The 55,657-nt window shown below is 45.3% G+C and carries 67 protein-coding genes (1 of these 67 cut by a window edge); 48 read left to right on the top strand and 19 right to left on the bottom strand.

The annotated features are described in order from the left end of the window. The 10 genes in view from ACJJI4_RS23970 to ACJJI4_RS23925 are tightly spaced (at most 52 nt apart) and all read left to right on the top strand, a layout consistent with a single transcriptional unit that may run on beyond the window. A protein-coding gene (locus ACJJI4_RS23970) for a PFL_4703 family integrating conjugative element protein (protein WP_444928289.1) crosses the window boundary here: on the top strand, positions 1-12 show its 3' end. Its footprint begins 657 nt before the window's first position; the window shows 12 of its 669 coding nt (coding positions 658-669); its start codon lies off the left edge, out of view; the stop codon is at positions 10-12. 2 nt (positions 13-14) lie between these two features. After that, complete coding sequence (locus ACJJI4_RS23965; RefSeq protein ID WP_444928288.1) at positions 15-923, top strand: TIGR03749 family integrating conjugative element protein; 909 nt, start codon at positions 15-17, stop codon at positions 921-923. 10 nt (positions 924-933) lie between these two features. Beyond that, on the top strand, positions 934-2,427 hold the full coding sequence (locus tag ACJJI4_RS23960; RefSeq protein WP_444928287.1) for a TIGR03752 family integrating conjugative element protein: 1,494 nt from the start codon (positions 934-936) through the stop codon (positions 2,425-2,427). Then, positions 2,387-2,800, top strand: a complete 414-nt coding sequence (locus ACJJI4_RS23955) for a TIGR03751 family conjugal transfer lipoprotein (RefSeq protein ID WP_444928286.1) — start codon at positions 2,387-2,389, stop codon at positions 2,798-2,800. Before ACJJI4_RS23960 ends, ACJJI4_RS23955 begins: the two co-directional genes overlap by 41 nt. A gap of 2 nt (positions 2,801-2,802) precedes the next feature. Further along, complete coding sequence (locus ACJJI4_RS23950; RefSeq protein WP_444928285.1) at positions 2,803-5,955, top strand: conjugative transfer ATPase; 3,153 nt, start codon at positions 2,803-2,805, stop codon at positions 5,953-5,955. Beyond that, on the top strand, positions 5,952-6,413 hold the full coding sequence (locus ACJJI4_RS23945; protein WP_444928284.1) for a DUF1525 domain-containing protein: 462 nt from the start codon (positions 5,952-5,954) through the stop codon (positions 6,411-6,413). Before ACJJI4_RS23950 ends, ACJJI4_RS23945 begins: the two co-directional genes overlap by 4 nt. Then, positions 6,410-7,597, top strand: a complete 1,188-nt coding sequence (locus ACJJI4_RS23940) for a TIGR03756 family integrating conjugative element protein (protein WP_444928283.1) — start codon at positions 6,410-6,412, stop codon at positions 7,595-7,597. Before ACJJI4_RS23945 ends, ACJJI4_RS23940 begins: the two co-directional genes overlap by 4 nt. Before the next feature lie 52 nt (positions 7,598-7,649). After that, the gene (locus ACJJI4_RS23935; RefSeq protein WP_444928282.1) at positions 7,650-9,008 is read left to right on the top strand and encodes an integrating conjugative element protein; all 1,359 of its coding nucleotides are present in this window, start codon (positions 7,650-7,652) and stop codon (positions 9,006-9,008) included. Further along, positions 9,009-9,362 carry a hypothetical protein gene (locus tag ACJJI4_RS23930; protein WP_444928281.1) on the top strand — a complete coding sequence of 118 codons (354 nt, stop codon included), beginning with the start codon at positions 9,009-9,011 and terminating at the stop codon, positions 9,360-9,362. Further along, positions 9,356-10,921 (top strand): conjugal transfer protein TraG N-terminal domain-containing protein, encoded by a 1,566-nt coding sequence (locus ACJJI4_RS23925; RefSeq protein WP_444928280.1) that lies wholly within the window; start codon positions 9,356-9,358, stop codon positions 10,919-10,921. Before ACJJI4_RS23930 ends, ACJJI4_RS23925 begins: the two co-directional genes overlap by 7 nt. Positions 10,922-10,973: 52 nt before the next feature. On the opposite strand, the gene ACJJI4_RS23920 is transcribed toward ACJJI4_RS23925, so the two are convergent. Together ACJJI4_RS23920 and ACJJI4_RS23915 are read right to left on the bottom strand one after the other, a co-directional pair. Then, on the bottom strand, positions 10,974-11,420 hold the full coding sequence (locus tag ACJJI4_RS23920) for a hypothetical protein (RefSeq protein WP_444928279.1): 447 nt from the start codon (positions 11,418-11,420) through the stop codon (positions 10,974-10,976). Positions 11,421-11,539: 119 nt separating this feature from the next. Further along, positions 11,540-11,971 (bottom strand): hypothetical protein, encoded by a 432-nt coding sequence (locus tag ACJJI4_RS23915; RefSeq protein ID WP_444928278.1) that lies wholly within the window; start codon positions 11,969-11,971, stop codon positions 11,540-11,542. A gap of 727 nt (positions 11,972-12,698) precedes the next feature. Between ACJJI4_RS23915 and ACJJI4_RS23910 the strand changes: the two genes are divergently transcribed. The 4 genes from ACJJI4_RS23910 (at position 12,699) to ACJJI4_RS23895 (ending at position 14,634) form a co-directional block, all read left to right on the top strand. Beyond that, positions 12,699-12,863, top strand: coding sequence for a hypothetical protein (locus tag ACJJI4_RS23910; protein WP_444928277.1), 165 nt, complete (start codon positions 12,699-12,701; stop codon positions 12,861-12,863). 97 nt (positions 12,864-12,960) lie between these two features. Further along, a complete protein-coding gene (locus ACJJI4_RS23905; protein WP_444928276.1) occupies positions 12,961-13,188 on the top strand; it encodes a hypothetical protein in 228 nt (75 codons plus the stop codon). A gap of 565 nt (positions 13,189-13,753) precedes the next feature. Next, positions 13,754-13,891 carry a hypothetical protein gene (locus ACJJI4_RS23900; RefSeq protein ID WP_444928275.1) on the top strand — a complete coding sequence of 46 codons (138 nt, stop codon included), beginning with the start codon at positions 13,754-13,756 and terminating at the stop codon, positions 13,889-13,891. 380 nt (positions 13,892-14,271) lie between these two features. Then, entirely contained in the window at positions 14,272-14,634 is a 363-nt protein-coding gene (locus ACJJI4_RS23895) for a hypothetical protein (RefSeq protein ID WP_444928274.1), read from the top strand. Between the two features lie 226 nt (positions 14,635-14,860). On the opposite strand, the gene ACJJI4_RS23890 is transcribed toward ACJJI4_RS23895, so the two are convergent. From ACJJI4_RS23890 to ACJJI4_RS23880, 3 genes are all read right to left on the bottom strand, one after another. Further along, on the bottom strand, positions 14,861-15,205 hold the full coding sequence (locus tag ACJJI4_RS23890) for a PD-(D/E)XK nuclease family protein (protein ID WP_444928349.1): 345 nt from the start codon (positions 15,203-15,205) through the stop codon (positions 14,861-14,863). A 163-nt stretch (positions 15,206-15,368) separates the two neighbouring features. Beyond that, complete coding sequence (locus tag ACJJI4_RS23885; RefSeq protein ID WP_444928273.1) at positions 15,369-15,785, bottom strand: CFI-box extended C-terminal domain-containing protein; 417 nt, start codon at positions 15,783-15,785, stop codon at positions 15,369-15,371. Further along, a complete protein-coding gene (locus tag ACJJI4_RS23880; RefSeq protein ID WP_444928272.1) occupies positions 15,775-17,217 on the bottom strand; it encodes a fused MFS/spermidine synthase in 1,443 nt (480 codons plus the stop codon). The genes ACJJI4_RS23885 and ACJJI4_RS23880 overlap by 11 nt, the downstream gene beginning before the upstream one ends. Positions 17,218-17,754: 537 nt before the next feature. Between ACJJI4_RS23880 and ACJJI4_RS23875 the strand changes: the two genes are divergently transcribed. The 3 genes from ACJJI4_RS23875 (at position 17,755) to ACJJI4_RS23865 (ending at position 18,908) form a co-directional block, all read left to right on the top strand. Continuing rightward, positions 17,755-18,036, top strand: a complete 282-nt coding sequence (locus tag ACJJI4_RS23875) for a hypothetical protein (protein ID WP_444928271.1) — start codon at positions 17,755-17,757, stop codon at positions 18,034-18,036. A 122-nt stretch (positions 18,037-18,158) separates the two neighbouring features. Further along, entirely contained in the window at positions 18,159-18,626 is a 468-nt protein-coding gene (locus tag ACJJI4_RS23870; RefSeq protein WP_444928270.1) for a single-stranded DNA-binding protein, read from the top strand. Between the two features lie 90 nt (positions 18,627-18,716). Continuing rightward, a complete protein-coding gene (locus ACJJI4_RS23865) occupies positions 18,717-18,908 on the top strand; it encodes a hypothetical protein (protein WP_444928269.1) in 192 nt (63 codons plus the stop codon). Here the strand turns inward: ACJJI4_RS23865 and ACJJI4_RS23860 are convergent. Beyond that, complete coding sequence (locus tag ACJJI4_RS23860) at positions 18,895-19,215, bottom strand: hypothetical protein (RefSeq protein WP_444928268.1); 321 nt, start codon at positions 19,213-19,215, stop codon at positions 18,895-18,897. The two genes, ACJJI4_RS23865 and ACJJI4_RS23860, sit on opposite strands and share 14 nt — an antisense overlap. A gap of 57 nt (positions 19,216-19,272) precedes the next feature. Here ACJJI4_RS23860 and ACJJI4_RS23855 point away from each other — a divergent pair, with 57 nt between their 5' ends. From ACJJI4_RS23855 to ACJJI4_RS23830, 6 genes are all read left to right on the top strand, one after another. Further along, a complete protein-coding gene (locus ACJJI4_RS23855; RefSeq protein WP_444928267.1) occupies positions 19,273-20,268 on the top strand; it encodes a phage-derived integrase/recombinase RecT in 996 nt (331 codons plus the stop codon). A gap of 78 nt (positions 20,269-20,346) precedes the next feature. Next, entirely contained in the window at positions 20,347-20,688 is a 342-nt protein-coding gene (locus ACJJI4_RS23850) for a hypothetical protein (protein ID WP_444928348.1), read from the top strand. 83 nt (positions 20,689-20,771) lie between these two features. Continuing rightward, positions 20,772-21,773, top strand: a complete 1,002-nt coding sequence (locus ACJJI4_RS23845) for a YqaJ viral recombinase family nuclease (protein ID WP_444928347.1) — start codon at positions 20,772-20,774, stop codon at positions 21,771-21,773. A gap of 236 nt (positions 21,774-22,009) precedes the next feature. Next, positions 22,010-22,264 (top strand): hypothetical protein, encoded by a 255-nt coding sequence (locus ACJJI4_RS23840; protein ID WP_444928346.1) that lies wholly within the window; start codon positions 22,010-22,012, stop codon positions 22,262-22,264. A 385-nt stretch (positions 22,265-22,649) separates the two neighbouring features. After that, positions 22,650-23,615 carry an AAA family ATPase gene (locus ACJJI4_RS23835; protein WP_444928345.1) on the top strand — a complete coding sequence of 322 codons (966 nt, stop codon included), beginning with the start codon at positions 22,650-22,652 and terminating at the stop codon, positions 23,613-23,615. Positions 23,616-23,874: 259 nt separating this feature from the next. Next, positions 23,875-24,210: a hypothetical protein gene (locus ACJJI4_RS23830; protein WP_444928344.1), complete on the top strand. Its 336-nt coding sequence runs from the start codon at positions 23,875-23,877 to the stop codon at positions 24,208-24,210. A gap of 231 nt (positions 24,211-24,441) precedes the next feature. Here ACJJI4_RS23830 and ACJJI4_RS23825 read toward each other — a convergent pair whose 3' ends face one another. Next, the gene (locus ACJJI4_RS23825) at positions 24,442-25,005 is read right to left on the bottom strand and encodes a hypothetical protein (protein ID WP_444928343.1); all 564 of its coding nucleotides are present in this window, start codon (positions 25,003-25,005) and stop codon (positions 24,442-24,444) included. A gap of 357 nt (positions 25,006-25,362) precedes the next feature. On the opposite strand from ACJJI4_RS23825, the gene ACJJI4_RS23820 reads away from it, so the two are divergent. The 13 genes from ACJJI4_RS23820 to ACJJI4_RS23760 all read left to right on the top strand — a co-directional run bounded on the left by ACJJI4_RS23820 (position 25,363) and on the right by ACJJI4_RS23760 (position 31,488). After that, on the top strand, positions 25,363-25,677 hold the full coding sequence (locus tag ACJJI4_RS23820; RefSeq protein ID WP_444928342.1) for a LexA family protein: 315 nt from the start codon (positions 25,363-25,365) through the stop codon (positions 25,675-25,677). 12 nt (positions 25,678-25,689) lie between these two features. Further along, positions 25,690-26,229 carry a Y-family DNA polymerase gene (locus ACJJI4_RS23815; RefSeq protein WP_444928341.1) on the top strand — a complete coding sequence of 180 codons (540 nt, stop codon included), beginning with the start codon at positions 25,690-25,692 and terminating at the stop codon, positions 26,227-26,229. Beyond that, the gene (locus ACJJI4_RS23810; protein WP_444928340.1) at positions 26,190-26,837 is read left to right on the top strand and encodes a DinB/UmuC family translesion DNA polymerase; all 648 of its coding nucleotides are present in this window, start codon (positions 26,190-26,192) and stop codon (positions 26,835-26,837) included. The genes ACJJI4_RS23815 and ACJJI4_RS23810 overlap by 40 nt, the downstream gene beginning before the upstream one ends. Beyond that, positions 26,783-26,935 (top strand): DUF4113 domain-containing protein, encoded by a 153-nt coding sequence (locus ACJJI4_RS23805; protein ID WP_444928339.1) that lies wholly within the window; start codon positions 26,783-26,785, stop codon positions 26,933-26,935. Before ACJJI4_RS23810 ends, ACJJI4_RS23805 begins: the two co-directional genes overlap by 55 nt. 245 nt (positions 26,936-27,180) lie before the next feature. Next, entirely contained in the window at positions 27,181-27,681 is a 501-nt protein-coding gene (locus ACJJI4_RS23800; RefSeq protein ID WP_444928338.1) for a hypothetical protein, read from the top strand. Positions 27,682-27,831: 150 nt separating this feature from the next. Then, on the top strand, positions 27,832-27,996 hold the full coding sequence (locus ACJJI4_RS23795) for a hypothetical protein (protein WP_444928337.1): 165 nt from the start codon (positions 27,832-27,834) through the stop codon (positions 27,994-27,996). Positions 27,997-28,010: 14 nt separating this feature from the next. Next, positions 28,011-28,295, top strand: a complete 285-nt coding sequence (locus tag ACJJI4_RS23790) for a hypothetical protein (RefSeq protein ID WP_444928336.1) — start codon at positions 28,011-28,013, stop codon at positions 28,293-28,295. After that, positions 28,295-28,594 carry a hypothetical protein gene (locus tag ACJJI4_RS23785; RefSeq protein ID WP_444928335.1) on the top strand — a complete coding sequence of 100 codons (300 nt, stop codon included), beginning with the start codon at positions 28,295-28,297 and terminating at the stop codon, positions 28,592-28,594. Before ACJJI4_RS23790 ends, ACJJI4_RS23785 begins: the two co-directional genes overlap by 1 nt. Before the next feature lie 11 nt (positions 28,595-28,605). Beyond that, positions 28,606-29,013, top strand: a complete 408-nt coding sequence (locus ACJJI4_RS23780) for a hypothetical protein (RefSeq protein WP_444928334.1) — start codon at positions 28,606-28,608, stop codon at positions 29,011-29,013. Between the two features lie 9 nt (positions 29,014-29,022). After that, positions 29,023-29,607 carry a YdbT family protein gene (locus ACJJI4_RS23775; protein ID WP_444928333.1) on the top strand — a complete coding sequence of 195 codons (585 nt, stop codon included), beginning with the start codon at positions 29,023-29,025 and terminating at the stop codon, positions 29,605-29,607. Then, positions 29,607-29,816: a hypothetical protein gene (locus ACJJI4_RS23770; RefSeq protein WP_444928332.1), complete on the top strand. Its 210-nt coding sequence runs from the start codon at positions 29,607-29,609 to the stop codon at positions 29,814-29,816. Before ACJJI4_RS23775 ends, ACJJI4_RS23770 begins: the two co-directional genes overlap by 1 nt. After that, positions 29,816-30,679, top strand: coding sequence for a hypothetical protein (locus ACJJI4_RS23765; protein WP_444928331.1), 864 nt, complete (start codon positions 29,816-29,818; stop codon positions 30,677-30,679). The genes ACJJI4_RS23770 and ACJJI4_RS23765 overlap by 1 nt, the downstream gene beginning before the upstream one ends. 191 nt (positions 30,680-30,870) lie before the next feature. Further along, a complete protein-coding gene (locus ACJJI4_RS23760; protein ID WP_444928330.1) occupies positions 30,871-31,488 on the top strand; it encodes a hypothetical protein in 618 nt (205 codons plus the stop codon). A 64-nt stretch (positions 31,489-31,552) separates the two neighbouring features. On the opposite strand, the gene ACJJI4_RS23755 is transcribed toward ACJJI4_RS23760, so the two are convergent. The 3 genes from ACJJI4_RS23755 to ACJJI4_RS23745 all read right to left on the bottom strand — a co-directional run bounded on the left by ACJJI4_RS23755 (position 31,553) and on the right by ACJJI4_RS23745 (position 33,832). After that, positions 31,553-32,335, bottom strand: coding sequence for a DsbA family protein (locus ACJJI4_RS23755; protein WP_444928329.1), 783 nt, complete (start codon positions 32,333-32,335; stop codon positions 31,553-31,555). A gap of 110 nt (positions 32,336-32,445) precedes the next feature. Continuing rightward, positions 32,446-32,928: a hypothetical protein gene (locus ACJJI4_RS23750; protein WP_444928328.1), complete on the bottom strand. Its 483-nt coding sequence runs from the start codon at positions 32,926-32,928 to the stop codon at positions 32,446-32,448. After that, positions 32,918-33,832, bottom strand: a complete 915-nt coding sequence (locus ACJJI4_RS23745) for a hypothetical protein (RefSeq protein ID WP_444928327.1) — start codon at positions 33,830-33,832, stop codon at positions 32,918-32,920. Before ACJJI4_RS23745 ends, ACJJI4_RS23750 begins: the two co-directional genes overlap by 11 nt. 350 nt (positions 33,833-34,182) lie before the next feature. Here ACJJI4_RS23745 and ACJJI4_RS23740 point away from each other — a divergent pair, with 350 nt between their 5' ends. The 9 genes from ACJJI4_RS23740 (at position 34,183) to ACJJI4_RS23700 (ending at position 41,362) form a co-directional block, all read left to right on the top strand. Next, positions 34,183-34,698, top strand: coding sequence for a hypothetical protein (locus tag ACJJI4_RS23740; RefSeq protein ID WP_444928326.1), 516 nt, complete (start codon positions 34,183-34,185; stop codon positions 34,696-34,698). A 10-nt stretch (positions 34,699-34,708) separates the two neighbouring features. Then, positions 34,709-34,924, top strand: a complete 216-nt coding sequence (locus ACJJI4_RS23735) for a hypothetical protein (protein WP_444928325.1) — start codon at positions 34,709-34,711, stop codon at positions 34,922-34,924. Positions 34,925-35,779: 855 nt separating this feature from the next. After that, a complete protein-coding gene (locus tag ACJJI4_RS23730; protein ID WP_444928324.1) occupies positions 35,780-36,880 on the top strand; it encodes an ATP-binding protein in 1,101 nt (366 codons plus the stop codon). A 489-nt stretch (positions 36,881-37,369) separates the two neighbouring features. Continuing rightward, positions 37,370-37,966, top strand: coding sequence for a hypothetical protein (locus tag ACJJI4_RS23725; protein ID WP_444928323.1), 597 nt, complete (start codon positions 37,370-37,372; stop codon positions 37,964-37,966). A 42-nt stretch (positions 37,967-38,008) separates the two neighbouring features. Beyond that, the gene (locus ACJJI4_RS23720) at positions 38,009-38,410 is read left to right on the top strand and encodes a hypothetical protein (protein WP_444928322.1); all 402 of its coding nucleotides are present in this window, start codon (positions 38,009-38,011) and stop codon (positions 38,408-38,410) included. A gap of 3 nt (positions 38,411-38,413) precedes the next feature. Continuing rightward, positions 38,414-38,989 carry a hypothetical protein gene (locus tag ACJJI4_RS23715; RefSeq protein WP_444928321.1) on the top strand — a complete coding sequence of 192 codons (576 nt, stop codon included), beginning with the start codon at positions 38,414-38,416 and terminating at the stop codon, positions 38,987-38,989. Between the two features lie 10 nt (positions 38,990-38,999). Then, the gene (locus tag ACJJI4_RS23710) at positions 39,000-40,193 is read left to right on the top strand and encodes a DUF1173 family protein (RefSeq protein WP_444928320.1); all 1,194 of its coding nucleotides are present in this window, start codon (positions 39,000-39,002) and stop codon (positions 40,191-40,193) included. A 405-nt stretch (positions 40,194-40,598) separates the two neighbouring features. Continuing rightward, positions 40,599-40,892 carry a type II toxin-antitoxin system RelE/ParE family toxin gene (locus ACJJI4_RS23705; RefSeq protein ID WP_444928319.1) on the top strand — a complete coding sequence of 98 codons (294 nt, stop codon included), beginning with the start codon at positions 40,599-40,601 and terminating at the stop codon, positions 40,890-40,892. Between the two features lie 146 nt (positions 40,893-41,038). Continuing rightward, positions 41,039-41,362 (top strand): HigA family addiction module antitoxin, encoded by a 324-nt coding sequence (locus tag ACJJI4_RS23700; RefSeq protein ID WP_444928318.1) that lies wholly within the window; start codon positions 41,039-41,041, stop codon positions 41,360-41,362. A gap of 108 nt (positions 41,363-41,470) precedes the next feature. On the opposite strand, the gene ACJJI4_RS23695 is transcribed toward ACJJI4_RS23700, so the two are convergent. From ACJJI4_RS23695 to ACJJI4_RS23670, 6 genes are all read right to left on the bottom strand, one after another. Next, positions 41,471-42,097 (bottom strand): hypothetical protein, encoded by a 627-nt coding sequence (locus ACJJI4_RS23695; RefSeq protein WP_444928317.1) that lies wholly within the window; start codon positions 42,095-42,097, stop codon positions 41,471-41,473. Positions 42,098-42,326: 229 nt separating this feature from the next. Further along, positions 42,327-42,848, bottom strand: coding sequence for a hypothetical protein (locus ACJJI4_RS23690; protein ID WP_444928316.1), 522 nt, complete (start codon positions 42,846-42,848; stop codon positions 42,327-42,329). Then, on the bottom strand, positions 42,838-43,368 hold the full coding sequence (locus ACJJI4_RS23685) for a hypothetical protein (protein WP_444928315.1): 531 nt from the start codon (positions 43,366-43,368) through the stop codon (positions 42,838-42,840). Before ACJJI4_RS23685 ends, ACJJI4_RS23690 begins: the two co-directional genes overlap by 11 nt. Positions 43,369-43,389: 21 nt before the next feature. Then, positions 43,390-43,548: a hypothetical protein gene (locus ACJJI4_RS23680; protein WP_444928314.1), complete on the bottom strand. Its 159-nt coding sequence runs from the start codon at positions 43,546-43,548 to the stop codon at positions 43,390-43,392. Positions 43,549-43,555: 7 nt separating this feature from the next. After that, entirely contained in the window at positions 43,556-44,110 is a 555-nt protein-coding gene (locus tag ACJJI4_RS23675; protein WP_444928313.1) for a hypothetical protein, read from the bottom strand. Positions 44,111-44,186: 76 nt separating this feature from the next. Then, a complete protein-coding gene (locus ACJJI4_RS23670) occupies positions 44,187-45,215 on the bottom strand; it encodes a DNA-binding protein (RefSeq protein ID WP_444928312.1) in 1,029 nt (342 codons plus the stop codon). A gap of 225 nt (positions 45,216-45,440) precedes the next feature. Between ACJJI4_RS23670 and ACJJI4_RS23665 the strand changes: the two genes are divergently transcribed. Both ACJJI4_RS23665 and ACJJI4_RS23660 read left to right on the top strand, forming a co-directional pair. Next, a complete protein-coding gene (locus ACJJI4_RS23665; protein WP_444928311.1) occupies positions 45,441-46,850 on the top strand; it encodes a tyrosine-type recombinase/integrase in 1,410 nt (469 codons plus the stop codon). Positions 46,851-47,233: 383 nt separating this feature from the next. Beyond that, positions 47,234-48,199, top strand: coding sequence for a T6SS phospholipase effector Tle1-like catalytic domain-containing protein (locus ACJJI4_RS23660; protein WP_444928310.1), 966 nt, complete (start codon positions 47,234-47,236; stop codon positions 48,197-48,199). A 690-nt stretch (positions 48,200-48,889) separates the two neighbouring features. Here the strand turns inward: ACJJI4_RS23660 and ACJJI4_RS23655 are convergent. From ACJJI4_RS23655 to mobH, 3 genes are all read right to left on the bottom strand, one after another. Beyond that, positions 48,890-50,848 (bottom strand): ATP-binding response regulator, encoded by a 1,959-nt coding sequence (locus tag ACJJI4_RS23655; protein ID WP_444928309.1) that lies wholly within the window; start codon positions 50,846-50,848, stop codon positions 48,890-48,892. A gap of 917 nt (positions 50,849-51,765) precedes the next feature. After that, positions 51,766-52,359, bottom strand: a complete 594-nt coding sequence (locus tag ACJJI4_RS23650; RefSeq protein ID WP_444928308.1) for a hypothetical protein — start codon at positions 52,357-52,359, stop codon at positions 51,766-51,768. A gap of 238 nt (positions 52,360-52,597) precedes the next feature. After that, positions 52,598-54,517, bottom strand: a complete 1,920-nt coding sequence (gene mobH / locus ACJJI4_RS23645; protein WP_444928307.1) for a MobH family relaxase — start codon at positions 54,515-54,517, stop codon at positions 52,598-52,600. Between the two features lie 227 nt (positions 54,518-54,744). Between mobH and ACJJI4_RS23640 the strand changes: the two genes are divergently transcribed. Next, positions 54,745-55,008, top strand: coding sequence for a hypothetical protein (locus ACJJI4_RS23640; RefSeq protein WP_444928306.1), 264 nt, complete (start codon positions 54,745-54,747; stop codon positions 55,006-55,008). Positions 55,009-55,657: the final 649 nt, after the last annotated feature.

Raw genomic sequence — 55,657 nt, 5'->3', positions numbered from 1 at the left:
GCGAGGAGATAAAGATGAATAATTTTCTTAGCAAAACTGCATTCATTTTTATTGTCATTGGTCTCTATAGCGGAACCTCTCTGGCAACAGAGATAATTCACTACAACAATCTTCCTGTCGCCATTGAATTGCGTAAGGGCGAAGAGCGCAGTATTCAATTTGGCGATCATGTGCAAGTGGGCATTACTAAAGGCCAGATGGTTAAGAACCTGTTTCGGGTGCAGTCTGCTCAGGGCGCTATTCACCTACTGCCATATAACGAGTTCGACAAGCAAAGAATCCAAGTGAAGAGACTGACCGATGGCCGGGTCATTCTTCTGGATTTAATTGCGTCTAAAGAAGACCCATTAGCTACTCCCTTGGAGGATGTTCGTATACTGCTGGAATCTGAAAACGTGGTTCCAGTAGATGAGATTCAAGTTTCAGATTCTCCAAGGAACCCCCCGATCGTTACGCCGATTGACCTTACGCGGTTTGCATCACAGCGACTCTATGGCCCTACCAGGCTTCATCGTGATCGACATGGAATTACGGAGACTACATTAGGTGTTAAGGGCGCTATTCGTGTCTTTAAGGGTGAGAACAAATACAGGACTTATTCAAGGCCAATTTTGGCTTACCAGGGCGGAGGCTACTATCTTGCAGCTATCCACATTAAGAATACTTCTGACAAGGAAGTGGGCCTGGATTACCTCGATCTAAATTTGCCTTTCTCGCATGCAACGTTTCAGCATCACATGCTTTATCCAAACGGTACACCTGGTGATAGCACCGTACTTTACTTGATTTCAGAGAAACCTTTGAAAGAAACGCTTTACCCGTTGACCTACTACCAGGATTTAAAAGCCGATGCAGAAGAATTGGCACGGCTTGAAGCCAAGTCCGGGATGTACGCAAAGCGGAACTATCAGAAGCATAAATAGGGGGTATTGAATGAAATCAAACATAGTAATCAAAGCCCTTGCGATTTTCATCGTAGTCATTCTAGTTGTCGTGATCGTCAAAGGCCGAAAGGAAAAGCAGGTGGCAAACCAAACACCTGCCGCCGCAATGGAGTTAACCGGGTTATCCGCAATTGAAAGCGGGCCCGCCCAGGAAGATAACGGATTATCTATTGATCCTCTGGGTGAAGATTTCTTGGAAGACGAGTATGGCGTTGATGTTGATAGTCCTGTTGAGACTATGCGAACGCTCACCAAAGAGACTCGTGCGGTCCGTGAGGATTCGGAGAAACTTCAGGAGGAAAACAAGAAGCTGAAGCAGGAAGTTGAAAAACTTCTGAAAATGGAGGATAGCTTAAACAATCGCGTGAACAGCCGATTCTCTAATGCCGAAAAACAAGCAGAGCAGCAACAGCGAGAACTGGAACACACTCAGGATCTAACTCGTGGCTTGATTTCCAAACTTGAAAAAAAACTCGAAGAATTGCAACAGGGTGGGAGTGCTGAGAAGGGAGGCAAGAAGACAGCCAATGGATATGACATCGGCAGTGCGGGTATACCTAGTGGTCTTGGCTACGACGATAACGGCAGGGAAGTTAATTTTGATGAAATCGTTTGGACCAACCCGATTGATGCCAATGTCGATCCACGCAATCCAACTAAGATTAGTCTTCCTGATTTCGGCTCAGCGGCGGATGAAGTGTTTCCAGAGCTGGAGAAAGGACATACCAAGTATAAGAAAAGAACTAAAGAAGAGCGCTCAATTAAAGCTTATACAATACCCGTTAACGGAACTTTGATTGGCTCTGTCTCGATGACGGCCATGCTAGGTCGTATTCCCATTAATGGCCAGGTGATTGATCCTTACCCATTTAAAGTGATGGTGGGTGAGGAAAACCTATCTTCGAATGACATACATATTCCAGGTGTTACCGGCATCAAGATGTCAGGAATAGCGAAGGGTGATTGGACCCTTTCCTGTGTGAGTGGTGAGATCACCTCGATGACATTCACTTTCCAGGATGGAAGCATTGTTACCTTCCCTGAGCCAGGTACGAAAACCAGTGATCCGATTGCATGGTTCTCTGATAAGAACGGTATTCCCTGCATAACCGGTAAGCGCATAACCAATGCCGCTACATATCTAACTTCGCGTGTGGGCCTGACAGCCGCTGCATCCTATGCCAATGCGGAGGCGGCAAGCCAATTTACTACGCAGACAAACAATAGCGGTGGCCTCACCAGTGGGCTAACCGGTGATCCAAAAATTGTCGCTAAGAACACAGCTATTTCAGGAGGCCTTAATGAGGTAACTGATTGGTTGGACGCTCGCCAAGAAAATTCCTTTGATGCCATCTATGTACCACCTGGCACCGAGCTGGCTATCCACATTAAAGAGGAATTGAAAATTGACTATGACCCTGAAGGAAGGAAGGTAAATCACTATGCGGACATTAACCGTCGTTCTGACCGTCACCTTGATTAGTTTGCTGAGTGCCTGTGCTACAAAGGATTCAATCCTTCCGGTACCTGAGCACGACATGAAGGATGTCTACGATAGACACATGCAGGGCATTGGTGGCGGTCAGTTGTATGACACGCGATCACTGCTTCGTCGCCCGAAGATGGAAGGTGACAATGACTTAAGTTACTACGTGCGGACAGAGAAAACTCAGCTCCAAGCACGATTCAAGACATTGCCCAACCCAACCATGTACGTATTTGTTGCACCTCATCTCGCGGCTGACACACAGGTACCGATTCCTGGATATCTCACTGAATTTAAAATGTGGGAGCAAGAGCATTACGCATTGCCAGGAGAAGTTAGCGACATGGAAAACAGTTTCGGGGGGCAGTGATCATGAGCTTTGCACAGAAGTTGTTGGAGGTGTTCGTACCTCCAAAAGATGGTCATGAGTCGGCGGGTAATGCCCCCCAACCAGAAGCCAAACATGAAGAGCAGACAGAGGGAAAGAAAAAGCCTCTTACTTCAACGGAAGCTGCACGAATCTATAACCGACCATCTTCATTTGTGCAGAAGTTAACTTGGTATGAGTTCCAAACGGAATCACAGACTATCCTCCTCGATGATGGCAAATCAGTTGGAGCCGTTTTTGACGTTGTGCCAATCGCCACCGAGGGGCGGTCATACAACTGGCTACAGGATCGTCGAGATATTATTCAGGATGCCCTTCAGGACTGCTTTGAAGAGCTGTCAAATGGCCCCTGGATTATTCAGCAGTACACCTACGATGATGACAACATGGAGGAATACATCGAGAAGCTCCGTGCCTATCCGAAAGCGTATTGCAAAGATTCAAACTACACGAACGAATGGCTGGATATCATGGAAGCCCACCTGCGGGGGATCTGCAAAGAGGGTGGTCTTTTTGAGGATAAAGAAGTTCTCGATGCACCCTGGGGTGGAAAAATTCGCCGTATTAAGATGGTTATTTATCGCCGGCTTCCAGCGAAGTGGAAATCGTATGCTGGTATGACACCGGAAGAAGAGCTTAATGATGTAATTCAAAAGCTCGAAACTGCATTTAAAGATGCAGGCATTGCCTTGGTCCGTAACAACGGCAAGATGTTCTATGAGTGGATGTTAGGTTGGTTTAATCCTCGCCCCCTGCTTACCAAAGGGGACAAGCGTAAATTCCGCGAATTGGCCAGCTATGTCAGCGAGGACGATTTACCTTGCGGTGATGATCTCGCTGAAAGCTTGTTTTTCAATCTTCCGAAATCAGATGCTGAAAACCAGACCTGGACTTTCGATGATTTGCCTCATCGCTGTATTCGTGTGCATAAGCTTCGTCGTACACCAAAGATCGGTCAGATCTCGGGAGAGGTAGGTTCGGTCACGCCCGATGGAGCGTCTACAGGCAAAGCTAGTTGCATGATGGACAAGATGCCTCCGGGAACCATCATGGCCACAACCATCATTATTACTCCTCAAGACGAGGTCCAGAATCATATTAATCGCATCGATGGTAAGTCAAAGGGCGAATCCGTCGACGCAACGATGGCGCGTAAGGACTGTGATATTGCCAAGAACCTAATGGGCAATAAGCACAAGCTCTATCGTGGAATGATGTGTGTGTATATCCGTGGTGAAAACCTGAAGGATCTTCGTATGAAATCCAATCAGGTCAGCACCATGTTGCTAACCAATCAGTTGGCCCCGGTACGCGAGGAAGACGAGTCCCTCGGTTTAGATGCCTACATCTACAACCTGCCAATGGTGTACGAACCGAAGATGGATCGTAACTATAAGGCCACTCGCCCAATATGGTCCCAGCACCTTGCAAACCTTTCATCGGTCTTTGGCCGACATCGCGGTACAGGTAATCCGGGTCAGACTATGTATAACCGTGGGGGTGAGCCCATTTCGTTTGACCCCTTCCACGGAGAGGATCGGAAGAAAAACGGACATGGTCTTATCCTTGGGCCTACTGGTGCGGGTAAGTCAGCATCTATTACCAACATGGCTTCTCAAATTATGGCGTTGCTGCGGCCACGTTTATACATCGTTGAAGCCGGTAATTCCTTTGGCCTGTTAGCTGATTATTTCGCCGAAAAAGACATGACCGTTAATAAGGTGCAATTAAAGCCTGGTGCAGGTGTAACCCTGCCTCCGTTTGTTGATGCTGACAAGCTACTCGATGGAGATGAAGAGGTGCTGCTTGGATCACGTATTGTCAGTGATACTTCCATGATTACCGAGGATGACCTGAGAGCGCACATACCCGAAAAGATCAAGATCGACGACACCTACAAATCTTATAACGAGCTGACTGAGTTTGAGCGCAAGCAAGTTCGGGACAAGGCTGCTATGGATGTCATCGCTGAGATGATGATGGTGGAAGACAGCGATAGTGATGATGACGGGGATGAGCAACGAGACATCATGGGTGAGATGGAGATTATAGCCACCCTAATGATCACTGGGGGTGAGGAAGAGGAAGCGAAGAAACTTTCCCGTGCTGACCGACGCATGATCCGTGATGCCATTCTAAATGGTGCAAAGAAGGCCAGTTCAGAGGGCCGAAGGACAATGACATCGGACGTTGCCGACGGCTTCATCATGATCAACAAAAACGATAACTATCCAGAGCACCGAAGAATACGTGCATTTGAGATGGGTGAGTCGTTGCGCATGTTCTGTGATGGTTTTGAAGGCGAAGTGTTCAACACCGATGGTGAAGCTTGGCCGGACACCGATGTGACCATCGTGGATCTGGCTACGTTTGCGCGTGAAGGCTACAACGCACAACTTGCTATCGCATATACCTCAATCATGATGCGCATAAATAATCTGGCAGAGAAGCATCAACACGATGAACGTCCAATCGTCATGCTGACTGATGAAGGCCACATCATTACCACTAACCCCCTCTTGGCACCTTTCGTTGTAAAGGTTGTGAAGATGTGGCGAAAGTTGGGTGCATGGTGGTGGGTGGCTACTCAGAACATGGCTGACTTCCCAAGTTCGGCCAAAAAGATGCTGAACATGATCGAGTGGTGGATCTGCTTGGTTATGCCACAGGACGAAATTGAGGATATTGCGCGATTCAAAAATCTGAGTGATGAGCAAAAGCAGCTCATGCTTTCGGCGAAGAAGGAGCCGAAGAAATATACAGAAGGTGTTGTGCTTTCAGAAAACATGGAGGCACTTTTCCGAAATGTACCGCCATCTATTTTCCTGAGTCTTGCCGGTACAGAGAAAGATGAAAAAACTGAACGCGCCACGTATATGAGGCAGTTCGGTATCTCCGAAGTTGAAGCGGCTGAGTATGTTGGGAAAATGATCGACTACTACCGTGGCATTGCTGATGAACCAGAAGTCCCTAAGCCTCGCAGGGTGAGGGATAAGGAAAAGGTTTTAGCTCAAGAAACCTTAGCCCGATTGGAGCGCGAAAGAGCTGCACTCAGCGATGAACAGGCAGACACAAAGGTTGTTGAAGCACTCCGGGATGATCTTCTGGCGGATGAAGAACAGGAGGTTACCTCGTGAACCTTCTGAAATTGTTAGTTCCTATCGTTGTCCTTGCTTGTGCCTCAGCGTCTGCGGAGGACATTTATAGCATTCGGATATTCCAGAATGATTCAATTCAAGTACAGCAGGATATCCGGCTATCTCTAAGAACTCCCGTTATCACTCACAACCTTGATGCTAAGGAACACTCAGAAAGAAAGCTGAAAACCTTGGTTAAAAGTAAAGTTGATGAGGCACCTAAGCGGGGTGGTGTTAAGGAAGCCTATTTGTCGGCCTTTAGCGATATACAGAACGGACCACAATGGAATGCAATTTATCAGGAAATTGTCGCCAGCACGGAGCCTGAAGAAAGAGCAGTTCGATATGGCATCAAGAAAATACCAGCCATTGTGATTAACGATAAGTACATCCTGTACGGCATTCACTCATTGGAAGAGGCGATACGGGTATATGCAGAGAGAGGTAAGAGGCAATGAGAAAAGTATTCTTGGCTGTGTTCGTGCCATTACTAATTTGTGTGTCCTCCCTGGCATTTTCCTACCCGGATTCATGGGAAAACTTTGATCCCAACAATCTTGACGGTGCTCGTGATGAGACGATCGGTAATACTCAGGAGTTGCTCGAAGAACGAGGAACTATCGAGTGCATAGCTTGCCATGGTGAGCAGGATGACGAATATGAGGGCGTCATTACCACGACCGAGATTGTAACGGAAACAATGTCTGCCGCGCTTGCTTGTCTGGACTGGGAGGTTAGAGGTATATGCATATGGATGACTTGCGTCCTTGTGGCATGTGAATTCGATTACTCGGTTAAGGTAAAGAATTTTGTCCCCGAGTTGACCATTCAATCTTATGACCGAGCGAATGGAGAGCCCTGGACTGAATCACAAGATCTTAACCAAGTATCCCAGGGCGATGCGGATTCATCGTGGGTTACAACGATTATTAGCTGGATTGAAGACTACAACGTCGGAAACGTAGGGATTCGTGGCGGTGTCAGTACCGAAGGTTCCAAGAAACAACATGCGAACCTACATTTTAAGTTGGTAGATGCATACGGTAATCCAGCAATCACTGCCTTCAACTCACTGGCTTCATCTGTAGGTGGATATGTTTGTGAAGGAACAACCACCATGTTCTTCCCCTATTTTATTTCCAACCTGGACTCCATTGCGTGGAGATGGGACGTGCCAGAGATGTTTTACCCAATGTCTTGGTTACCTCTGGTCCAAATGTGGGACCTAGGTGATGGTGGAACGGGTATTTATGGGTTTGAAACTAAGACCAATAACTATGGCGCTATCTATCCCAGACATGGGTTCATGACTTCCCAAGATCCATTGAAAGCGGCAGTTTTATCAGCGTTCCGATCGGCCCACTTCATAACTCGCTCTGGTGAGCCGCACCTTTATTTTTCAATCGACGAAGATGATGAGCCAGGTTATTGGCCACCAGGTCCATTGGACCAAGATGATAAGGATACAGGCCAGTGGCAAATGCTTTACCCATACGAAGAAGACGGGTGCAGATCGTTTCCTTACAGTGACAATGAATCAAGTCGTCGTCGTTCAGAAGACGGTAGTTATGTTTGGAACTTTTGGCGTGCCTTTAAGTGCTGCGAGCAAGAAGGTGCAATTCTGATCTTTCACTCGGGTTGATAGCCAGGATGCGTTGACTCAAACGAATTAAGGCAATCTAAGGGGAAATAGGATGATTAACATAAAAACAAGGCTTGTAGCGATAGCGGCGACAATAGCACTTTCAAATGTAGTTCTTGCCGATAGCCGGGAACATTCACCTCGCCTTAAAGGCGCGACAGAGTATCAAATTGGTGGTGGCTATTTTTCAGATGCACCAACAAGAGTCCAAACGGTACCGGTGCTGGAATTGGGTGTCGGTTGGGATATGAATATGGAGTGTGGAGAGTTTGACCCGCGTATTTCAGTGAGCAACCAGCTCAATGGCATTACCGAGGGGTTCCGGGACATGATGGATAACATCATCCAATCCGCTACAGGTGCAGTGGCGAGTTTGCCTGCACTGGCAATTCAGCGTGCTAATCCTGGTCTCTACGACTTGCTGCAGCAGGGTATTTTGCAGGGCAAGATGGACTTTGAATGGGCAGAGACTTCCTGTGAGGAAATGTCTCGTGTTCTGATGGGAGAACAATCGTTCCCGTTTGAGAAGTACAAACTCTCCATCAAGACCAATAACTGGGCTAACGAAATTAATGCTTCGGGTGGTGATGCTATCCGGGCAAAAAAAGCTCTGGATGACACCAACCACGGCAATGGTGGTGCCGAATGGGCCTGTGGAGTCCTTAAGGGAGGAACTGGACAGCAACCTATCCGTGCGCTTTCTGATGTGGTTCAAGTTGGTTACAACATTATGTTTGACCGAGTAAACAGCTGTGCCACCTCCACAGTAGGCACCGCAGATGGCCAGGGGACACCACTGTGGGAGTACTGGAATGGACCTGTTACCGCATCCAACTGGTCAACGCGAGTGCTTGGGGACATAGAAGTAAGAACCTGCGATGGCTGTAAAAAAATGCATGGGACACCTGGTAAAGGATTGACCTACATGCACCGCGACATGACGGATGTACTTATGGACGATTTGGAAGACCTCGTTACGGGCGCTACCCAGTTAACCTGGCAGAACCTGAATCGAGTCTCGGCTCCTCCAGGAGTAATCATCAATGACACCATTATCATGGCAATTCGTAAACGTGATTCTCTGGGGCAGGGTGAGATGATCAGAAAGCTGGCTGGTGAAATTGCTTATGCAAGGCTTGTTGAGCAGGGACGTTTACTGACACAACTATTAAGAACCGGCGTCAAGGAGCCGAATATTGCTGCATTTGAACCTGCAAAATTAGTAGTGAATGACTCGATTGATCAATTGCAGGTTGAACTGGATCAGTTGGATCATGAAATTAAGACCAGACAAGCGATTGCTAAAGAAACCATCGTTAAGATCATGGGGCTTGAGGAAAAACGTATTCAAGAAACAATAATTCATGATCGGGCAAAGGCGACTGGGACTAACCAGTTGGGGACGCCGTGAATGAAAAAGCTTGCAAAAATGTTTCTGATAACTGGGGGGGGATTAATTGCACTCCTGGTTGGAGGAATGATCATATCTGCATTATCTGGACATTCACCGCAACAGATTAGAGAGTTGAATTTAATTCGGGAATGGCTGTGGTTCCGAGTAATATTTTACGTTCTGGTGATTCTATTCTGGACATATCTTTCCAAGAAATTGGCAGCGTATATCTGCTCAAAAAATAAAGAGCTGCCTGAGGGAAGCTGTGAAGAATTGGCTTTAAAAATTAATAAGCGGCGTTTTCATGTGGCTGCGATGTTCCTATTTTTTGAATTGATAATTGTCCAACAATTGGGGGCGCAGTCATGGTAGCGAATAACCTCATTGAAGTTTATTCACTCATGTTTGCCTGGGGCATGTACGGTGCAATATGGGACATTCTCACCGGCTCTGGTATAGCCCTGGTACCATTCATTGTAGCGATAATTAGTAACTTCGCGGATAGCTACACGGCCGGAAATGATGCCGATGACGTAATCCGGGATCTTGAATTTCGTGTCGTTGCTATTGTTTTAGTTCTGATACTTTGCGTAATACCATATAAGGGATGGGGTGTATCGCTGTCGGCAGTAAAGTACGATATTGCGGTTAATGACTGTAATCCTCCTCCTAATACACAAGGGGACGGTGATGACACAGGAACAAGTTTGGATGACAGGTTTTCCAGTATGGGTGGTGGATTGGAAATCCACAAGCCGGTGGCCTGGTCACTTATAACTTTCATCTCCAGCGCAATCACGAACACTGCAATTAAGTCGATGCAGTGCGTTAACAACTACGAATTCTTGCTCATGCGTATGAGTAATATCACAGTTCAAAATGATGTGCTGCGTGAAAGGCTTGGGGACTTTTACGAACAATGCTACTTGTTGGCTCAGTCACGCTACAAGGCAATTGGTGGTACCGTGCCAGCGAATGTTACTGAGCAAGAAGATATTGATTGGATAGGTTCCAGGATATTCCTAAATACGGTAGATGAATACTACTCGCACGAGGAGGCATTCATGGAGGATATGGAACGGTATGGGTTCTCTCGGCAACAGGCCATAAGGGATTCAGATGCGGCAAGAACTAGAGGCGCGCATCCTTACTGTAAGGAAGTTTGGTTAGGTGAGGAGGGGCCGGGAGTTGTTAATGAAGCACTGGGCCTACGCCAGCTCATACTAGATGATATTCCAGTGGATGATGCAGGCGATGTGCTGGAAGATTGGATGGATTGGGGTTATAGAGTTGTATCTCCAGTCAATTTAACTGATACCATAAAGCAAGACCTGTTCATCAAGACGATATTACAAGCGGAGGCTGCGAACCTTCAGTCCAGGACCGAACTGGATATGTCAGGTACGCTAGATACTGATCGAGCTTGGGGGAAAGCAATTTATGATCTTGTTGTTGGTGGTACTGGTGCAGCATTGGGCGTGAGAGAATTTTTGCAGGCCAGTACAATAAGACAGCTAATGAAAATTGCTGGCCCAATTGTACTCGCGCTAATGCAGATGGTAGTGATTATGGCATCGCCCATTGTTATGGTTTTAGCCAACTTCCGTTTTACTGCCTTTACCGCACTGACGATTACCTATTTTAGTCTTGAGTTCATTAATGCAATATGGGCTGCATCTTACTGGATGGACAACAATCTACTTGCGTACTATGTATCTGAGGCAAGATGGTTTGACAACCCAGCAAACAGTGCGATATTGACCGCAGTGACTGGAATGTCAACGGTATTCCTTCCTGTAATTTGGTTGGCCATTATGGGCTACGCCGGATCTGGAATGGTCAGAGGAATGGGTGCAATGGGTGTTGGCCAAGGTTCGCCACTAGGCTCGCAGGCCTTCTCTGGACGCTTTAGAAGACCAAAAAAGAAATAACGGTAAAAAGGCTAGATGAAGTGTGGGAAGCCCCTTTGTGGGGCTTTCCTTTTTACGATAATGGGTTGGGAGGTTCTTTGTCATAGTAGTGCTGAGGATGAGCTTTCCAAATCTCGTCAACAGTACCTTCATCACAGCTACTCTCAATATCGTCTACCTCTTCATCAATGATCGAAAGCAATACCACTGAAAATAGAAACGTAATTAAGCCTATGAATTTGAATAGAGACCACCGCAGCAGTCTATAAGGCCAATATTTTTCCATGTACGTATCCATTGATTGTACTCCTTGAAATATCGCTTGCTTTAAGCCTAGCCAAACCAATAATAAGCCGGTGATAGTTGATGCCAAATGGACCCCTAGAGACGCGAGTTGCCATTGCTTACCAGTGAGCAAAGGACCCAGGCCATACCCAATCAGAGCGACCAGACCCGCGAAGAGAAGGATTATCTGGCCTAGTGCGTTGTAGAAGCGCTGACGACGTTTGAGCCTATGCAAAGGTACAAATCTCCCCAATCAGATCACAAAATAGCCAGTTCGCTCTAGCCCTTACAAATCGGGTAATAGCAGACATTATACCAATGGTTATTCACCTGTTCTGTGGATAATTATCTGGTTTACGCTGCAACTTCTTGCCAGTCTAAAGGTGTGAAACGGCTTTCCATTGTTTCCAGTAGTTCAAGAACCGCTATTTCGCCCTGAGCTACGGCTTGCCGAACATCTTCAATGTTGACCATATTCTTCTCATGGTCCATCCAAGACAAGTGCTGATCATACTTCCCATTTGACCGGTAGTGGCTCTCCCCGCCATATTTACACTTCGGCTCTCGCCAATAGTAGCTATAAGAGATACCGTGTTGTCGTAGGTTGTCCAGTACCACTTCCAGGTGCAAATCACCTAGGCAAACCTTTCCACTGACAAGGATTTTGGATGTACCTTCGTAATCACTAGAGGCCTGGCTATTCACCTCAACTGCGATTGAGGTAAAGAGAGCTGCTACCTTTTCGAGATGTGCGGTACGGACAATTATTGTGGCTTCAATCATCATAATTCTATTCTTTCAGGTTAAAAGAGAGATAGCTGTATTTTCTAAATCCCAGCTCAGATGACGATAATTGTTTACATAGCTTGCTTACGAGATCGGCCTCATTTCCAAGCCGGGTATTGGGTTTGATCTGCATTCGCAAACTCTTTTCAATCTCAGGGTCTCACGAAAGGTTGGACTGGCAACTGTTTTTTGGCTTTATGATCGGTAAGTATCAAAGAATACTTTTCGTGCTGCTTGTTCCGCTTTCAAATACAAACTACATCAAAGCAACAAGCTTCGTGATCAATACAAAGTTTCTCTGCTAGACGCCGATAAGTCTCACTTCTGGTGAGACTGCTAGACCTGTAAAGTTACTCAAATGACTGTTTACTGCGCTTTCCCACGAATGGTAGAAGATGGGTATGCATGGTATTCGCATACGTGGTATCTTTAAGATACTGGCCACGCTATTTACTAGGCTTGGAAAGTGGCAGCTCTCCAAGCCCGCTAACCAAATACACAACTATTAAGGAGTTGTATCATTGGTTACTGCACATACTACCACAGACCGGGTGACACTCAGCCTGCCAGGGGCATTCCTATCCTTTTATCGTCTAATGCTGCGTAGCAAGCCAGCCGCTCGCGGCTGCTGGTGCGCAATGCAGAGCGTTTGCTGAATGATTATCAGCTGGCCCAGCAGAATCTAGACACCACTCAGGAAAAGCCCGCTACGGGTACTAGAAGCTGATTGTGTAAACGCGCCTATCTGTGGGATTTTCGCCGCCGCATCAGCCGTATGAAAGAGGCCCTGTTGAGTTGGGTATCTTCCACTTTGGCGTTTTTCCGGGTTGAGCCCGCACTGATCTTTGAATCCTACAATCCACTGCCCAACGGTTTCGCGGTCGAGTTTTAAATAACCACCACGAGAGATAGCTGGGAGCAGGGTACTCGTGACACATCTACCAAAAATTTACAGGTAGCCTGACTCAAAGACAACTGAGGGAATGGCTATGGAGATTTTCGGTGTGCTGATTGTGGGAATTTATTGGCTGGTGAAGAAGTGGCGACAGCGCAGCCAGGCAGGCGATCACAAACGGCTGGCAGCAGCCAGCAGGGGCAATCCAGGTCGGGGCAGGGGGCTTCGCTGCTGGCGGTACTCTCTCACTCTCGTTTTTGCTTCAAACTGCGCAGATATGCCAATTTTGCGCGGCACCGAATTCCGGGCGCGTGGCCGCTAGTCTTTTGCGCTGAATGTGCAAATACAGGTTGACGCCAAATAGGAGGTTTCTTTGCTTTTCAGTGGGTTAGCGAGTACCTGCGCAAGTGGCGGCATCGAGGACGATGGATCTCTACCAGGCTAACTAAGTCGGGGAAAATAGGCGGCGTTATCAACATCCAATATGTTGCTGACCGCTCTGAGATGCATATTGTATGTATATCAGGACAAGAACCGGGGATTGTCATAGTAAATTCACAGTCTCAGTTGGAGTGCTTAGAAGAGGTAACAGTTCTCGAACATCAAGGCAAAAAATTGACTTTGCAAAAGGCTGGGTTGGGTTGAGAATCGAGGGACGAACAAACAAAACAAGCTACGCTGTTTTAGGGGGAATCATGGGTTATTCAGATTTTTAGTCTTGCTTCATCAGTCTGGGATTGGAGGCAAACCGTTACCAGCTGGATTTGAGTTACTGCTATTTTTCTGTATGGCAAGCTGAGTACTTAGCCGGTAATAATCCCGAAAGGACATTGCTGAGCTGTCTTGGAATGAAGTTAGTCGAGAACTTGAAAAAGTAAAGTTAAATTATGAAGTTGAAGAATCAGGAACGATTTTATGCTAATGGCAATGTTCATTTATGGCTGGACCAGAACCTTATTATGTTGGAGAGAATCAATCACTTGATTGTCGAGAATTTCAACGCAACATTTGGAGACAGTAAATAATATGGATATTTTGTACTGGGAACCTTGGGGTTTAAGTATGAAGGATAGGGTGAAAGCTGTTGGCAATTCAGTGGAAGAGGGGTATCACCTGGTTTCAAATATTAAGATTGCTGATAAAATAGCAGGGGGAGTTAGAGCAGGAGTTTCACAATGCTCTATATATCGATGAAATCAGAGTCTTAGCCAATAAAGTCCAAGTCCTTGCCGAGGTTCGTGAGGCAGTGGATGGTGGCTGGATTGGTTGCCATAGGGCAAAAAAGCTACTAAGTAAAATTCATCAGTGTATTATTGATATAGTCAATGATAAAGCTGTATCAAACAAAATACAGGTGTTGGGTGCTTAACTCCAACACTCTGCTGTTAGGTTAAAGGTTAAGAGTATGATTAACCGGAAAAGGAAGTTTTGGGAACCCTGGAATCTGAGCAAGGAAGAAGTATCCCAACTGGAATCTGAGGAGTGTCAGGGTAAATGTATACTGATTGTTGACTTGCACAAGGCGGATCAGGCAGCACAAGCGATAGAGGAGTTATTTAGCCCAGATATGCCCCTTGATGAATTACGAAAGCTAAATGACCGCTTACGAGTTTTGGAACGAGCCAGGGGGCTGGAGCCTCATGAGGATGGCGGTGAGGTCTGGACACAATGTGAGAGAGCGGTTGCGCTTAGGGTGAAGTTAGATCAGGCGTTTAATGATGTTAAAGCCCCGAAAAAGAAATGCCTTCGGAAGGATCAAGATAACTAGTGGATCGATATCCAACTTATAGTGCCGCTATACTATCGAGTAGTACTTTTGGTATAAAAGGTAGCAATTAATACGCCGTCACGATCTCATATTGCGCGAACTTGATGATTCTTAGTTTAACTACCTGGTATTTTCAGAAGTAGAGTATTTACTTTCTGCCATTGATGATGGCGCTTCGCATGTATCGCTTACCTCGGTAGTACAGATCCTATGAAGGTGACGAAGGCTAGCGCATGACATGTTGACACGAAAATTTGTACGCACAGCCACGGCACTTCCCGGCATTTGGCCATGGATTCATCCGTACACCGGCTTTGGCCTGTCTGGTTAGAATTACATATTTTTTGATCTCTTCGAATAGGGCTCTGTCGGTACGGGGTAACTCGATATATTTTTCGGTGCTTGAAGTTTTCACAAGTAACTGCGTAACCTGATAACCGTTTCTGCGGGCGGCAAGAGCAGCACACTTTGCTTGCACAACATCGCTCGTGAATACAGGGCCTCGTCGGCTTTTATACTCAACTGCCAGAATTCCGCCTCGAATTCGATACATGAGATCCGGCTTGCCCAGGACCTCGAATGCATGGTTAAAGAATGGTTTCGTAGATCGTCCTTTGTCAATCCAAATGAGTTTTCCTTCTATCCCAAGACTATTTCTAGTGCTAACAATGTGCTGTAAGAAATTTTAGAGGAGGGCTGCGGCAGCAAGCACAAGCAGACCGTGCAAGAAAACATCAATCATCCTCACGTCTCTCTTGAATGCGGCAAATTTGCCTGTCCACGAAGTACCGCATGACTCTGGAAATCATGGGAAATTTTCGCGATGCGATGACAAGCGGAGGGGATAGAGCATAGTAAATCCTTATAAACACCCTGCCCCTGAAGTGAGAGGCGAGTTGTTGGTCGCGATATACCCTCAGTAGACATGTATTGGGATGGTTGATCCCATAGAGATGTGTCGCAACGAAACAGCGTTGGTCTTCAGCTTGACGATTCAGTGCTTCATGGCTGGTTTCACCCCTTGCCCTTGTTTCGAGAGACTGCAGGGAAGGCTTGGTTCCTTTTTCCTTCAGCTCCAGATAATGTGGGCAATAGGATGCTCTGCCAACGTCGCTGGCAGACACCCACTTTTTCTTTCCGCTATTGCCCATTAGTGGATTCACCCCGGCCTTGCCATTTTTTGATGTTCATCGAGGAGAGGTAACCGTCTACAGTAACTTTAGTTGTATTATCTCGATACAGACTGGCAATTGTTTTATCGTCCATGCTCGACCTCTTCGAGCAGAAATAGACAATATTTACCAAAGCGTCCTGGTATCCGGTAATGTCCGTGATACAGCGTGATAGGGCTTGGCGAACAGTAAAATCCATATTTGCTGAGTATTTGTCACTAAGTCGAGGATTGGCGGCGATATTGAGGACTGCCTTACCGGAAGGCTTAAGGCTTGAGCTAACCAGGGAGAAAAACTCATAGGTAGCTGTGTGCATCGGGGTGGTGGCAGCATTGGTATAGAGATCCACAACTATAACATCCCATAGTTTTCCACTGGTCAGCAAGTAGGATCTGGCGTCATTGGCTATAAACTCTCCTCTGATGGGTTCCTCAAGAAAGTAATTCTCAGCAACTGGCTTAATCTGCGGGTCAACATCGAGATAGGTAAAGTGAGCTCCGTTCGTTTCTTCCGCAGAAAGGGTGAATCCCCCGGCCCCCAGTACCAGAATATCCTTCCCTGCCATGTCATCAACAAATATACCCTGTTTCATGATTTCAATGTATGGCCATCCCTTCCTGTCATTTTCCCCAATGAAGGAAGCGCTGCTTCGATTGATGATGAATCGCTTCCCATCTGGATGATCTGCTACATGATAATTGGAGTAGGGTGTAGTTGCGGCGAACAAGCTGTCTGGGATCTTTACGTTCAGAGTGTAAGAAATGGTTAGAAATGACAATGTTGAGCCCAGTACATATTTTGTCCTGGAGCTACTCCAATTGACCATAAAGCAAAGGCATATCGCCAAAATAAGACAATTGATAAAAATCGAATAACCGACACCGAGGAAGTACATGAGTAGCAGGGATGTGATCAAACACCCAAGTACGTTGCCTATCGTACTTAGTGCTGTGGCATTTCCAGTGGCTTTGCTCTTGCTGATTTCGTGGTCCGCGGTATTGAGCAGTAATGGAACTGTTTGGCCAAGAAAGAAGACCAGAGGAGACATCACCAGTAGGCTGAAAAGGAATAGATGAATCAGTGGATTACTGAGATAGGATATCCCTTGAGTCATGTCCGCGATGGACAGGAAAAAGAAGCTTACAAAAATGTAAGACAACCCTATGCCGAATAGGGCGATACTGCCAACTAGGTTCATTACCAGCGATTTCGCATAACGCTCAGGGGCCTGTTGGCCTCCCCAGTAGTACCCTAAAGCCAGCGCGGCAAGGAAACAACTGATGATAATCGAAGTGCAGAGCACAGAGCTTCCGACAAAAGGTACTGTTTGGCGGATGGTGATCATCTGCAATCCGGAGCTAGCCAACCCCTCAAGAAAAAGAATGAGTGCGACTTTCCGCCTGGTAGTCATATAAAACACCACTAAATAAATAATTATTGAGGATAAAAATAGCGGGATAAGCGTTCAAACGCTCTAATAAAAGGGTCAAAAGCCGTGATCCCTTTAAACGACTTGCAAAAGGGGGGGTATTTGATATAGGTTTCTGTGTGTGCTGGTGTAGTGACTACACCGCATTAATAGGTGCCTTATCGAGTCATATAGTCGGCACCAGGCTGAAAAGCTAGGCTCTATCTGAACTCTCTCTATTGCCGTACACAGCCGGCTATACCAGATTCTAGTTTATCCTCTCTAACATCAAGTTTTTCCTGTTAAGGCTTTAGCCTTTCACTGTACCCATTTAATTCTCACCTTGCACCAGGGCGTTTAGGCCTGTTCTTTACACAAACATAAAGAGCAGCCCTAAACAGTCTTCGTGTGTCTCCGAATCTTGTTGCTGTTGTTGATTCAACAATGGCACCTGGTAAGTACCCCCAAACTGGTCATGAAGCGGGTACGAACGCTGCGGCGTTTTGACCAAATACTCAACTAAGTAATTGGAGACACTTTATGTACAACTTCGATTTCAACGCGCATCAGCAACTTTCCGATAGTCCCAAGAACAATGTTCAAGAGGCCATCGAAAAAGCTAATGAAAAAGCTAATGAAAAAGCTAATGAAAAAGCTCATATGGGCACTTTCATTGTGTGTGTAACTACTGCAGGTGATGTTCTGGTTCTGCCAGAATTCTCTGTTCTAATGAGGGATGATATAGCTGAGATCGTGTATGACACGACCCACGGCTATAGATTTGCTTCATCAAACAATCGGGATAAGGAAAAGAACTTTTAATGCTTTGCATTAAGTTATTTGTTTTGTTCCTTATTTGCGTAACAGAAACCTCTTTCAATCAGCAAAGCGTCAACCGGTACTGATTGAACATCCTCCACAACAGACTAAATAGGAGATACATCATGTATCAGATAGTGTTCCTTATTGGCCGTGTAGGTCAAAAGCAATTTGGTTACACAAAATCTCATCATAAACCAGTATTGAACTACTCGTTGGCAACAACGAAGTCCAAAATGAACAAGAAAACTGGCAACTGGGATGAGGAAACTGAATGGCACCGCCTGGTTTCTTTTAACCAGTGTGCCGAGCATGTGAATGACAAGCTTGAACCCGGTGATGTCATTCAAGTAGAGGGCGAATTGCGGACACGTAAATGGCAGGATCAAAGCGGTACAGATCACTTTACCACGGAAACTGTGGTGAATGATTTTCCGAAGGAATTGCCTCGCTACTACAAACAAGATGGTCAAGCTGCACTTGCACAAAAGCAGGCTCCTCAGCGACAACCAATACAACCAATGGCACAAGCAGCCGGTCAGGGTTTTATGAACCAGGGTCCAATCGATCCGCTCGAAGAACTTCCCTTCTGATCCGGATGTACAATTAATAGCTTGTTTCACCCTGATGGGGACTTCACCCTACAGGGTAAGCCCCATTATTTTTCTCTATGGAGAATTTCTATGGGGTTTTCACGTAAAGAAGTTTATTTCTGGCTGGAAACAGCGAGCGACGCACAACTTCAACACATGCTGAACACATCGAAAGATACTCTCAGTATGCTCACCGATAAAGAACAGGTTTCATCGTTGAAATGGCTTCGCGCCAAGATCATCGAAGAAATTAATGCAAGAAGAGAAGCTAAACAAGCTTGAAACTTTGTTTACGTCTTAACTTTTCGAGCAGCTGATCTTGCTCTTTGGGAGTACCAAATGCGATGGAGCGTATTGCTTGCCACTCTAATGTGTCGGGCTTGCCTTTCAACCGCTTATCGGTCTCCTCTTGCAGATATTTCATAAAGTACGGGCTCGCAGCCTGTCTTGCCTGGATGTAATCCGCATACGTCTTGATAGCTTTGGCATCAATACCGGCTTTTGCTAGTAATGGAGCCTGATTGTCGAGACCAACCTTTGTAAACCTGAAATTACCCTGGTCATCCAGGATGTAGTCTTGGGTTTGCATATTTGAATACCTCCTGAGGTCATTATACCTCAAGTACTCAACCAGCAAGGTGGCATCATGTCTACTAACCATCGTGCTTCGGCACCTAATATTACTAGCGAACTGGCAAGAAAGGAGTATATCGCCGCTATTGAGAAATCTGCGGCGATGTTTTCCGAATCTACCCTCGACTTTACAAGGGAGAAAGTCTTTTCCGCACAACAGCTCCTTAAGAACGAATTCACTCTTAAGGTAGCTAATAACAACCCTTCTAGTCTAAAGCTCGCAATGTATAGCGTCGCTGCAGTAGGACTTACACTAAACCCCCAGCTGGGCTTAGCCTATCTTGTTCCACGCCGTGATCGTACTAGTGATCCATTCAAAATTGTACTTGATATTTCGTATCGAGGTTTGATCGAAATTGCAGTGCAATGCGGAGCGATTATCAGTGCTGGGGTGGAGCTTGTTTGCAAAAAAGATAAATTATTCAAATATCATGGAAGGTTTACTTATCCTGACCATGATTTTGATCCTTTTTCGTCAGATAGGGGTGCTGTTAGAGGTGATTACTGTGTTGCTCAACTTCCTAATGGCGGAGAGCTTGTTGAAGCAATGTCGATAGCTGACATGAATAAGGCAAGAAAGCTTTCGTCCGCATACGCGAGCGAAAACAACTCAGCCTGTTCTTGGGTAACCTGGGAAGATCAGATGCAGCTCAAAACGCTTGTGAAGCGAGCATATAAGTGGTGGCCGTCTCCTTCTCCTCGTATGGGTAAAGTTTTGCAATTACTCAACGAAGAGAATAGTGAAGGTCTGGCAATTCTCGCTGGCAATAGCGGCTCAAATGCCCTTCCACCACCACCTGATCGTCGCGAGGTACCAATAGTTGTGCAGAATACTGTGAAACAATTGGTAGATCGTGCTGTTCAACAAAATGCTTTTGAAGCATGTCGGGAGTTAATGGGAAGCCGGATCAAGAATCCTGCTGAACTGTCTTTTGCATATAGCGAACTGGATAAGGCCAAGGCTGAGTCTGAAGCAAAAATGCACGAGCAGAAAGTCGTTAACGCCTAATTTCAAATAATACTCAACCTTCTGGGGTGATGCTTACTCCAGTGGGGGTGCATTGCCCTTTTTTTTCAAGGATTAGCAATGATCACTTCCAACTCTAACTACAGAACAACTTTGTTCTACTTCAACAATGTTGACCAGATTCGTGATTTTGAGTCATTCAAAATCTGCCCTGTCCATGCCGGTCAGCACATTCCAGATACTGAAGCTGATAAAGCGGAGTATTGGTGTGTCATCGGGATTTATAAGGCTGAGCACGCGCAAGCGAACCAAAGTCCATCTTTTCCAGTCGCTGATTTACCCACTGAGCTGTACGCAAACCTGTTCGCACAACTGTGCCGTCAACTGGTCAGCAGTACACTTGACAGTGCCACAACCAAGGCATTGAAAGAAGCTCTCCAGTCTCAAGCATTAATGGCCTGAGATTAACCCATCTATCACTCAACCTTGTGGGGTAATGCTAACTCCACTGGAGATGGCATTACCTTTCTTTCGAGGAATCTGTAATGTCAAAGATGAAAGCTATTGATCTTAATCAGCGTTCTGACGAGTGGTTGCAATGGCGATCCAAGGGAGTTACCGCATCGGATATTCCGATCATCCTTGGGCTCAGTCCATACAAGACACTTTGGCAACTTTGGGCGGAAAAAGTCGGACGAATTAACACTCCTGATATATCCAATAACCCCAATGTTAAGCGTGGTGTTCGCCTTGAAGATGAAGCTCGCCAATTGGCAGAAGGTCGCTATGGCGAGGTTTTACTTCCGCTCTGTGGGGAATGTGCTCGATGGGATGTTTTGCGTGCGAGCTTTGATGGGCTTGATTCAGCTATGCAACCTTTTGAATTTAAGGCACCCAGTGAATCTGTGTGGGATGACATTGAAAAGAAAGGCGTCGATTCCTGCACGTACAAACTGTATGAGGCGCAAGTCCATGCTCAATGTGCAGTTGCTGGAACGACAACTGGTCACCTGATTTTTCATAAAGAAAGCGGTCAGGACCTGGATTTTACGGTCACCTTAACACCGGAACGGGAAAATGAATTCCTTGAGGCGGCAAAGCTTTTTTGGGAGCACGTCGTAACCAATACGTCCCCAGAGCCTGATCCTGAAAGAGACTGGTATATACCAGAACCTGGAGATCAGCAGTTCAAGTGGGATACGTATGCCGATGCATGGCGCACACAGTACCATCGCATTCAAGCACTTAAAGATGAACTGAAAGTTCTTGAGAAAGAGAAGGGGATTCAGAAGTTAATGATCACGTTGATGGGTCCGTATATGCAGGCGGATATTGGTGGCGTGAAAGTTACTCGATTCATGAAGATGGGTAGTATCGATTATGGGGCTTATCTTAAGGAGAAGTTCCCAGATAAAGACCTAACCGATGAACTGGGGTTCTACCGCAAAGCATCTCGTGAAGAGTCTCGCTTCAGCAGGTCTGAAGATGAACTCATTAATACAGATGTTGGTGCCGTACTAACTACAGTGAAATCTGCTTACTTCTGATATTAATTTAAGTGTAAAACCCTGGGAAACCTGTAGCCCCAGGGTACATTTTTTTACTTGTCCACCACTGGGCACCAGACAAGAACTACGGTTTATATGCTTTTAAGCATGGGAGCCAAACATAGCGGGTACCCCTGATTGGAGGTGAGGTTCGCAGGCTTCTCTAAAGCGTTTTCCGAGAGAACGTTTTAGGGAGCCTGTGGGCTTCAAATTCAATCTATTTTAGGGGATTTGCTATGACACATTTTGAAATGACTGAAGAAAAAGTACAGCAATCAGTAGCTGCTGCTCGTATAGACAACGCCGTTTCGGTTGCGATCACACAAGCTGACCGTATGGCTGAAAGTGGGGGTTGTCACATGACCGTGGTACGTACCAAGCGGCACGGTGTGTGTATCTATAACGAGTACAAGATGCTGGTTGCTAAAGACGAAATCATTGAAGCAATCTACAGCACAGACAATGGTTTTATACTTCGGAGCGCTGCCTAATCGCAGCGCGGAAGGATATGGGCAGTACCTGCAGAAGGGTGCAGAGATTTATCAACATTTGCATCTTGTATTGCGTCTTACAACTCTATGTGAGGCAGGGCGGATACTTACTGTGTCTGCCTTCCTTATGGCCACTCTGGAACCGGAGTGGATATAAGAAAGGCGGTTATTTGGTAACCGGTCCACAGAGATTTTTGCTCGTGCTTGCACGACAAGATAAGTGTCTATTCCGGATATTGAAACGGACACGACGGCTGCGGCTGTATATCCCTACTCAACTTTTTAAGTCTGACCACGCCAGAAGGCCATCATCACCTACTGGGTGGTTGGTGTGCTTCTGACAGGGGTGACTTATACCTCAACGTACTGCAATAGGAGCACATCCATGACACATCGTGATCAAGCTTTAGTTGTTCGCACTACTTTTAACCTTGATGTACCCCCAGAGGTCCATACAGCAGGCTTTGCCGATATACAGAACCCTCATGTGCCAAACCGCGATGATGGCTATGTGTTCCGTCGGGAAACCTTGCGCGACATCCTGAGTTTTCTGGATGACCCTGATGGCGACGGTTTGTATTTTTCTGGTCACTATGGTGCCGGTAAAACAACCTTGCCCTACCAGGTAGCCTCCCGGCTTTTCTGGCCAGTTCAATCTTTTACGGCTCACAGTCGTATGGAGTTCGACGATCTGGTTGGTACCTGGAAACTGGTAAATGGCACTATGCAGTTTCTACATGGTCCCTTAGCCGTTGCTATGCGTGAGGGTCACTTGTTCATTTTGAACGAGATTGACCGTGCTGATCCCGGTCAGCTTGCTGGTCTTCATGATGTTCTTGAAGGGCATCCCTTGGTTATTGCAACTAATGGTGGAGAGGTGATTCACGCACATGAAAACTTTCGATTCATTGCCAATAGCAACAGCATGGGATCTGGAGACAGTACCGGGCTGTATCAAGGTGTTAACCAATTGGATATTGCCTTTATAGATCGGTTCAGGATGGTTGAAGTTCACTATCCAACTGAGGAAGTCGAGATGACCATCCTCGAAAAGAAAACGCCGGAACTTCCCGAGGAGATCCGTCGGGATCTGATTCGCGTTGCGAACCAGATCCGGAGGCTATTTATCGGTGGAGATGAAGCGGCTACGCCGTTGACCATAACGATTTCTACTCGTGCTTTGTGCCGATGGGCAAAGTTAACTCTGGTGTTTCGCAATGCGCCTAACGCGCTCGCTTATGCGTTAAATCAGTCGATGCTTGCAAAGGCTGAACCTGAACAGAAAATTGCGATCGAGCAAATTGCTAGAGACGTGTTTGGCTCAACCTGGCAACAGGGAGATGCAGCATGAGCAATGATTTCGTCGTACTTCATTACCAGGATGACAGCTCAGACAAAATCTGGGCTATCAACGTTGAATTTATGGCGTCATAAAACTCTACATATTATTGGTAACAACAACCATTGGAGATCAGCAAATGTCTGCTGATTATTGAACCACTGGTGATGTAATTCACCAACATACGATGATTCTAACCCTGGAGGGTGTATACCCTTCAGGGGATGCATCCGTCCAGACGTTAGGTCATCTAACGAAAGGAAGATGCAGTATGGATAACCGTATAATGTTCAGGGAAATCAGCAGGCTTCGTACCACGGATCTGCTGATTGCCAAGATGGACTGCATCAGGAGAATTGCCTTATTCAAATCGCTGAAGCTTGGACTTCTTGGTTTGCTGGGCATCTTCGTCGGTCAAGTTGCCAAATCGTTGTTTGCAGCACAAGCCATGTCCATGATGGACTATCTATCTGTGGCACTCGCTTTGTACTGTGTGATTGGCTACTTGATCCTCGATGCTCTTGAGGCTAGTTCAACCGCCCAAGAAAAGCTGGTCTGCGACCTGCTTACCCTTCGAATGAGTAGGACCGGTAAGAGGAAGTCTTGACAAAAGGCTTCTCTGGGATTATTTAATTAAGAGGGTACTATTATGTGGATCATTGTCATGAACCTTTTAATGCTTCTGGCACTAACGTTATTACTTCTTTTCACTGTTATAGGTGTTCTGGCCTATGTTAAGGAACGGAACTCCTGGCGAGAGATTGAAGTGAAGGCGAGTCAATCAGGAATAAAAGGGGTTTATGAATAACCATTAAAGGTCTCTTCGGAGGCCTTTTTCTTATCTGCACTTTGGTGGGCAGAAAGGCGAGACTTCTAAATATGCAGCATTGATTGAGCAGGCATAATGATAGAGATGCCAAAAGCTGAAAAGCTTATTGCTCTCCAATGTATTTATTACAGACCGGGAATCACAAAGCAGTCTAGGCAATCGAATAGCTTTGCCATCCATATTGTAGGAAATGGTTTGTATGTCAGGAACAGAAAGCGATAGCAGGCAGGATATTTCAGCCTCTGAAACTTCTAGCGGTTTGACATCCGCAACTGAAAATGAGCGAATTTCTTTTCCCGGTATGAATTCTAAATAACCCGCGTCCAATTCAAGTGCCTGCTCAATGTAGGGAGCCACGCTCTTTACCATGTTATTCCGGATCATGTTCAATAATACTGGCTCGGTTGCCTTGTCAATTCTTAGGCGTGGCAGGGAGGATTCCATCCGGTACCAATACACACGGTCAATGACTCCGCTATGGTTATTGACAAAATGCTGTATTTCACGAAAGAACAGAGAGGTCGATGGTATGGACAACGTGTTCGTTACGTCTATGCCGCTAAAGTCGGTCATACGTTTCTCCAGTTAAATAAAGACCGACTTCAAACATCTTGACGATTAAGTGCCACAGTAAACACTTAACACTAAACTTGAAAGCATCTCACTCTCACAGAGAATTACACTTAACCTGAACCCGCTCGGTTAATGCAGATATTTTGGTCTTTGAACTGGTGATTTCCTTCTTGGCAGAGTCCAGCAGAGATTTCTGCGAAAGTTCTTTCAATCATTAAATTTCCTTGTCCCCGAGTGTGCTTCAGGCAATAGGCTGTATATATACAGTTTATAGAGCTTCTGGTATGGAGCTTTCTCCCTCTTCGGCCACAGAGCTGCCTGTGGCTTTCCCTCTCCTACCGATAACCCCAAGGGCGGTTGCCCACTACCTGGATAACATCTGATCAGCAAGCCGGCGGCGACCTTTATGGCTCGGACGAATGGGGATCTATGGTGGGACTCCGTATCTCCGACAAGGATCTATTGATTATCGATCGCTCGCTGACACCTATGCATGGCGATGTGGTTGTGGTAGCCCTGGATGGACAGCTCACTTGCAAGGTGCTGGACCAGCAGCAGGGGCGGCTGCTCTCTGCCAATGATGACTACGCCCCGATCCCAATTTGGGAAGGGCAGGAATTGATTGTGGAGGGGGTGGTAAAGGCTTCGGTGCGCTACCACCGGCCGCGCTGAATGCTGGTACTGGTGGATTGCAACAGCTGTTACGCCAGCTGCGAGCAGATATTCCGGCCGGATCTGCGCGGGCGCCCGGTGGTGGTGCTCTCCAATAACGATGGCTTTTTGGTGGCGCGCTCCAAAGAGGCGAAGCTATTAGGCATCGGCGACCTGGAGCCTTTCTTCAAGGTTCAGCACCTGCTGCGCGCCCACCGGGTAGCCATCTTCTCCAGCAACTACCCGCTGTATGGCGATATCTCTCACCGGGTAATGACCACCCTGCGTGAGTTCGGGCCGAATGTGGAGGTCTACAGCATTGACGAGATGTTTTTGGACCTGCACGGCTGCAGGAGGATTGGCAGGACTACGGCCGCAAGATCCGCAACACCCTGTGGCGCAATATCCGTATGCCTGTCGGTGTGGGTATCGCCCCCAGTAAAACCCTGGCCAAGCTCGCCAACCGTGCGGCCAAGAAAATCCCCAAGTGCGATGGTGTCTGTGCGCTGGACACGCCGGAGAAGTGGCAATGGATGCAGCGTCGCACCGCCGTCAATGATGTGTGGGGCATAGGCCGGCGCCTCACCAAGCGGCTGGCGGATTTCGGCATAGAGACCGCCTATGACCTGGCGCAGGCCAACCCGAAAATCCTGCGTCGCCGTATCAACGTGAATATTGAGCGAACAATCGAAGAGCTAAACGGAATCCCCTGCCTGGGCTTGGAGGAAGAGCCCCCGGCGAAGAAGCAGATCTATTGCACCCGCTCCTTTGGTGAAAAGCTCACCGACTTAGCGCCCATCCTGCAGGCCACCACCCTCTACGCCAGCAGGGCCGCGGAGAAATTGCGCGCGCAGAAATCGCTGGTGAAGTCGATCCACCTATTCCTGCACACCTCACCCCATGAGCCCAACTACTACAGCCGCAGCACCGTAGTGCAGACCTCGTACCCCACCGATGACACGCGGGTAATCGTGCGGCTGGTGAGAAAGGCCATAGCTGACTTATACCGCCCAGACTGCCGCTTTATGAAAGCAGGCGTTGGGCTAATCGAGATAATCCCCCGCGCCTTGGGGCAGGGTGATTTGTTCACCCCAGGGCAATTGCTCAGGGCAGGGCAGGGCAGACCATGCAGGCGATGGACCGGATCAATAAAAAGTTCGGTCGCGGGACACTGTTCCTAGGGGCTGAAGGCATTCCGAAAAAGTGGAAGATGCGGCAGGAGTTTACATCGCCCGCCTATACGACTCGGTGGGGGGATTTTCCTAGAGTTAAAACTTAGATTACAGCATGATTCGTAAGCCCTTCTTTCCCGTTGCTCCCCTAATAATGCTGCTGTGCAATTCAAACTAAAGCTCAGGAAAATAGAGGCTTCAATGATTCAATTTTTTATCTAGGGTTTGATGCTCAGAGTATCTGAAACATATCAAATTTTATGTCCCACAAAGACTTGAACCATTGCTATTTCGAGAGTTGCTAGTTTTAGAACCCATGAGAAAGTGAAACCAGCAGAAATTGGAGAAGAGCATGGACTATCGGTTTTTGAGGGTGGATGTGTCTGCGGCGACCTTTGAGGGACTTTCCTTATCGTACCAACGAAAGATTGCCTTGGTGGCCACAGTCGGCATTTGGCTTGGAATGGGATACGCCTGTTACATAGCAGCTTTGCGGTTGGAAGGCTTACACATTGCCGAAGATGTCGTGGATGCTTTTTTATTTGGCATATTGATCCACTACATTCTATGTGGTCAGTTCTTCTTGCTTACCGCCTCAAAGGCATTGCTGTATGCGACACCTCTCGGTGTGCTTTATCGTCAGGATAGGGAAATCCTCGATAAGATGAAGGAGGAACTCCTCAAAATCACTAGCGAAGTGCAGCTCAGAGACTATCTGGACTACGGGAAGATTAACCCTGTGATTCGAGCTCGCGGTAGCCTGGTTGTTATGGCTCACCAAAGTAAGGGCGATCTTAAGCCATGGATCGGCAATGCTAGGAATCTCAAATTGCTGGCGAATCTTGTGTACTAGATCTACTTGGTTGAAAAAGTATTGCTACAGGATACCGAAGCAAATACATAGTCCATCAAACTTATAAAGGGTCATTCCAGATTGATCCTTTAAACATCCTTTCCCCTAGGGGAACACATACCATAGCTTTCAGAAAAAATGGAGGCTTGGATGTTCATTAGTACACCCTTTGTCAGATTCACAGTAAACCGGCTATACCGCCAAGGAAAGCTGGACCAGCAGCAGCGAGACTACCTGATACTCCAGGACCGCCAGATAAACATGATGATCTCCATTGGCGCATTGGTGCTCATCGCGGCTTATTTCTTTAGATAGCCTGAGGAATTCGAGTGAGCAGTATTGTTCATGTTGACTTTAGTGCTAGGAAATCTGAAAGGGCATTCAGCGCTGACGTGTACTCCTATTGCATGAAGAAGTACCGGTTCCAGGTAGTGGCGGCGTCCATCACTGAAGCCTATTGCGCATTTGTCGCGGAAGCAATTATTCATGGTGTCAATGTAATTCGATGCATTGCTATTTACTTCGGGTTGGCTGACCAGAGGGATAAGCGACAAGTACCCGCCAGAGTGTGGCAGCAGCTCGACCCTGTTGCCGGCCGGCTAGTAGAGTATTGATGATGGACTGGTTTCGTTCTCCAAAGTCTTTCCCTTACATTGTCGTCGCTACGGCAACATTCTTGATGTTAGTCATACTCAAATCTGGTGAGCATGTATCCATCACTTTCCCGTTACTACTTTTCATGTCGGCAAAGCTGAGTGTCATTTTCGGCTCAGTGGAAATCGGTCTCTCCTGTATTGGCCGCTATGAAAGTAAAGAAGATATATATCGAGCAATTAGTAGGGCGATTTCTGCCTTTGGGATGGCTATGTCTTTTATGTTGTTAATTGGGGCTTATGAGGCAGCTAAGGCTTGAAGGAGGAAACTTTGAAACTCATAAGGATCAGCGAGATAAAGTCAGAAGCTGTGGGTGATCGCTGGCTCTATCAAGTTCTTGAGCACCTGGATACGTTCACACTACTTGAATGTCAATCTAAACAGCAAGTCTCTTTAATAGACGTTACACAGACCCTTATCCTAGATCATTTTGATGAGGCAGATAATCCTGCCTTACTTCTACATCAAATATTGAACTCGGAATGTGAGTTTAAAACACTCATTGTTGTATCTACTATGTCGGAATTTGATAGTCATTATTTATCCAATTTTAATTTTGATATGAACATAGCATTTGGTGGTGATCCAAATTCGCCGAGCGCACTTAACACTTTACATGTGGATGATCTTAATGTGGCAACACGCCTAGTGAGAAACAGCTTGCGGCACGCAGCTTAAGGGGGAAATATGAGCGATGATACGGCAAAGTTAATAGAGGAGGTGAATACCGATAACCAGAGTTCGGTTTCCTACAACGATGAAACGGTTATTTGGGAAGGCAGGCCCTCACAATGGGTCAACATCGGCTCATTTCTTTGGTGGGGAGCATTCCTAATCGCCTCCACTGTTCTGTTAGTTTTTTGGCAATCTGGGCTGAACGAAGGGTACAGCCAGGTTATTACTGAAGCTGTTTACTGGGCTTGTTATGGCCTTGTGGGGTTGTCGATATTTAGCCTGGTATACGCATATTTATCAGTTCGTTACGAACACACAGTCATTACGCGCAATAAAATCAAAGAAGCTAAAGGAATAACGAGCATATTCCGGCAGGAGCTCTTCTGCGAAATCAGTGACATAAAGGATATTCACAGCCCACCCGCAGGGCTGCTGGGCCTTGTCGGTCTTTCTACATTGGTCATCGAGACAAACGATGATGATCAGCCAATCATAAAAATAAGAGCAATTAAAAATCGCAATCAGTTAATTGAAATGCTCCTTCCGATTTGGCGCAAGCTGAAAATAGAGCGGAAGGGGTACTTTGGAGACCGCTAATGAAAAACATAAAGGACATCGTAATGCTTGGATGCTTAATGATTTCAGGATCATGCTTTGCGGGGCCACAAGATCAGCATAAACCAGAGTTAGGAATTTCAACAAGAAAGACAGATATCGAGTTTGTTCAGGAATATCACGATCACTTAGACCGAGGGATATCTAGGCAACATTTGGAATCCTATTGGACAGAGAATAGAGGTGTTTAATGAAACTGGTAACGATTATTGCGGTACTATGCCTATTTCTCATTAGTTCTGTTGCGATTTCAGATGAGGATACCTCAATCTCGGCTAAGGCTTTTCCTGAGGTTACCTTTGATAAGGTACAGGAGATATTTGGCTACAACTTAGACACTGATGACACAGTACTTAAAACGTTGCTCCTGGCCATAGGTATGGATCATACAACTACCAAATCTCCAAATGCCAGTCAGCGTATTGGTATCCCCTACATTATCCATGATGGACCTGCTTATTGGGTTCGTCGATTACAATCCGGGGATAATTCATTAGAGGTACTCGTCAACAATGCGCTTTTGCTACTCTTTACCACAGAGAATATACCGAAGGCGAAAGAGACAGCTTTTATCTTGTTGAAAGCATCTGCAGAGAAAGGATACTGGCCAGCAGACTACTATATCGCAGAGGTTAATCTGGAGGAGCATTTAACACAGGATTATTTAAGCGCCACACCTTCTACAGGTTTGATGGACAACCCCACCAAGACAATTGCCAAAGATACGATGGCTAGATACAACCGCTGTGCAGATATGGGGTTTGCGCCGTGCCAGTTCCGAATTGGGTTCTGGTTGTCAGGGTCACCAAAGTCCCTTAGTGATGGGCTAAATATACTCAGAGCCGCAATTCATACTACCAGGGCAGACACGCGTTATCAGGGAGTTCTAGATGGTGCCATGATTATGGCGGCAAGGGAGATAGTCTTTAAGGGTAAGCAAGCTGGTATAGATGGCGTTGTTCGGGAGGAGTATGCCAATTTGATCAAGCAACAGCTTGCGGTTCTTTCAGAATCGGGTAATAGAAGGGAGGATGACTTTGCTGAAGATAAATGAGGCGGTAGAATCGAGTAGCAAGGTAGTGTTGTACCGGTACGGTTTCTATTTAGATCCACAGCCCAATGATCCGGCTTTAATAGACTTGGTAGAAGCTGAGTCACAGGCAAGGAGATTGTCCGTTGACAATGATGGTACGCCGGCTGCAATTTAGGATGATGCCGATAAAACTCTGAAGCTATTTTCCGGATATGAAGATTTTATTCCCGTTGACCTATAGACCCTTGGTGGCATGGTGTAAATATGTTGCTTACGCAATTGGGTTCTCTATTATTGTGATTGTGCTGTTATCTTTCCTCGCCTCATATCACACCAAGAAATCGCCAATCGAATTACCATCACCTGAACAGCAGGCGATGATTTCAAAATCTAGAATCCTAATTTGCACCATCGATAAAGATCTATGCGATTCGATAGATTTCGGGAAAATTGAGTTTAGAGTAATCAATTTGCCGTTGTATCTTGATATTGGTAAGGGCCTATATTTGTCCCATTATGCACTCACGAATAAAACGGATTCAGGTTACAGAATAAGTTTGACTAATCATCTCTTTGACGACATTTCTGCAACTACGGTATTTATTTATCATGAGTTGCAGCATGTAAATATTTCCGACTTCAGCTTATACGATGATGGCGGAAATGAGCATGAACAATGTCTTGATCATAATAGGGTTAAGGAGAGAACAACTGTGTTTGCTAAAAAGATGGATCTTCTGGTGAATTCCAAGGAAGGCCTTGAGTTAAACACTAAGGGCCTCCCAACGGACTATTCAAAGCTATACGGTAACACGGCCAAACGTTGTTAAATTATCAAGTATTCACCCTGAGCAACTTAGTTTAGGTAAAGTTGAACTTCATTATAGGAAAGTGCTAGTTTTGAGTAAGGATTTGCTGAACGGCTTGAAGTAGTTGCTCCGGCGTCCGATAGCCTTTCAAGATATAATCCCTGCCGGTTTGATTGTCCAAAATACGAATAGCAGGCGTTGCGCTGATTCCAGCACGGCGGCCATCCTCATAATCTTGGTTGATTTTTGCTTTATGATCATCTGAAGCAAGGCAGTTGCCGATAAGTCTACCGTTGAGCCCGAATGACCGTACATACTCAGGAATGTCACCAAGGCCTTTGCCGTTGCCTTTCGTATCTTCCATGAATCTCTCAAGGGCTATCCAGGCGGTGCGGTTATCATAGTACTCCTTCACGCACTCAATAGCCTGGCTTTCAATAGCCGCTACTGGGTTATGCCCGCCAAGCGGAAAGTGTTTGAATTCCCAATTCATAACCCCTTGAGAGTGATCCACGACTTGCTTAATGCTCCCGTGCATTTTTCGGCAGTAGGGGCATTCAATATCGCCATACTCCTGGAGTGTAATCCTCGAATTAATCTCACCATAGATAAGGCGGTTGTCCGGCGTAGATGCCTGGGCTAACTGAAATTGCTCTTCCAAACTGGGCAGGAATTCCTGGGCTTTACGCTTCTCTAGGGAGCTCAGTCGGTCATCTACCAGTGTGATTACATCATTTTCAGAGAGTGTACTCTGACTGTTTATCGTTGCCTTCAGCGCTTCTACGGTGTTGTAAAAATATGCATTAGAAATGGAAAGAGCTGCGGACACTATAACTAAGCCCACAAGTAAGGCAGATTTGGTTTTCATGGTGCGCCTCAAGACTAGGATCTATCGGCACTGTAAGTGCATATACCAGGCTGTGGCAGGCTTTATGGGTCAAACAGCTATGACCCAATCGCTTTTCAGTCTGCGATTCCCTAATTGCTTGGTTTATATAGTGCCGCAGCTCCTCTCAAGGCAGTAACCAGCAGGTTGCTGTCAGTCAACGCTGTTTGTTTCAGTAGCTGCGAGAGGATCAGGCTCGATACTTGGAACGTCTGACCAATGGGAATAGGTAGCGCAAAAGCATTGCCACTTCCCTGGGTAGCCGAGACATACAATTTGTTAGGTTGGCGATCGATGACAATGCCCTTTCCACTTCTTTTGAAGTGAGCTTTAGGTAGGTACCCAAGGCAGATCGCGGCCATGATCGGAAGCTCGGTATCGCTCAACTGGATGGTTATCTTGCGAGCCCAGATGACATCTGGGCCTTGCCTTGGAGCAACATCAAGATTTACCGTATGCCCTTGAGCCACCCCCCTGACCAATAGAGGCGTCGCTTCGACTGTTAGAGCCGCGCTGGAGCCAAAGCATCGGACTTTTGGCTGATTTGATGGATAATTTTCTGGTTCAACGTGCATATCGGTGTAGATTCAAAGACGTAATGAATGCCTGCTGCTCAATGTCAGATTCTCTTTGTAAACGATCAAGGTCCTCTCGTTTACCTGGGTTTTCTCGCCATAGTTTCCTAGGCATACGCTCCTGCTGTGCGATGACGATGCCAGAGATAGGGCACGACTTCCGGATAACTTTACCGGCCTCCTTGTAGGCGTAATTCGCTCGAAGTTGATTAGCAAGCTGGGTCTTTCGAACGAGTATTTCTCCAGGGTTACAGCGACCAAGGAGATCCAGAACTAATTTAGATTTTTCGTCGGATAACTTCTTGGCCATTTCAACCGCTTGATCCACACTCACCTTCTGAGTGCGTGTATGGTTGGTTGCCCACGTCCAACTGAAGACATCGAGGCTTGGGGGCATTATCCGAATATTTGCATAGCAACGCTTAAGGTCTAGCGCAGTGATACCTGCCGTACTCATCGCTTTTTTTAAAGCAGCAGACCGGTATCCATCTTCTTCAACCTTATTCCGAATCAATGTGGAAATCCGTGAGACAGCTGTGTCTGTTTCCTTCTGGAATTTGCGAATGGCCATCACGGCGTCTTTGAAAGCGACTTTCGCAGTATTTAACTGGTCCACAGCGGTCACAGTGTTTGGCGAGGCACAAATTATCCCGGCTTCAGGTATGCTCTCGCTCTTATCTATGATGAATAGCTGGGTCATGGATTTTATCGCAGCCTCCCGAGCATCAAGTGATACGTGGTCCTCTTCGTTAAGCCCAAAAGTAGGGACATAAACCGGGTACCTATCCTGATCACTTCTTACTGAATCCTTAACAACCAGGCATGCTTCAGCCAGTGCCTGATAGGTTTCATACAGCTCAAGTACTAACTCAGTCGGAAGGATTACACTATCTGATTCATCCATACACTTATCCAAGTTCACCATGGATCTGGCAAACCATGTCAAATTAATATTAGATATAGAATATCAGACACTGCCAAACAGGCTAGCGGTGCATCCCTAGAGAATTTAAGAGGTGTTGTTGCCAGCATACTAGATTCCGTTGTGGACCAGGTTATTCTTCCATGGACAAGCAAGATTGGTCGAAAAACCCTCTCAAAAAATCCATTCCCCTTTTCTTTCCAGCATCTTCAGTCTGCAGTCCATACCTATTGATAATTGACTCTGCGGTAGCCACAGATTGCCATTACAATGTGCCGCGTTGAATCGGTTAACTGCTCGCAATTCTGGAACATTGAAGGAGGAATGCCTTTATGCTGGCCACTCACAAGGATGCGGAAGAACGGTACACCAAGCTCAGACTTGCAGTACTTGATGAAATCAATAAAGATCTTCATTCAAGTCTGCCAAACTTAAAGGCAGCTCTCATAGATCAGTCTGCATTGTTAGAATCTAAACGTTGGGAGTCATCTCCAAAGCGAAGGGTAGAGTGGGATTGGACTGAAGGCTATAACGCATTCCGATATCGTCATCCGAAACGCTTTGAGATGGCGCTTTGGAATAACAGGCAATTGGCCAGTTTAAGTTTGGGGCGGCCCACCTACCAAGGCACAAAGCTTCGACTCGACTTCATCGAGGGTAATCCAGGCAATACGAAGGATATCCGTGTATTCGAATATACCTTTCTTGCCATGGCGGGTTATGCTGAGGTTCTAGGTGCCAAAGAACTGCGCGTCATGAACCCGATAAATGCAAGTGTACGCCAATACTATGAACGATTCGGCCTTGTGTACGTGCCAAAATCTGATTACCTGTTTGTAAGGCTGTAGGGTGCTACCTATGAGCGAAAAAGTTAAACACATCAGTGACGCGAAAAAGAAGAAGGGCTCGATTTCAGACGCCATTCGACGCGCAAAGCAACAAATCCGGAATGTCGGGGCGGAAGATATTTCCGAGCCAGATGGCTTTGCGTCGGGCGACATGAAGAAGTTTCTAGAAGACCCAAAGAGTTACGAAAAGGAAGACGATGATGACCAATCAGACAACCCAAAATAAGCCTTTAAGTAATAATGAGAAACAAACGCAAACACTTGCTGGTGAAATCGATCCGAAGAACGCCAAGGTACAGGTGTTTCTTGCCTTGCAGAAGGCCAAGCGTCGGTTCTCTGTAGCTAAGTAACTCCCCCCTGTATTCCTATCAGGCGGAAGAGGGAGGCTTGAACCTTGGCTTCGCTTAATGGTGGATTCCTGCTGTACCTTCATAACCCCCCCTCCCGCACCCAACCGCTGTTTCTACGCCATGATAGCTACCTTCTAGTAGCTTCGGGGGTGCCAAGGGCGGTCAATCTCTGGTATTAACAACACTGGCGCCGCCTCAAGATCTTTAACTGAAAGTATCTCCCCCCAAACAGTCAAACACCCATCATTGCTCAATACCGGGAGGTTCACTTACTCACCACCTGGCAGAAGTATTTTTAAGCACTTCTATACCAGATATGGCATAGAGAACCTCTATCTGAGCACTTTTCACCTCACTGCCAAATCGAACCGACGCCTTCATTTACCTTACCTTTCCTTTATTTTCCTTCTATTTCCTTGGCACACGTTAGGCTACGCCTACGGTGCAAAAAGTAACCGATAGAGGAGGGTACAAGTTGCCTTCTTCGAAATAAGAAGGATGGGGGAGATCGCCCACGAAAGGCATTATCTGGTATAAAAGTTCTATTAATTTTGGCTTTAAAGGGTACCTGATAACGTAAAATGTTAATTAAATCAATTAGTTAAGACCCCAGGAAATAGAACACCGATATTCACTGGACTTGAATTACGCACAATTACCTCTAGAATGCGTAATTACGCAAATGGTGCATAAAACCGCGTAACTTATAACTCTGAATTTGAGGTCATTTTATGGAAGGGTGGCACTATCCTCGAACAGAACTGGCTGAACAATACCTTGGCTTATTGGCACTTGGTATCAATTCGAGCCTGGCAATCATAGCTCCCCGTCGCAAAGGCAAGACACTCTTCATTCTTCAAGATCTCGCACCACTGTCGCAGAAAAAGAACTACATTCCTGTCTATGCCAGCCTCTGGCAGAACATCAATGCGCCGCATGAAGGGCTGATCGCAGCCCTGGAGGATGCCATCGCTTCATTTGATAAGAAGTCAACTTTGAGCCGGTTGCTCAATACGAAAATCAAAAAAACCGCAGTAAGTAACGAGCTACTGGGGAAGATGGAAGTGGAGTTTGCTGATAATCCCAGTAAACCAACCAGTAAGGAGCTAGCTTACCTCGATCAGCTGCTCAATATACTGGTGGAGAAATCGGGGAAAAAAACTGTTCTGTTGCTGGTTGATGAAGTTCAGCACCTCTCTACATCCAGTCAGTTCGATCCGCTTACTCACACCCTGCGAACCATGCTGGACAAACGCCAGGGCAAGGTAAAAAGCATATTCACAGGCTCCTCCAGACACTATCTGGATCTGCTGTTAAACGAATCCAAATCACCGTTTTATCATTTTGTTGAAGAGAAAAAATTTCCCGATCTCGATGTTTCCTTTATAGAGTTTTTGCGTGAGAAGCTGGCGAGGAACCATCAGATCACTATTGCCATTCAACCACTATGCAAAGCCTTTTCAGACTTGGACCAATCGCCATACTGGATGATGAAGCTCATTGCCCAAATAATCACCTCCAAAGCCTCGGTAAAGGACTCTCTTGAATACGTGCACCAGCTCATAGAAGCTACAGAGGATTTCGAGGGAATATCTAAGCGGTTGAAGCCCATCGACAAGCTAGTATTTTTAGCTCTATGCCAAGGTGCAAACCCTTACTCGAAGGAGTTAATGGCGAAAATCGATAATTACGCAGGTGTCAAAGGCGTACCCTCAAATATTCAGCGCGCCATCAAGCGTCTCTCGGAAGCCAATTTGATCAGCCAAATTCGGAAGGGGGGGTACAACATTGAGAAGCCCGGACTAAAACGCTACTTGGAACAACAGAGCTAATAAGAAAGGATTAGCCGATGCAGGCAACTTTAAAACGATGGTTTACCGACAGATGCACCGGACATCGTGGACAATGCTAAAGAGCTAAAGAGCTAAAGAGCTAAAGAGCTAAAGAGCTGCCAATACCTACATCCAGGGAGGAACGTAGAAGTTGAGTGCCATATTAACAGCAAGGGTTTGGTTAAAAAAAGCGTCAAGCTGGCCCAAGTCCCATCGAGAACAACCAATCTACGCCATACGCAACAGTATCCCTTCCAAAGAACGGCTTATGGTCGGTACTAGCGCTAGAAAAGGGTACAACATCAATGACCCTTTTCTCCTTGGTTCCCATTCATCGACCAGGATAATCCCACGCTACACAGGTCTACCCAAGACTTCCATGTGCAGGTATCTCCTGGCTCGATGCTCAATCAGCAACTCAATATGCCCGGTTGCTAGTTTGTCACCTCGTAGTAACGTTAAGTAAACACTCTTATTAGGAGAACACTCATGAAACTATCTGCATTTATTGTCTCTCTAGCCCTGATTGCCATCGTGAGCGGCTGTGCGTCCAATCAGCACGTCTACTCATCAGACGGCAAATGCCTGACCTGCTGGAATAATCCGGTTACTGGTAACCCCATCAATCACGATGGAAGTGCTAACCAGAAGAAAGCCACACAGGAGTCCCAAGTGGCGAAGACAACTACTACCGACACCACCGTGGTGAATACATCTGCCAATAAGCCTACTGAACACAAGATCGTATTTACCGTACCTGTGAATGTTGATCTCGCATTCCTAAAAATTAAAAAGGAATTCAACTACCAAACCGAACAGGAAATTCGCCAGGAATGGGGCAGCTTGGCCGACACGAAGATGCAGACTTTTGCCTATGCCTATGGCGCAACGCCTTCTCTGTACTACCACATGCGAGCACACAGAAACCACGACGGGGTTATGGCTGTTATTGACAGCCTGATTGAAAAGCAAAGCGATAAAGAGAGTGCAATCACAATTACCTATTGGCTAACTGACAAGTCCGTGAATGCCACTCAGTTTGGAGAATCTCTGAAAAAACGCACCCGAAGGGCATTAAATATCTAGTGGAAGGGGGGGGAACCCTCCCTCCTAATTTTGGAGTAATAAATGATCAGAATAGTAGTTGGCTTCATACTTGGAGCTATTTCAACCTTCTACATTTTACCATTTATTGAGTCAGGAACAGGAAAGCTGCCTAGACGAGATATAGGGGGCATATTCTCTTCTGATAAAAATCATCACTCCTCAAACATTATTAACTCAGTACCGCCTTCCGATTACCGTCAAAGCATTAATCGAAAAATTGATGCAGATGTTATGACGGCAATTTCCGTCACTAGAACACGCTCGCTCAATGAACAGGCCTCCAGCTATATGGTAAAGCTCATTACAAACTTGATTGAACAAGAGCCTGGTATACAAACATTTGTCCGCGAAAGGCTGGATAATGGGATTACCAACAGGGAAGCACTGGAGATCTTCGAAAAATACTACTCGGTTAAAGGATGATGCATGAAAGCGCTTATTGAAATCAATGTCTTTGGTGGAAGCACTTTATTAGCTACTCTGAAAAAGTATGAAGACCTGCCTACAGGGATTTACTCCGATCGCCCGGTGAAGTCGCTGATTAGCCTCACACCAGACATCCAAGCCAACATAAAGCTCCAGATAGAAACTGTTTCTCTGAATGAAGTCAGCACTTTACTTCTGGTCAGCGATAAACGACTTCAGGTAGCAGAGTTTCTCCAGACCTTGGGGGTGCAGAATTTCGTGACCTTTATCAAAGATGCAGAGCGTCATGGTTGGGTAGTGGAAAAGTACGTTGACGGTATCAATCAATACTTCCACTTGGATCACAATAACCAGCCACTGTCAGCACATGCCATATTTTCTGAAGATATGCTTACGCTTTTTCTCTTCATTCTAATGGCTGCAACGCCTGCATTCATTCTGAAGTTTATGGATACTGGCTTTTTGCCTGGTCTTTTCTGGCTATTTGCACTCTTCTTGGGGCTTACATCAGTCGTGTACTTTCTCTCTTTCAGTATCATGCAGTTTATGAGGACGAGAGCGGCACCAATATTCTAAGGTAAGAAATATGTCGCAATACTCCATCGGCGATTATGTTCTCGAACGATCAAGCCCACTATTTGAAGAGGCTTTGGCCAGCACTTACAAATCCCAAGAACGCCCCTTATGTCTCTGTTCTTCTCCAGGCTTCCCTATGTACATAGCCCGCACTAGCGATAACAGCTATGTGCTAAAGAGAATGCCAAACAGCGGCCAGCAACATCACCCGGACTGTGAATCTTACGAGATCCCTACCGAGCTCTCCGGACGCGGTGCTGTCGAGAACAAGGCTATCTCCGAAGATCAGGAGACCGGCCTTACCAACCTAAAGCTGGATTTCTCGCTTTCAAAGGTCTCATTGAATCGAACGATTAACAAAGGTGAGACTAAAGAACCTACTGTAGTCAAAGGAGACCCGACGAAACTCACCATTCGATCGCTTTTGCACTTCCTTTATGAAGATGCGGGGCTAAACAGATGGGCGCCGAATATGGAAGGTAAGCGCTCATGGTATGTGATTAGGAAATATCTACTTCAAGCAGCGCAAAACAAGCTCACCAGAAAGAACTCGTTAGGTGAATCGCTGCTAATTCCTGAGCCGTTCTCTGCGGATCACAAAAATGAAATTGTGGCTAGGCGAAGACAATTCCTTTCCAAGTTGAAAAAGCAGGGTAACAAGCAGCCTATGGGCATTCTCATCGGTAAAGTGAAGTCCATTGAAGAAGCTCGTTTTGGCTTCAAGATGCTTGTAAAGCACATGCCCGATACACCGGTATATATGGGAGAGGACGTTTACAAGCGAATCAACAAGGCATTCTCTACCGAGCTCGCGTTCTTCTACGAAAACGAATCTATCCACTTATTAACAATCTGCACCTTTCTGTTAAGTGCGTCCGGAAGCCCACAAGTGGATACCACCTCGTTCATGGCAGTGGATCGGAATTGGCTTCCCTTTGAAAATATCGAAGAGCTGGAGCTACTTGAAAGGCTTTGTACAGAACGTCGCCACTTTATCAAAGGATTGCGTTATAACCTTAGATCATCTGACGTTATCGCCTCTGTATTATTAACCGATACGGAAGCTAAGCCTACTGCTGTCTACCTGGTCCCCGCTGGGGCTGCGGAAAGCTATTACAACGAACTTAATGCTGTAGTCAATCATAGCGAGCTACCAAGTCAGGTCTTGGGTGTTAACCAAGAAGAGACTCTCAGCGCCATTTAGGGAAGTAGGAATAAAAAGGCGAAATGGTAAGTATCTGTTCAAATTTCCCCGCTAGGCCTTTTAAGCTGAGCATCCGCTCATTGGAAATTATGTCGTCAGTCAGCTGGGGGAACCCAAAAACACCTGGGTAAGAGAAATTTGGAAGCCGACTAATGCACTAGCGCCATTTACGAGTGGCGGCCTAAACGTCCAGTTACAGCAACCAACGACGCCCCTACATCCTCAAGACTGGACTAACTTATTGACACTATTAGCTTTATTTATACAATGCGACCGTCACAAATAAATCCAACTCCTCTTGCTCTCAATCTCAAACCAACAAATACCAACTTTTTGACAGAGCAAAGTTTGCCCTATGTAACCTTTTTGGTTACACTTGATTGTCAGAAAGGGACCTCTATCCAGATGATAAAAAGTTTCAACCACAAAGGCCTTCAGGATTTATGGGAAAAGGGGCATTCCAGAAAAATTGACTCTCGCCCGGCAATACAGAGCAAGCTCCGAGCAATCATGGAAACCCTGGACTCAGTTGAGAGTGAGAGAGAACTCGACAATATCGGGAAAGGTGTCCACCGCCTGAAAGGGCGAGAGAAGGACAACAAAGGTGACTGGGCCGTCTACGTGACGGGCAACTATCGCCTTACCTTCAACTTTGATGGTACTGACGCCCATATTCTGGATTACGAAGACTACCATTAACCACTAAGGAGCAATGGCCCCATATTACTACTGACTTCAAGCTGCTTTTGCATTAACTGATAGGCAAAAAGAAGCATTAAATATCAAGACGAAAAAAGTAAATCGAAGCGCGTAAAACGAAACACGGAATCAATGTAGATAGAGCCATGACTATCAAACGTGAAGTAGCACCGATGTCTGCCGGCGCCACCCTGAAATACTGGCAATTCGCAGATTTAGAGCTTACCCAGGAAGAGATAGCAAAGCGTCTGGGTGTATCTCGCAAGCACCTCTCTAAAGTCCTAAATGACCAAGCGCCCCTGTCCCCAGCGTTAGCAGTGAAGATTGAAAGTGAGTTCAATATCTCTGCGGAAGTGCTGATGCGAGTGGAAGTAAAACACCGCCTTTACAGAGAGCGACAAGCCGCCAAGGAAAATTTACGACCGGTAAAGGCACCAAGGGTAAGTAGACCGGCACTACAACCGGCATAAAATCTACGCCCTGTTCCAGTCTCTTGAAGACCAAATAAAAAAGGCCATCTCAGTCACCCTGAATGGCCTTTCTGCTGACCCACTATTAGGCTATTTGGCAATATTCTTTTAGTCCTTGGGAGCATGCCCTTTCCAAAGTCCAGCAAGAGATACATAGCTTTCCTCAAACCAGCTGGCAGTAGCCCCATCAATAATTGTGGCATCAATAACAGTAACTACTGATAGATCACGTGAACCACATGTTAGGTTGAACTGCACTGGGTAAGAGACAGCCTTGAGATTGGACAAACGTTTGTCTTTCATTAATAACTTAGGGATGAGTTCTGGATGACGAGTCCCCTCCCAGGGAAATTTTTCACTGGAAAAGCCAGATTGAGATAAAAGTTCTCCCCAAAGGGAGTTAATTACTTTCTTTGCTGAGGACGAAAGGTAGAGGAAATTCACTCCTTCAAATTGTTTATCCAGGAGCTGATCAAGGTCTGAATAATTCGATTCAAAAAGTTTCGGCTTTAGGTAAACATCAATGTTTCCCATATCCCCATAGCCCGCCTTCTCTAATTCCGAGGAGAAATAACCACAGCTGCGTTTTCCATGAATAAGGTTTGGCACTTTTGCCCAGGATAATTCGGGGTCAACTAGCTCTCCAAGTGTATCGTGAGGCATCTTCACTACCTCGCTGTCTCCGTCTACTGCACTAAGAAAGAAAAATCCAAAACCTACGGCAAATCTCGGCATTATTATCTCGCAAATATCATATAAGCTAGGCTTTTACGCTGATAAATATACACATTAATGCCTTTATGGTCACCTAGCTCTGTACAGCATGGCTATTGGTAATCGTCGTTTATATCAGTCAAAACTCTTATCTATCGAGGTCTCACCGGAATAAGCTAACAACCTTCCAAATCTGGGATTAACTCATTGATATTGAAGGATTATTTACTAAATAAAACAGTTTACTTCATTAAGCATTTACATAATTATTCACGATGGACTGAATACTTTCAGCATTCAAAACAGGGGACTCTGAATGTGCAACTATCAACTCCTGAGGGGAGTCGAGGTTCGCTCTATCTATGATAACGAGAATATGAGGCTTTTTCGAACCATCTGTGGAAAAAGCTCGATCAGCAAATTCCTGCCACTCCAGCAAACTCGGTAGAGCTCTGATAGCAAGTTCCATCGTGTCTTGTTTATGCTTGTTGTCAAAGGGCATGACTGGATCAGCGATGACATCCCAGGCCAGCACAAAATGACCCCAGTGAACGATCTCTGGAGAGCCTTTTTCAGGGATAGTCTCTTTGCTGCATCCAAAGAGAATAATACCAGATTCTTTACTGTCTATTAGATAAAAACAAACCTCAGAATCAACCGATGAAATATCGCAGTCTAAATCCCAGCCAGAAGCCACAATCTTCTCCTTCAGCGCCTCTGTTTGACGCTTTCTATTCAGGTGGGCAGTAAAATCAATAACTCTACCAGGCATGTTCAATCCCCCTCACGAAACTACAAGCCAGCAGATCAACAAAGAACCTTTGCTGGCTTTCTGTTAAGGGCTTGAATCCATCAAACTTACCGCTTTTATGACATAGTTCATCAAAGCGGCCCATAGTGTCCTGATATACGATACGGCGGTTAGCAATTTCGAATCGTTGGGCCAGCCACTCAACCGTGTAGTCGGCGGCGTTCGTCACCGATGCACGATCAGGATCATTTTTATCCCTGATAAGGATGAAGGTGTCCGTTTCACAAAGGACAGTGAATGAAGAGGTTATTCTATATTGGCTAATACCCACCTCTCCCCCTAGGTGAATTTCCATAAACACTTTAATGGCCCTAAAATCCCACGAGCCGTAGTAAGTTCTTGCCGCAAAAAGGTGGCAACGTTTCTCCATTTGAGAAAACTCTTCGAGGCGTGGTTGAGGATCAAATATTTGACCGATGTCATTGGACTGTTCAAGAGTAACTAGCCCCAGCTTTACTGCTTGGAATAGTACTTGAAACATCTCTTCAGACACCTCTGGTGATTAACCAAACATTATGAGATCTGGCGCTCCAATATTTTTCATCCCGACGGTATAGCTGTAGTCATTCTCGTGCATAACATACAGCCCGCTATTCAGCAAAGCATGGTGGATCACCTGGTTATAGCCCTGGATACCATTTACAAAAATACTCAGTTCCATATTACCTTCAGATTGGGACGACAGGGCTTGCGTTAAAGTAGCTAGGATTGGCAACTTCATCTCTGGCAATCACAGACTGCGCATATTGCTTGATCAGCTCAACATCCAAGATTGCTTCCTGGCTGACTAGGCTGAAAGGAAGGAGCGTGCATTCATTTGTGTGACGATTTCTATAAAGCAAGATAATGAAGTGCCGGTGGCCTGTTTTCTCCTTGGCGCACAGTGTTTGATAGCTGGCTGTATTAAGCATATAGATGCACATCAGTATTCCCAGCTCCTCGATCCGTTTCCGAATTTGAGCACCTGTGGCCATGACATAGCGCTTGAACTGCTGGTCAACTGCGCCGCAAACAGCCTCTATCGGCTCCTTTATCAGCTTGAGCCTGGATATGTCCTGTTCAGTAAACTCAGCTAATGCGACTTCTCCTGTATCGAAGGGATCGTATATGTAAGCATTTACCACAAGGTCCGAGTTCAAATGAAAGCCCTCTAAGCACCAAGACTTATTGCTCAGCATCTTTTTGAGTTTCTTCTTTGCCCGGTACGTCTGAATATCATCCATAGCAATCTCCCGTTGCTGGTTTCCTTTATCCAAACTACGCTAGGCCATTAAACTAGCAACCTTCTGAGGGCTTCTCTTATTTGTCCACCTTCGACTCTCGATCAATTAACATTTTAATCTCTTTTCCTAGACGCTCTTTTTCAAGCTCCAGAGCAACATTCCTTTCCTGCTCCTTATGGAGCGCATCCTTTAATGTCCCCACAGATGATTTCAGGGAGTCCAAAACAACAAGCTGCCCCTCAAATCTGGCTAATTTTGTTTCATTCGCCTGTATAGTTTTCTGGGCGGTTTCGAGCGCAATCTGGCTTTCCTCCAGTGATTCCTCATAAGTTGCCGTCTGATCCCCCAATTCGGTAATCTGGTTCCTGAGCGTTGAAACTAACCTAAGCTGCTCGTCATGGTGATGCTGAAGGGATTGAAGCTGATTCTCCAGGAAAACAATGTCTTTGTTCCGTATCTTCAACTCCTCAGCTCTCTCATCATGCTCTTTTTGTAAGCCTGCAATCTGATCCTTTAGTTCAGCGAACTTACCTATCAAAGTCTCTTCACGTTCTTCTGCGTGAGCCAGTTGCTCATTTTGAACCGCAGTCGTGCGCTGCGTTTCCGCCAAAGACTGCTCCAAAGCTGCCTGCTTGTCTCGCTGCCGACTTATTTCACTATTCTGATTTCTAGCAGCAGCCTCTAGCTCCCTAACTCTGTCACGTAAGGTAGCTTCAGTCGCTTTCCGACTTTCTTCTTCTTCATCTAACTTCCGCTGCCGCTCATTGAGGGTGGCCTTGTGCCCCTCTAACTGCGCCTCTGCATCCTGCCGAGCCCAGTCCATCAGCTTCTTCAGATGGTCAATCACGAAGTCAGGCAGATCCGCTGGCAACCACTCGGCCAGCGTCAATTCCCGAGCTATCTCATTTTGAAGGGAAGGCCAATATTTATTCACTGTACCTTTACCGGTGCCGGTTCCTTCATCAGAACGTGGTAAAAGCGCCTCTACCACCTTGTCCTGAGTGGGCATCTTGCGGTGGTGTTTGAGCAACGCGAGGCCTGCGGCCACCACACGCTCCTCAGGGGAAAGCTCCAGGATGGCTTCAGATATCTTAAATACAGACATCGACCCGATCTCCAGCAAGTCGTTAAACATGGTCGTATTGTGACAATCAAAGACTATATGGTCTAGGGTCTAGACTAAATAACATCGGTGATGACTATAATTTAATATATATGCTAATATATTAAATTATATATAATTTAGCATGCGGCGGCATTCACCCAGCTGTGGGTAAGTTAAAACGACCCGCAATTCAACGAAATTGCTGGCTTTTCGGACGTTTATTCAGTGGAAATACAAGACTCGGATTCAAACTGGCCCTTGAAAGTGGTTCAGCACCAGATCATGGCAATTGAGGAAAATAAGGCCAATCCAGCCCTATCGCGCCTTGACACCGATCGCCTATTAATTGATGCCAGTAATGACCGAGAAGCTATTGCCCTTTACCTGTTGATCCGCTGCCAAAAGCCAACCACGCTAAACGCCGTACAGCGCGACCTCAGGAAATTTGCTGTCTTTATGCACCTGGAAAACTTGCGATCATTACGGGAAGTCAAAGTGGAACACTGTCAGACTTTTCAGTCTTGGCTCATGGCCCCTGCAGCCGAGCTGTGCTCTGGAAAGAAATGTCGGCCACCAGGGTTAACGTTGCTGAGAGCTGGTCGAAGGGTGCCGAACCCAGAGTGGAAACCATTTAGGGCTCCATTGAGTCCCGTATCCACTAATCAAACGGTAGATAAAATCAAAGCACTCTTCACATGGCTTGTTAACGCAGGGTACCTATCTGGAAATCCCTGGACATTGATTAAGCCAGTAACTAAGGCCAAAACCTCGACCAAGGATGAAACCGAAGATGGTGATCCTAGGGAACTGCCTTTGAAATGCATCCAGGCCATATTACATTTTCTGGATAATGGCGAAGAATTTAGCTGTGTGGAGACCCGTCGTTTTGCGCAATGGCGCTGGCTCTTCCACTTCTATCTCTATACCGCAGCGAGACTATCGAGTGGAACAACGGCATCTCTGGATGATATTTACCGCAACCGGAAAGGCCACAATCAACTGACATTAACTGTTAAAGGGACTGGCATCCGCAGAAAAGATGTTCCCTGGATACCAGAACTGGAAGCGGAGTATCTGCGGTACCGTAGCGCCCTCGGGCTGCCGGTAATTGTGATAAAAAAGGCTAATCGGAGACGCCAGGTAATTGACAAGCTCCCAGAAGATCAAGGGCCCCGCCACCTCTTACTCCCTCTCAAGGTAGACGCCAGCACAAAGACCTCAAAACCATTAAGCTACCACTCTGTACATGGCCATATAGTTGATCTACTACGGAAAGTGCGAGAATGGGCTATAGAGTGTCCGGATATTAAGCTTGAAAGCTGGGAGTTGGCTATTTTGGAGGATGCTACCAGCCATTGGATTCGACATGGCACAGCCACCCTACTCGGCATCCACGCAAAAGCACAACTCGGCCACAGCAGTACAAAACAAACAGAAGCTTACCAGGCGATAGAAGCCGAACAACATAGACATCGACTTCGACACTTAATGAACCCTGATGAGCCGCCTTATCAAGGCCTCCTGTATGAGGATCTGGAGACAAGGTTGAAATGGTTATCGAGATTAATGTCGAGCATCGACAAGGAAAACCCAGATGCGTTAGACACAGTCTGGGCAGAATTTATTAGTAAATAATTAACTAGCAGTAATCAAATTGAAATACCACGCTCGGAGAAGAATTCCATGGCATTATTAAGTGGGTCAAATGGGGGCTATACCTTCCCTATCTAGTTGCACCTGTTATCCGAAATCAGGTTTGTTATATCTATCACAATTAATATTACCTTAATTTATGCTATAGAATATTATCTCTATCAAACCTGAAAATTCCATTATTTTACTGGCTGAACATATTTCAACTAGCCTTTCTTACTCTCTTCCGTTCATTGGTCAGTTGTCTCAATTTTTAATCATCTCTTCTTTGCTAATATTGGCGTGATCCTATAAATATCTGTTCTGAGTCTTAATTTATATGAAGGGCAAGTCAGACTTAAGTAAATGTGTCCGAAAGAACTACAGTGGTTAAGCGCCGTATTATTGTATTTTTCGATGGTACCTGGAACACACCTGATAATGCAGGGCAGGTTACGAACGTAGTCAAATTACTCCGTGCTATACCAAGTATGGACGGCGACATATCCCAGATCACCTTTTACGACAAAGGTGTCGGCACGGGTGGTTTCAGCGATAGGATCATTGGAGGTGTTTCCGGCAAGGGGCTTGATGAAAACGTTATTGATGGATATCGCTTTCTCAGTAACAACTATGTACATGGTGATGAGATCTATATCTTCGGGTTCTCACGGGGTGCGTATACCGCAAGAAGCCTTGCTGGATTCATTGGTTTGATAGGCTTGATTCAACCAATGCATCTTGGTCGCAAGCTTATAGAGGTCATCACTATCATGCGTCAGAATATTAAGAAGGAATACAAACAGGCAGCCATTGGTAGAATCGACCTTCAATCAATTAAGAAAGTCCCTATCGAGTGCGTTGGTGTTTGGGACACTGTCGGTGCCCTCGGTATTCCCGGCGATTTGGGCAGGCATCTCTACTGGAAGCCATATTCATTCTCAGATGTCGAGGTCGGATCGAATATAAAGGTTTCCCTCCATGCTGTTGCAATTGATGAGAAACGCAGCGCATTTGCGCCAACGTTATGGGCATCCCAAAATGGTGCTCCCCCGCTAGATAATCAAATTGTCGAGCAGGTTTGGATGCCTGGGGTCCATTCAAATATCGGTGGGTCCTATCCAGATAGTAGACTTTCTGACATCTCGCTCAGCTGGATGGTAGCTCGTGTTACTAAACATACCAACCTCATTCTCGATGAAAAATGCCTTCCTAACCCAGATAGCTTTGAATCCAACATCGCAGGGACTGGTTACGAGAGTCGATCAACCTTGTATCTGACTTCTAGACTTTATCCCTATCAACGCCTGATTAATCAGACACTACCGGATGGTAGAGGTATCGGTGAGTGATTTCGACGCAAATTCGAGAGCATTGATCGACGCAGCTTGCTGCCTGGGAATCTCAAAACAATATCCGAGATGCTCCACATTTCGGCGCTTGAGCGCTGGAGGCTGCCAGAAGTAAGGCACGATATAGTCGATCAAAACTGCAGTCTGCGGCCATATAGGCCGGTTACACTGGAGGCGGTAATTCGAAAACGCAACTTACCTGTCGTAGATATGTATGGAGAATTAATCCCGCCCGGAAAAGTGCCTTGGCCAAAAATGTGATCAAATCCCAGTCGTGACGAAACTGATATCCAAGTATCTAAATCAATGGTTAGTCAATCAAACTCAAGAATATGATAGATGTTGTGTGTCATGATCGAAAACGTTTCTTCGAAACAATTCGATGTGATCTTTTCTATGTTGTACGTGGGGGCTCGCAAAAAGTAATGCTCGGGCACGACCTGCAGTGATGAAAAGAAAATATGGTAAAACCGACGGGCCTTACGGCCACGTCTACTATAGTCGCAGTTAAGTACAGTTGACTGGGCTTAAGAATTACAAACGATTCTCTGCTGATGCCAATGTCCAATTGGTTAAGTACCCAGCCCCTGATAATCACATTCACAACGGGCACACCCAGCCGGGTCCATAGCTTTATATCGTTTGTAGCTCATTTTAAGGAACCTAATCAGTCTTTTGAAAAGTGCATTATTATGAAACTAACTTTAGGGAGATAGATCTAATCATCGTTCTAATATCGGCAGATGTTACCCCTTTACTCATAATCTTGTTTGCCATAGACAACATTTCACGTTTCACAGCCTCTGGAATATTTGCATCTGCCGTTATCACTATTTTAGTAGCCTCCTTGCATTCGTTTTCGTTATTGCTAAGAAATTGAAGGAATTGCAACCCATCCATGCCCGGCATATGGTAGTCAATTAGTAACAGATCAAATTTAAACTCTTCGACGAGTCTAATTGCGTCGGAAGGGCTGGAACAAAACGTTACTTGTACATCTTTTCTACGAAGAAATTCCGGAGATAGCAGCTCTTCCATTTGGCTGAGATATTGTGCATCGTTATCAATCACCAATACTTTTAAGCCATGCTCTATGATGTTATGAACATACGAAGCACTAAGTCCTAACCCATTTCCAACAGATAGAGGGAGGCTTTTATGTGCCATGCCTTCTTCAGTCTCGATAGCTATCATCTCAGATCTACATTCAGCAGGAATTCGGATACTTACCTTTGTTCCAAAATCTTTTTTGCTCTCTATCTCTATTGTTCCGTCAAGGAAGTCGGCAAATCTATGCATCGTAGCCATGCCGATACCCCATCCATCTCGGGTTCTTTTAATATTATTTTGCAATTGATCAGGTCTAGTGGTTAGAACCTCGATATCCTTTAGGGTAAGCCCAACACCGCTATCATGAACGATTACCAACAGCTCATTATCTTTAACTTCATATGATACCGTCACAAAACCACGATTAGTGTACTTAATAGCATTATCAATGGCATTGGATACTATGATCGAAACCAAATCATAGTCAATGAACACTTGATCGTGCTGCTCTCCTTGGGTGCCGCAATTCCATGATACAGCTTGTTTTGCTTTACACTTTACAGAGAATTGTTTATCGATATCATTGAAAAATTTTCGCACACTAACCCACTCATCACTTCTGGTTAGCGAGTCATTTTCCAAGGCTGATAAGCAAAGGATTGATGTGATGTGCCTATCTAGCGCATCAATGTCCGAAAAGCATTTTTTCAACGTAGACAAAACATCTGAACAACGCTTCTCTGTATTATGATGAATGGCAATGTCGAGAAATGTTTTTATACTAGCAATAGGTGTCCTTAATTCATGAGCGGCTATTTGCAGAATATTGTGTTTTAACTCATACACTTGCTCTTGATGCTCTATATCATTCCAATTCTTCTCCAACTCCTTTGATATGATGTTGAAGGATTCAGAGAATTCGGCAATCTCATATATTATCGAGTCACCTGACAACCTTATGCCTCTTGCACCTTCCGCCAATTTTCTTGCAGACACATTCATATTTCTGAGGTTTTTATTTATTGAACGAAGAACAAAGAAAAATATTCCAGCAGATATGATTCCGAAAAGGATAGAAATGAGTAGCGATTTAATTACCAGGGAATAGATGGACCCTGTACCGAGAACATCTATGTAGCTGATCAACAACGTACCAACCTGACTTCTGTCTGGCGGTTCGCTATCAATTTCTATAGTATCATTTTCAATTGCCGACTTGGTGATTGAAGAGACTGAGTAAATAGGAAGTTCTTTAGAGATAAGGTCGGAGACCTCTAGCCCATCATAGTCATCGTTTTTTATAAGCCATAAGATTTTTTTATTCGTATCAAGGATTGTTATGCTGTAAACAAAACCGTAATCCTTCATGTCGTTTAGGACTGAACTGATAACCTCTTCATTGCCTACTTCAATTGCATAGGCAAGTAAATTAGTAGAATGAAGTTCCGTGGTCTTTTTTATATTTTTTATTTCAAGCTCAACATGGCTTTCTAATTGATGATAGATTATGAAAATTATTGGGAAATAAATCACTACAGAGAGAAACACTACTATAGTACTTAGTAATGATTTATATGAAATCCTTTTCTTATTACTCATGTATTTCTCCATACTTCATGAGATGAACCAAAATCTAACTGCAATAGTTCAGCTAACCTTTGGTTAACTGGAACGTTCTCCATTATTGGAGTTGATTTCGCGGTGGACAACTCTCCTGTATAAAAATTAATACTTATCCTTTAGTGGCACCCAGCAATGCAATCATTATTATCTTTTGGCTACATGTGGGGGAGCCAGTTGCTTACGATGTGAGCGGCTAAGACACAACCAACCCTACACCCGACATAACTTAAGTATGTAGGCAATGGCTTGAAACTTCTTCTTGCAGAGTGAGTAAAGCATCACGTTTAGAGAATGTTGATCATAAATTATACTGGGTAGTATAACAATGAATCATAGATCTTGTGTTCAGCTACATAGTTATCGATGACCCGCGTAGACTTCCCTCCTCCTTTTAGAGCCCCCTGGACCAAGAAAAACCGGTTTATTCTACCTACGACTTTTGATTTGAAAGGTATTTTTTCTCACTATCAAATAACACACAAATTCAAGGCGGTTTCTCTGGATAGAGTTCTTCCACCAAATGGGCGTTTATAAAAGGGTTTATATCGTTGGATATAGATTATCGCTGAGGTCTTATTTTAATCAAGTCTTGGTAAGATGGTAGTCAACACATTGGCGGAACCAAAACGATCGTCAAAATTAACTGTTTGCTTTGGTTGTGTTCAATAGTGACGATTAATCCTTGGGCCTCCAGACCATCCAACAAGCCACAATAGAGAAATACTACACTCGTACTAGATAGTGTAGTCCGAGCACTTTCCGGAGAGATACTTAGGGTTAAATCAGTGTTGTCGACAACGACTACTTAGATATGTACTTTAAAAGTGCCTATGAAGTGACTGGAGGAAATTATCAGGCTATTCAGTGGCAATCTTTGTATAGCCTGATGGATATCACTTTGTCTGTTTTTTCAAAAGCGATGACAGCTCGGCTTTAATAACAATGCGTAAATATTCTGACGGGCATTCAGTTTTAAATGGGTCAGAAAAATCTTGTGCAAACTGTACCGCCTTATCCTTCAACATTACTAACTCCTTACTAGATAAGGTACGGAACAATTCTCCAGTTTCTTCTGTTACAAGAGACATTACTACAAACTGAAGTTTTTCATTATGGTCCGTTGCTTCTTGTTGCAGCTCATTAATTGAAGGGACGGGATCACCAAACTCATTGACAAACGGATAAAATCCTCCGACCTTCCACCAAGTCTTTATATGAGAAACGTCGTGATGAAATGTATAGTCATATTGAAGCGCCTGAATGGCAGCATCTATCTTCCTCATTGGAGGAGAGTGCTCTTGGAACCAGGATCTTACCGTCGTATATTTTAGATCACCAAAAATGTTAGGCGCTTTATCAGTGAGATAACTTTGAAACTCAGCCATCCTACCCCGGCCTTGCCTGAACCCAATTTGATCCAGTATGTGGTTGAGTCGATTACCTGCCAATCCAAAGGCATCGTGTTCAGTGTTTCGTTTTGTACTCATCGTTCGCGCGATCACCTTCTGGAGGCGGGTGTCCTCTATTGCAGCATTTACTGCCAGAAATAGGCGATCAGGCGTCGGAAATCCTATTTACGGCACAATATATTGTAGTTGTAGCCTCTATGGTGAGTAAAAGTGCATTAATAATTGTTGCACCTAATATAGCCATTTTGACACCTTACGTCCATGATGGACACGAGAAATGGAGCTGTGCAAAGGTGGTATACAGGGACTTATGAGGTCACATGTTAATAGTCATGGCCTTGTTAGTGCTGAAGTTTGAAAGTGACGGAAAGTAGTCGCGATTCAGTAGGTATACCCGAAGTTCCGATTGAGAACGATGCCCTTCTACAGTCACCCTGACTATATTTTGACCGCTTGAGCTTCTCTGGTGTATGCCCAGGGATTCCAACTCCTTCTGAAGTAGGGTATAAACTTTTTTGTCCCCTGCCCTCTTTTCATATAGGCGCTTCTTCAATGAATTTTTATCTAAGAATAAATTAAAAATAACAGGTGTTACCAAAGCTACATGACTATCAAGAATATGTACTGGGGCTTTTGATTCGTTAACACGAATCTGTCGACGAGAGATACCTTTTAATAGCCATGTTAAGAAATCATTTTGCTTAATAAGTTCTTTCTGTATTTTTTTTGCGGTGTTTTTTAAATTTTTTGCTTCATGTGAGCTTATCCCAATCTGACCTTTATCTTCAGAGAGTGACTTCTTAAGCACAGGGTCTCGTTCATGATTTCTTTCGGCAGTAGCATTAGCTATATGTTTCTTTGTTTCTCCTTTACCTTGCAAGTTATCAATAGCATTTTGTTTGTCAAGTTTTGATAAAACAGACTCGGGCAGTATCGTTTTTTTTGGCTTGGATTTAAGAGTATTTGTTATTGCCTTATCCGTTGACATATTTAAATATAATTTGGCTGATTTCTCTACAACATTTAAATTCTCAGGTGTCTGAGTGCCTTCAATAATGTTCCCGGACTTATCTACTGGGAGCACTTCACCATCAAATTTTTCTGGGTTACTCGTTGGCCAAATAATTTCATTTTTGAATCGAAGGAATGTAAGTCTTTGCTGCCAATTTTTAGCGAAGTCATTAATCTCAGCTGTCCAAACGCTTTCTCCATGAGGATTTTTAATCAGGAGATCATGATCGTTCAAAACTTCAAATAGACGTACCACATTTTGAGGTATACCTCTATGGCCCTCGTTCAACAGCTGTACCCGTACAGCTTCCATAGTAGCCTTTGAAACCACCCACGTATCACTATCAGTCACCCATACAGCTGCACCCGGTTTGTTTCGCTTTAAGTCTCCATCGGTAATTAACTTTCTTAATGAAACGATAAGCTTTTTATGGAGCGGTATAGCAGTTGAATGATCTGTTTTCTTACCGGTTTCTGCACCAAGGTTTTTCGCAACACTGGCGCTGTCTGCAACTCTTACAATTTCAGCGATAGCCTGTCCGCCGAAGGTAGAGTGTGTCACGGTATTAAACAATTGTGCCAGCAACTCTGTATCTTCAAAGATCCATTGTGCTGCTTTCTTGGTTAGCAACCTCGGTAGTAGGGACATGGCGGCTTTTTCATGAAGAGATTTCGCAATCTTGGAGTTGCTGATTCTTTTTTTGTACCGGTAGCTATATTCGGCTCCTGTTGGAATACTTCCATACCAAGGGTGCCAATGCTGAAATTCTCCGCCCCTTTCCCTGTACACAATCTCAATGTCAGTAACTACCTTGCCAATGTCATGTGTGAGGATCGCAATGAATGCTCCAAACCTCCATCGGTCCGATGATGATGCGATGTGTTCTGGTTCAGAATTAGGTGGTAGTACATAGCCTTGGGCAACTCTTATCCCAGCATGCAATGCCTCTAAAGTGTGATCGATCAAACCACCTTCTTTGGAGTGATGATGGATTTCAGAGGCAGGTACTTCCTGGACAAGTTCGGCGAACCTCTCAATCGCAAAGAGATAGTGGTTATTCCACACATCCTCAGTGATGCTGAATAGACGCTTGATCTTGCGTATCAAGGTGGATCGCTTGGGTGGTTCTAAAAGCTCTTTACCTGACTTTGCCTGAGCATACTTGCTTGGTGCTGTCTCTACGTCCGATTTATTACGCTTTCGTTTGAATAAAGTGATTAACATGCGCATACCTCCTCAACCATAGGATGCCTTAGAGCCCTTAGGCCAAGTAGTCGTAAAGGGTCATTAGAAGCTGACCTAAAAAGGATCGTTCTACACCTTCTGATGGATCAGAATCCTGAGAATCTGATGTTATTAACTTCACACACGGTAAGCAGCAAGATATGGCTCAGGATAAATCTAGATTGACACCATTCACTCTCAAACTGAGTGACGATGATAGACAAACTATGAAACTCATTTGTGCGGTAGATGGTTCCTTCAAGTATCAGTACCAACTGTTCGATGCTGCCGTCCATTGGGCTATCGAGAATCGGGATAATCTTATTGCTATGGCGAATTCAAAAGATGGAGACAACAGGTCCTATTATGTGTGCAAGGCTGTCAGCGAGATTCAGATCCTGGAGGAGCACTGGAATTGCAACACTACAAGAGCTTTGTACACCGCTGTTGTCGCCTATCTCAAAAATCGCGAAGTTGGTGTAAGGGTATAGCAAGGCAAGATTTTTGAGGCTGTTTAGGCCTCTTCTTTTGGTCCCCAAAATGATTTTGCTCAAAGAAAGACCATCCCAAATTCCTTTGACAGTCGATTCTGATTTTATTGTTAAATCATAACCGTAGGTCGGAATTATTATAATAAATACAATGTATTTATTATCTGTATTAAAGAGTAAATAACGGTTTAAAGACGGTATAAAACCGGTAGGGTCTCGGTAGGCTTTCGACCTTTTCTGCTTGTAGCTCTCATTATACGTAGGTTTACATTATTCTCCTCTATGACAAACCTGAGTAATACTCTCTCTTAAACCTTGGTATTACTCTATGTAAAACCTAGGTGGTATTCTCTTTCAAACCTTAGTATAGTTCTATCTTAAACCCTATACCCACGTACTTATACACTTCTACTAACAGAATATTAAGAGCATACCAACATATAATTCACAGAGGTATGCACACCGCATCATGCTTTCGCCATTTCTCTACGCCAAACCTCAATATATATTGCTCATAAATCGTACTCTTTCTTGTGTTCTACGGTAAACCTTGGTACTTCTCTATCTCAAACCTTACTAAGGTTTGGCAGAGAGTTTACTTCAGTTGAACCTTCTGATAGGCCTTTTTGTCATCAATTTCTGGAAAAAT

It is taken from the genome of Microbulbifer maximicatervae (SeqCode) (assembly GCF_052467305.1).
This window is presented reverse-complemented; position numbering and strand designations above follow the sequence as displayed.

Bases quoted from the DNA above. Each gene is read 5' to 3' on its own strand.
- ACJJI4_RS23965 (WP_444928288.1), top strand. From the start codon at position 15: ATGAATAATTTTCTTAGCAAAACTGCATTCATTTTTATTGTCATTGGT.
- ACJJI4_RS23960 (WP_444928287.1), top strand. From the start codon at position 934: ATGAAATCAAACATAGTAATCAAAGCCCTTGCGATTTTCATCGTAGTC.
- ACJJI4_RS23955 (WP_444928286.1), top strand. From the start codon at position 2,387: ATGCGGACATTAACCGTCGTTCTGACCGTCACCTTGATTAGTTTGCTG.
- ACJJI4_RS23950 (WP_444928285.1), top strand. From the start codon at position 2,803: ATGAGCTTTGCACAGAAGTTGTTGGAGGTGTTCGTACCTCCAAAAGAT.
- ACJJI4_RS23940 (WP_444928283.1), top strand. From the start codon at position 6,410: ATGAGAAAAGTATTCTTGGCTGTGTTCGTGCCATTACTAATTTGTGTG.
- ACJJI4_RS23935 (WP_444928282.1), top strand. From the start codon at position 7,650: ATGATTAACATAAAAACAAGGCTTGTAGCGATAGCGGCGACAATAGCA.
- ACJJI4_RS23930 (WP_444928281.1), top strand. From the start codon at position 9,009: ATGAAAAAGCTTGCAAAAATGTTTCTGATAACTGGGGGGGGATTAATT.
- ACJJI4_RS23925 (WP_444928280.1), top strand. From the start codon at position 9,356: ATGGTAGCGAATAACCTCATTGAAGTTTATTCACTCATGTTTGCCTGG.
- ACJJI4_RS23915 (WP_444928278.1), bottom strand. From the start codon at position 11,971: ATGATGATTGAAGCCACAATAATTGTCCGTACCGCACATCTCGAAAAG.
- ACJJI4_RS23905 (WP_444928276.1), top strand. From the start codon at position 12,961: ATGGAGATTTTCGGTGTGCTGATTGTGGGAATTTATTGGCTGGTGAAG.
- ACJJI4_RS23900 (WP_444928275.1), top strand. From the start codon at position 13,754: ATGAAGTTGAAGAATCAGGAACGATTTTATGCTAATGGCAATGTTCAT.
- ACJJI4_RS23895 (WP_444928274.1), top strand. From the start codon at position 14,272: ATGATTAACCGGAAAAGGAAGTTTTGGGAACCCTGGAATCTGAGCAAG.
- ACJJI4_RS23885 (WP_444928273.1), bottom strand. From the start codon at position 15,785: ATGGGCAATAGCGGAAAGAAAAAGTGGGTGTCTGCCAGCGACGTTGGC.
- ACJJI4_RS23880 (WP_444928272.1), bottom strand. From the start codon at position 17,217: ATGACTACCAGGCGGAAAGTCGCACTCATTCTTTTTCTTGAGGGGTTG.
- ACJJI4_RS23875 (WP_444928271.1), top strand. From the start codon at position 17,755: ATGTACAACTTCGATTTCAACGCGCATCAGCAACTTTCCGATAGTCCC.
- ACJJI4_RS23870 (WP_444928270.1), top strand. From the start codon at position 18,159: ATGTATCAGATAGTGTTCCTTATTGGCCGTGTAGGTCAAAAGCAATTT.
- ACJJI4_RS23865 (WP_444928269.1), top strand. From the start codon at position 18,717: ATGGGGTTTTCACGTAAAGAAGTTTATTTCTGGCTGGAAACAGCGAGC.
- ACJJI4_RS23860 (WP_444928268.1), bottom strand. From the start codon at position 19,215: ATGCAAACCCAAGACTACATCCTGGATGACCAGGGTAATTTCAGGTTT.
- ACJJI4_RS23855 (WP_444928267.1), top strand. From the start codon at position 19,273: ATGTCTACTAACCATCGTGCTTCGGCACCTAATATTACTAGCGAACTG.
- ACJJI4_RS23850 (WP_444928348.1), top strand. From the start codon at position 20,347: ATGATCACTTCCAACTCTAACTACAGAACAACTTTGTTCTACTTCAAC.
- ACJJI4_RS23845 (WP_444928347.1), top strand. From the start codon at position 20,772: ATGTCAAAGATGAAAGCTATTGATCTTAATCAGCGTTCTGACGAGTGG.
- ACJJI4_RS23840 (WP_444928346.1), top strand. From the start codon at position 22,010: ATGACACATTTTGAAATGACTGAAGAAAAAGTACAGCAATCAGTAGCT.
- ACJJI4_RS23835 (WP_444928345.1), top strand. From the start codon at position 22,650: ATGACACATCGTGATCAAGCTTTAGTTGTTCGCACTACTTTTAACCTT.
- ACJJI4_RS23830 (WP_444928344.1), top strand. From the start codon at position 23,875: ATGGATAACCGTATAATGTTCAGGGAAATCAGCAGGCTTCGTACCACG.
- ACJJI4_RS23825 (WP_444928343.1), bottom strand. From the start codon at position 25,005: ATGACCGACTTTAGCGGCATAGACGTAACGAACACGTTGTCCATACCA.
- ACJJI4_RS23810 (WP_444928340.1), top strand. From the start codon at position 26,190: ATGCAGCGTCGCACCGCCGTCAATGATGTGTGGGGCATAGGCCGGCGC.
- ACJJI4_RS23805 (WP_444928339.1), top strand. From the start codon at position 26,783: ATGCAGGCGATGGACCGGATCAATAAAAAGTTCGGTCGCGGGACACTG.
- ACJJI4_RS23800 (WP_444928338.1), top strand. From the start codon at position 27,181: ATGGACTATCGGTTTTTGAGGGTGGATGTGTCTGCGGCGACCTTTGAG.
- ACJJI4_RS23795 (WP_444928337.1), top strand. From the start codon at position 27,832: ATGTTCATTAGTACACCCTTTGTCAGATTCACAGTAAACCGGCTATAC.
- ACJJI4_RS23785 (WP_444928335.1), top strand. From the start codon at position 28,295: ATGATGGACTGGTTTCGTTCTCCAAAGTCTTTCCCTTACATTGTCGTC.
- ACJJI4_RS23775 (WP_444928333.1), top strand. From the start codon at position 29,023: ATGAGCGATGATACGGCAAAGTTAATAGAGGAGGTGAATACCGATAAC.
- ACJJI4_RS23770 (WP_444928332.1), top strand. From the start codon at position 29,607: ATGAAAAACATAAAGGACATCGTAATGCTTGGATGCTTAATGATTTCA.
- ACJJI4_RS23765 (WP_444928331.1), top strand. From the start codon at position 29,816: ATGAAACTGGTAACGATTATTGCGGTACTATGCCTATTTCTCATTAGT.
- ACJJI4_RS23760 (WP_444928330.1), top strand. From the start codon at position 30,871: ATGAAGATTTTATTCCCGTTGACCTATAGACCCTTGGTGGCATGGTGT.
- ACJJI4_RS23755 (WP_444928329.1), bottom strand. From the start codon at position 32,335: ATGAAAACCAAATCTGCCTTACTTGTGGGCTTAGTTATAGTGTCCGCA.
- ACJJI4_RS23750 (WP_444928328.1), bottom strand. From the start codon at position 32,928: ATGCACGTTGAACCAGAAAATTATCCATCAAATCAGCCAAAAGTCCGA.
- ACJJI4_RS23745 (WP_444928327.1), bottom strand. From the start codon at position 33,832: ATGGATGAATCAGATAGTGTAATCCTTCCGACTGAGTTAGTACTTGAG.
- ACJJI4_RS23740 (WP_444928326.1), top strand. From the start codon at position 34,183: ATGCTGGCCACTCACAAGGATGCGGAAGAACGGTACACCAAGCTCAGA.
- ACJJI4_RS23735 (WP_444928325.1), top strand. From the start codon at position 34,709: ATGAGCGAAAAAGTTAAACACATCAGTGACGCGAAAAAGAAGAAGGGC.
- ACJJI4_RS23730 (WP_444928324.1), top strand. From the start codon at position 35,780: ATGGAAGGGTGGCACTATCCTCGAACAGAACTGGCTGAACAATACCTT.
- ACJJI4_RS23725 (WP_444928323.1), top strand. From the start codon at position 37,370: ATGAAACTATCTGCATTTATTGTCTCTCTAGCCCTGATTGCCATCGTG.
- ACJJI4_RS23720 (WP_444928322.1), top strand. From the start codon at position 38,009: ATGATCAGAATAGTAGTTGGCTTCATACTTGGAGCTATTTCAACCTTC.
- ACJJI4_RS23715 (WP_444928321.1), top strand. From the start codon at position 38,414: ATGAAAGCGCTTATTGAAATCAATGTCTTTGGTGGAAGCACTTTATTA.
- ACJJI4_RS23710 (WP_444928320.1), top strand. From the start codon at position 39,000: ATGTCGCAATACTCCATCGGCGATTATGTTCTCGAACGATCAAGCCCA.
- ACJJI4_RS23705 (WP_444928319.1), top strand. From the start codon at position 40,599: ATGATAAAAAGTTTCAACCACAAAGGCCTTCAGGATTTATGGGAAAAG.
- ACJJI4_RS23700 (WP_444928318.1), top strand. From the start codon at position 41,039: ATGACTATCAAACGTGAAGTAGCACCGATGTCTGCCGGCGCCACCCTG.
- ACJJI4_RS23695 (WP_444928317.1), bottom strand. From the start codon at position 42,097: ATGCCGAGATTTGCCGTAGGTTTTGGATTTTTCTTTCTTAGTGCAGTA.
- ACJJI4_RS23690 (WP_444928316.1), bottom strand. From the start codon at position 42,848: ATGCCTGGTAGAGTTATTGATTTTACTGCCCACCTGAATAGAAAGCGT.
- ACJJI4_RS23685 (WP_444928315.1), bottom strand. From the start codon at position 43,368: ATGTTTCAAGTACTATTCCAAGCAGTAAAGCTGGGGCTAGTTACTCTT.
- ACJJI4_RS23680 (WP_444928314.1), bottom strand. From the start codon at position 43,548: ATGGAACTGAGTATTTTTGTAAATGGTATCCAGGGCTATAACCAGGTG.
- ACJJI4_RS23675 (WP_444928313.1), bottom strand. From the start codon at position 44,110: ATGGATGATATTCAGACGTACCGGGCAAAGAAGAAACTCAAAAAGATG.
- ACJJI4_RS23670 (WP_444928312.1), bottom strand. From the start codon at position 45,215: ATGTCTGTATTTAAGATATCTGAAGCCATCCTGGAGCTTTCCCCTGAG.
- ACJJI4_RS23655 (WP_444928309.1), bottom strand. From the start codon at position 50,848: ATGAGTAATAAGAAAAGGATTTCATATAAATCATTACTAAGTACTATA.
- ACJJI4_RS23650 (WP_444928308.1), bottom strand. From the start codon at position 52,359: ATGAGTACAAAACGAAACACTGAACACGATGCCTTTGGATTGGCAGGT.
- mobH (WP_444928307.1), bottom strand. From the start codon at position 54,517: ATGTTAATCACTTTATTCAAACGAAAGCGTAATAAATCGGACGTAGAG.
- ACJJI4_RS23640 (WP_444928306.1), top strand. From the start codon at position 54,745: ATGAAACTCATTTGTGCGGTAGATGGTTCCTTCAAGTATCAGTACCAA.